Source organism: Streptomyces sp. NPDC059816, from assembly GCF_042732055.1.
GTDB lineage: Bacteria > Actinomycetota > Actinomycetes > Streptomycetales > Streptomycetaceae > Streptomyces.
Genome location: NZ_JBHWIQ010000008.1, coordinates 56,981 through 110,844, shown reverse-complemented (window position 1 = coordinate 110,844; position 53,864 = coordinate 56,981). Strand labels below are relative to the sequence as shown.

General features: G+C 72.5%; 51 protein-coding genes and 1 riboswitch (1 of these 52 cut by a window edge). Of the genes, 26 read left to right on the top strand and 25 right to left on the bottom strand.

Annotated features, from left to right (window positions below):
- Positions 1 to 178: 178 nt before the first annotated feature.
- Positions 179 to 1,141, top strand: a complete 963-nt coding sequence (otsB, locus tag ACFV88_RS13250; protein ID WP_385489661.1) for a trehalose-phosphatase — start codon at positions 179 to 181, stop codon at positions 1,139 to 1,141.
- 7 nt (positions 1,142 to 1,148) lie between these two features.
- Here otsB and ACFV88_RS13245 read toward each other — a convergent pair whose 3' ends face one another.
- From ACFV88_RS13245 to ACFV88_RS13230, 4 genes are all read right to left on the bottom strand, one after another.
- Positions 1,149 to 2,645, bottom strand: coding sequence for a right-handed parallel beta-helix repeat-containing protein (locus ACFV88_RS13245; RefSeq protein ID WP_385489658.1), 1,497 nt, complete (start codon positions 2,643 to 2,645; stop codon positions 1,149 to 1,151).
- A gap of 111 nt (positions 2,646 to 2,756) precedes the next feature.
- A complete protein-coding gene (locus ACFV88_RS13240; protein ID WP_385489655.1) occupies positions 2,757 to 4,289 on the bottom strand; it encodes a trehalose-6-phosphate synthase in 1,533 nt (510 codons plus the stop codon).
- Between the two features lie 137 nt (positions 4,290 to 4,426).
- Positions 4,427 to 4,648, bottom strand: coding sequence for a hypothetical protein (locus ACFV88_RS13235; RefSeq protein WP_385489652.1), 222 nt, complete (start codon positions 4,646 to 4,648; stop codon positions 4,427 to 4,429).
- Positions 4,649 to 4,929: 281 nt separating this feature from the next.
- Positions 4,930 to 5,886: a glucosyl-3-phosphoglycerate synthase gene (locus tag ACFV88_RS13230; RefSeq protein ID WP_385489650.1), complete on the bottom strand. Its 957-nt coding sequence runs from the start codon at positions 5,884 to 5,886 to the stop codon at positions 4,930 to 4,932.
- A 133-nt stretch (positions 5,887 to 6,019) separates the two neighbouring features.
- A riboswitch (SAM riboswitch) is annotated at positions 6,020 to 6,189 on the top strand.
- 17 nt (positions 6,190 to 6,206) lie between these two features.
- Between ACFV88_RS13230 and thrC the strand changes: the two genes are divergently transcribed.
- From thrC to groL, 4 genes are all read left to right on the top strand, one after another.
- A complete protein-coding gene (gene thrC, locus ACFV88_RS13225) occupies positions 6,207 to 7,517 on the top strand; it encodes a threonine synthase (RefSeq protein ID WP_385489647.1) in 1,311 nt (436 codons plus the stop codon).
- A gap of 135 nt (positions 7,518 to 7,652) precedes the next feature.
- The gene (locus ACFV88_RS13220; RefSeq protein ID WP_385489644.1) at positions 7,653 to 7,928 is read left to right on the top strand and encodes a MoaD/ThiS family protein; all 276 of its coding nucleotides are present in this window, start codon (positions 7,653 to 7,655) and stop codon (positions 7,926 to 7,928) included.
- A gap of 449 nt (positions 7,929 to 8,377) precedes the next feature.
- Entirely contained in the window at positions 8,378 to 8,581 is a 204-nt protein-coding gene (locus ACFV88_RS13215; protein ID WP_037653356.1) for a cold-shock protein, read from the top strand.
- Positions 8,582 to 9,261: 680 nt separating this feature from the next.
- A complete protein-coding gene (gene groL / locus ACFV88_RS13210; protein WP_385489640.1) occupies positions 9,262 to 10,884 on the top strand; it encodes a chaperonin GroEL in 1,623 nt (540 codons plus the stop codon).
- Positions 10,885 to 11,109: 225 nt separating this feature from the next.
- On the opposite strand, the gene ACFV88_RS13205 is transcribed toward groL, so the two are convergent.
- Together ACFV88_RS13205 and ACFV88_RS13200 are read right to left on the bottom strand one after the other, a co-directional pair.
- Entirely contained in the window at positions 11,110 to 11,421 is a 312-nt protein-coding gene (locus ACFV88_RS13205) for a hypothetical protein (protein WP_385489637.1), read from the bottom strand.
- Between the two features lie 252 nt (positions 11,422 to 11,673).
- Positions 11,674 to 11,892 carry a hypothetical protein gene (locus ACFV88_RS13200; protein ID WP_385489634.1) on the bottom strand — a complete coding sequence of 73 codons (219 nt, stop codon included), beginning with the start codon at positions 11,890 to 11,892 and terminating at the stop codon, positions 11,674 to 11,676.
- Between the two features lie 337 nt (positions 11,893 to 12,229).
- Between ACFV88_RS13200 and ACFV88_RS13195 the strand changes: the two genes are divergently transcribed.
- Positions 12,230 to 13,345 (top strand): tetratricopeptide repeat protein, encoded by a 1,116-nt coding sequence (locus tag ACFV88_RS13195; RefSeq protein WP_385490180.1) that lies wholly within the window; start codon positions 12,230 to 12,232, stop codon positions 13,343 to 13,345.
- 224 nt (positions 13,346 to 13,569) lie between these two features.
- Here the strand turns inward: ACFV88_RS13195 and ACFV88_RS13190 are convergent, their stop codons facing one another.
- On the bottom strand, positions 13,570 to 14,892 hold the full coding sequence (locus tag ACFV88_RS13190; protein WP_385489631.1) for a UDP-glucose dehydrogenase family protein: 1,323 nt from the start codon (positions 14,890 to 14,892) through the stop codon (positions 13,570 to 13,572).
- A 272-nt stretch (positions 14,893 to 15,164) separates the two neighbouring features.
- Positions 15,165 to 16,040, bottom strand: coding sequence for an AraC family transcriptional regulator N-terminal domain-containing protein (locus ACFV88_RS13185; protein WP_385489629.1), 876 nt, complete (start codon positions 16,038 to 16,040; stop codon positions 15,165 to 15,167).
- Between the two features lie 87 nt (positions 16,041 to 16,127).
- Between ACFV88_RS13185 and ACFV88_RS13180 the strand changes: the two genes are divergently transcribed.
- From ACFV88_RS13180 to ACFV88_RS13155, 6 genes are all read left to right on the top strand, one after another.
- Positions 16,128 to 17,132, top strand: a complete 1,005-nt coding sequence (locus ACFV88_RS13180) for an aldo/keto reductase (protein WP_385489627.1) — start codon at positions 16,128 to 16,130, stop codon at positions 17,130 to 17,132.
- Positions 17,133 to 17,252: 120 nt separating this feature from the next.
- On the top strand, positions 17,253 to 17,879 hold the full coding sequence (locus ACFV88_RS13175; protein WP_385489625.1) for a TetR/AcrR family transcriptional regulator: 627 nt from the start codon (positions 17,253 to 17,255) through the stop codon (positions 17,877 to 17,879).
- A 54-nt stretch (positions 17,880 to 17,933) separates the two neighbouring features.
- Complete coding sequence (locus tag ACFV88_RS13170; RefSeq protein WP_385489622.1) at positions 17,934 to 19,130, top strand: MFS transporter; 1,197 nt, start codon at positions 17,934 to 17,936, stop codon at positions 19,128 to 19,130.
- Positions 19,131 to 19,270: 140 nt separating this feature from the next.
- Positions 19,271 to 19,915, top strand: coding sequence for a hypothetical protein (locus ACFV88_RS13165; RefSeq protein WP_385489619.1), 645 nt, complete (start codon positions 19,271 to 19,273; stop codon positions 19,913 to 19,915).
- 163 nt (positions 19,916 to 20,078) lie between these two features.
- A complete protein-coding gene (locus ACFV88_RS13160; RefSeq protein ID WP_385489616.1) occupies positions 20,079 to 20,381 on the top strand; it encodes a hypothetical protein in 303 nt (100 codons plus the stop codon).
- A gap of 249 nt (positions 20,382 to 20,630) precedes the next feature.
- Positions 20,631 to 21,164: a hypothetical protein gene (locus ACFV88_RS13155; RefSeq protein ID WP_385489614.1), complete on the top strand. Its 534-nt coding sequence runs from the start codon at positions 20,631 to 20,633 to the stop codon at positions 21,162 to 21,164.
- A 30-nt stretch (positions 21,165 to 21,194) separates the two neighbouring features.
- Here ACFV88_RS13155 and ACFV88_RS13150 read toward each other — a convergent pair whose 3' ends face one another.
- The 7 genes from ACFV88_RS13150 to ACFV88_RS13120 form a co-directional block, all read right to left on the bottom strand.
- Positions 21,195 to 22,712, bottom strand: a complete 1,518-nt coding sequence (locus tag ACFV88_RS13150; RefSeq protein ID WP_385489612.1) for a PTS transporter subunit EIIC — start codon at positions 22,710 to 22,712, stop codon at positions 21,195 to 21,197.
- Between the two features lie 62 nt (positions 22,713 to 22,774).
- Positions 22,775 to 23,734 (bottom strand): N-acetylmuramic acid 6-phosphate etherase, encoded by a 960-nt coding sequence (murQ, locus tag ACFV88_RS13145; RefSeq protein WP_385489609.1) that lies wholly within the window; start codon positions 23,732 to 23,734, stop codon positions 22,775 to 22,777.
- 75 nt (positions 23,735 to 23,809) lie between these two features.
- Positions 23,810 to 24,742 (bottom strand): MurR/RpiR family transcriptional regulator, encoded by a 933-nt coding sequence (locus ACFV88_RS13140; RefSeq protein ID WP_385489607.1) that lies wholly within the window; start codon positions 24,740 to 24,742, stop codon positions 23,810 to 23,812.
- Between the two features lie 127 nt (positions 24,743 to 24,869).
- Positions 24,870 to 25,862, bottom strand: coding sequence for a helix-turn-helix domain-containing protein (locus tag ACFV88_RS13135; RefSeq protein ID WP_385489604.1), 993 nt, complete (start codon positions 25,860 to 25,862; stop codon positions 24,870 to 24,872).
- Between the two features lie 140 nt (positions 25,863 to 26,002).
- Positions 26,003 to 26,269 carry a DUF4031 domain-containing protein gene (locus ACFV88_RS13130; RefSeq protein ID WP_385489602.1) on the bottom strand — a complete coding sequence of 89 codons (267 nt, stop codon included), beginning with the start codon at positions 26,267 to 26,269 and terminating at the stop codon, positions 26,003 to 26,005.
- The gene (locus tag ACFV88_RS13125) at positions 26,266 to 26,592 is read right to left on the bottom strand and encodes a hypothetical protein (protein ID WP_385490178.1); all 327 of its coding nucleotides are present in this window, start codon (positions 26,590 to 26,592) and stop codon (positions 26,266 to 26,268) included. Before ACFV88_RS13125 ends, ACFV88_RS13130 begins: the two co-directional genes overlap by 4 nt.
- A gap of 165 nt (positions 26,593 to 26,757) precedes the next feature.
- Positions 26,758 to 27,375, bottom strand: coding sequence for a TetR/AcrR family transcriptional regulator (locus ACFV88_RS13120; protein ID WP_385489599.1), 618 nt, complete (start codon positions 27,373 to 27,375; stop codon positions 26,758 to 26,760).
- A 96-nt stretch (positions 27,376 to 27,471) separates the two neighbouring features.
- Here ACFV88_RS13120 and ACFV88_RS13115 point away from each other — a divergent pair, with 96 nt between their 5' ends.
- Together ACFV88_RS13115 and ACFV88_RS13110 are read left to right on the top strand one after the other, a co-directional pair.
- The gene (locus tag ACFV88_RS13115; RefSeq protein ID WP_385489597.1) at positions 27,472 to 28,245 is read left to right on the top strand and encodes an SDR family oxidoreductase; all 774 of its coding nucleotides are present in this window, start codon (positions 27,472 to 27,474) and stop codon (positions 28,243 to 28,245) included.
- Between the two features lie 280 nt (positions 28,246 to 28,525).
- Complete coding sequence (locus ACFV88_RS13110; RefSeq protein WP_385489594.1) at positions 28,526 to 29,605, top strand: barstar family protein; 1,080 nt, start codon at positions 28,526 to 28,528, stop codon at positions 29,603 to 29,605.
- Positions 29,606 to 29,723: 118 nt separating this feature from the next.
- On the opposite strand, the gene ACFV88_RS13105 is transcribed toward ACFV88_RS13110, so the two are convergent.
- Together ACFV88_RS13105 and ACFV88_RS13100 are read right to left on the bottom strand one after the other, a co-directional pair.
- Positions 29,724 to 30,962: a Cmx/CmrA family chloramphenicol efflux MFS transporter gene (locus tag ACFV88_RS13105; RefSeq protein WP_385490176.1), complete on the bottom strand. Its 1,239-nt coding sequence runs from the start codon at positions 30,960 to 30,962 to the stop codon at positions 29,724 to 29,726.
- A gap of 460 nt (positions 30,963 to 31,422) precedes the next feature.
- Entirely contained in the window at positions 31,423 to 32,130 is a 708-nt protein-coding gene (locus tag ACFV88_RS13100) for a hypothetical protein (protein ID WP_385489591.1), read from the bottom strand.
- Between the two features lie 444 nt (positions 32,131 to 32,574).
- Between ACFV88_RS13100 and ACFV88_RS13095 the strand changes: the two genes are divergently transcribed.
- On the top strand, positions 32,575 to 33,273 hold the full coding sequence (locus tag ACFV88_RS13095; protein ID WP_385489589.1) for a copper homeostasis protein CutC: 699 nt from the start codon (positions 32,575 to 32,577) through the stop codon (positions 33,271 to 33,273).
- Between the two features lie 75 nt (positions 33,274 to 33,348).
- Here the strand turns inward: ACFV88_RS13095 and ACFV88_RS13090 are convergent, their stop codons facing one another.
- Complete coding sequence (locus tag ACFV88_RS13090) at positions 33,349 to 35,472, bottom strand: HelD family protein (RefSeq protein ID WP_385490174.1); 2,124 nt, start codon at positions 35,470 to 35,472, stop codon at positions 33,349 to 33,351.
- Positions 35,473 to 35,887: 415 nt separating this feature from the next.
- Between ACFV88_RS13090 and ACFV88_RS13085 the strand changes: the two genes are divergently transcribed.
- Together ACFV88_RS13085 and ACFV88_RS13080 are read left to right on the top strand one after the other, a co-directional pair.
- Complete coding sequence (locus tag ACFV88_RS13085; protein WP_385489586.1) at positions 35,888 to 36,397, top strand: SRPBCC family protein; 510 nt, start codon at positions 35,888 to 35,890, stop codon at positions 36,395 to 36,397.
- 104 nt (positions 36,398 to 36,501) lie between these two features.
- A complete protein-coding gene (locus ACFV88_RS13080; protein ID WP_385489583.1) occupies positions 36,502 to 36,729 on the top strand; it encodes a hypothetical protein in 228 nt (75 codons plus the stop codon).
- Between the two features lie 49 nt (positions 36,730 to 36,778).
- Here ACFV88_RS13080 and ACFV88_RS13075 read toward each other — a convergent pair whose 3' ends face one another.
- A complete protein-coding gene (locus ACFV88_RS13075) occupies positions 36,779 to 38,434 on the bottom strand; it encodes a DNA repair helicase XPB (protein WP_385489580.1) in 1,656 nt (551 codons plus the stop codon).
- A 258-nt stretch (positions 38,435 to 38,692) separates the two neighbouring features.
- On the opposite strand from ACFV88_RS13075, the gene ACFV88_RS13070 reads away from it, so the two are divergent.
- Together ACFV88_RS13070 and ACFV88_RS13065 are read left to right on the top strand one after the other, a co-directional pair.
- Positions 38,693 to 40,030: an ATP/GTP-binding protein gene (locus ACFV88_RS13070; RefSeq protein WP_385489577.1), complete on the top strand. Its 1,338-nt coding sequence runs from the start codon at positions 38,693 to 38,695 to the stop codon at positions 40,028 to 40,030.
- A 241-nt stretch (positions 40,031 to 40,271) separates the two neighbouring features.
- Positions 40,272 to 40,490 carry a hypothetical protein gene (locus tag ACFV88_RS13065; RefSeq protein WP_385489574.1) on the top strand — a complete coding sequence of 73 codons (219 nt, stop codon included), beginning with the start codon at positions 40,272 to 40,274 and terminating at the stop codon, positions 40,488 to 40,490.
- A gap of 23 nt (positions 40,491 to 40,513) precedes the next feature.
- Here the strand turns inward: ACFV88_RS13065 and ACFV88_RS13060 are convergent, their stop codons facing one another.
- On the bottom strand, positions 40,514 to 43,057 hold the full coding sequence (locus ACFV88_RS13060; protein WP_385489572.1) for a helicase-associated domain-containing protein: 2,544 nt from the start codon (positions 43,055 to 43,057) through the stop codon (positions 40,514 to 40,516).
- 203 nt (positions 43,058 to 43,260) lie between these two features.
- Here ACFV88_RS13060 and ACFV88_RS13055 point away from each other — a divergent pair, with 203 nt between their 5' ends.
- On the top strand, positions 43,261 to 44,553 hold the full coding sequence (locus ACFV88_RS13055; RefSeq protein ID WP_385489569.1) for a hypothetical protein: 1,293 nt from the start codon (positions 43,261 to 43,263) through the stop codon (positions 44,551 to 44,553).
- Positions 44,554 to 44,676: 123 nt separating this feature from the next.
- Positions 44,677 to 45,225 (top strand): DinB family protein, encoded by a 549-nt coding sequence (locus tag ACFV88_RS13050; RefSeq protein WP_385490172.1) that lies wholly within the window; start codon positions 44,677 to 44,679, stop codon positions 45,223 to 45,225.
- Between the two features lie 21 nt (positions 45,226 to 45,246).
- On the opposite strand, the gene ACFV88_RS13045 is transcribed toward ACFV88_RS13050, so the two are convergent.
- Complete coding sequence (locus tag ACFV88_RS13045; protein ID WP_385489566.1) at positions 45,247 to 45,519, bottom strand: hypothetical protein; 273 nt, start codon at positions 45,517 to 45,519, stop codon at positions 45,247 to 45,249.
- Between the two features lie 211 nt (positions 45,520 to 45,730).
- Here ACFV88_RS13045 and ACFV88_RS13040 point away from each other — a divergent pair, with 211 nt between their 5' ends.
- Positions 45,731 to 46,477, top strand: coding sequence for a class I SAM-dependent methyltransferase (locus tag ACFV88_RS13040; protein ID WP_385489563.1), 747 nt, complete (start codon positions 45,731 to 45,733; stop codon positions 46,475 to 46,477).
- A gap of 47 nt (positions 46,478 to 46,524) precedes the next feature.
- Here the strand turns inward: ACFV88_RS13040 and ACFV88_RS13035 are convergent, their stop codons facing one another.
- The 3 genes from ACFV88_RS13035 to ACFV88_RS13025 form a co-directional block, all read right to left on the bottom strand.
- On the bottom strand, positions 46,525 to 47,313 hold the full coding sequence (locus ACFV88_RS13035; RefSeq protein ID WP_385490169.1) for an ABC transporter ATP-binding protein: 789 nt from the start codon (positions 47,311 to 47,313) through the stop codon (positions 46,525 to 46,527).
- 86 nt (positions 47,314 to 47,399) lie between these two features.
- Positions 47,400 to 48,515 (bottom strand): FecCD family ABC transporter permease, encoded by a 1,116-nt coding sequence (locus ACFV88_RS13030; protein WP_385489560.1) that lies wholly within the window; start codon positions 48,513 to 48,515, stop codon positions 47,400 to 47,402.
- Positions 48,516 to 48,561: 46 nt separating this feature from the next.
- The gene (locus tag ACFV88_RS13025; RefSeq protein ID WP_385489557.1) at positions 48,562 to 49,554 is read right to left on the bottom strand and encodes a FecCD family ABC transporter permease; all 993 of its coding nucleotides are present in this window, start codon (positions 49,552 to 49,554) and stop codon (positions 48,562 to 48,564) included.
- A 139-nt stretch (positions 49,555 to 49,693) separates the two neighbouring features.
- Here ACFV88_RS13025 and ACFV88_RS13020 point away from each other — a divergent pair, with 139 nt between their 5' ends.
- The 3 genes from ACFV88_RS13020 (at position 49,694) to ACFV88_RS13010 (ending at position 52,710) form a co-directional block, all read left to right on the top strand.
- Entirely contained in the window at positions 49,694 to 50,371 is a 678-nt protein-coding gene (locus ACFV88_RS13020; RefSeq protein WP_385490166.1) for an HAD family hydrolase, read from the top strand.
- Positions 50,372 to 50,476: 105 nt separating this feature from the next.
- Complete coding sequence (locus ACFV88_RS13015) at positions 50,477 to 51,496, top strand: phosphotransferase enzyme family protein (protein ID WP_385489554.1); 1,020 nt, start codon at positions 50,477 to 50,479, stop codon at positions 51,494 to 51,496.
- Between the two features lie 2 nt (positions 51,497 to 51,498).
- Positions 51,499 to 52,710: a serine hydrolase domain-containing protein gene (locus ACFV88_RS13010; RefSeq protein WP_385489551.1), complete on the top strand. Its 1,212-nt coding sequence runs from the start codon at positions 51,499 to 51,501 to the stop codon at positions 52,708 to 52,710.
- Here the strand turns inward: ACFV88_RS13010 and ACFV88_RS13005 are convergent.
- A complete protein-coding gene (locus ACFV88_RS13005; protein ID WP_385489548.1) occupies positions 52,707 to 52,970 on the bottom strand; it encodes a hypothetical protein in 264 nt (87 codons plus the stop codon). The genes ACFV88_RS13010 and ACFV88_RS13005 overlap by 4 nt on opposite strands.
- Before the next feature lie 599 nt (positions 52,971 to 53,569).
- Here ACFV88_RS13005 and ACFV88_RS13000 point away from each other — a divergent pair.
- Positions 53,570 to 53,864, top strand: the 5' portion of a protein-coding gene (locus tag ACFV88_RS13000; RefSeq protein ID WP_385489546.1) for a GtrA family protein. The gene runs 197 nt beyond the window's last position; the window shows 295 of its 492 coding nt (coding positions 1–295); it begins with the start codon at positions 53,570 to 53,572; its stop codon lies beyond the right edge, outside the window.

Genomic DNA, 53,864 nt, shown 5'->3' with positions numbered 1-53,864 from the left:
ACGTCCGCACCGCGCAGCCGCCCGCACGGGGCAGCGCACGTCCACCAGGACGCACCCAGGGGCGCGGGGAACGGCGCGGGCACCCACATCGCACCCGCACCGAACCACGCACCGCACCGCGAGGCCCCCCGCACGGGCACCGCACCCGGCCGCCCGCCAAGGGCTACGCTCAGGACACATGGGCACCCCCAGCGAACGTGACAGCGAACGCACCAGGACCAGCGCCAGCACCGGGACCAGCGCCAGCAACAGCAACAGCAACAGCAACAGCAACAGCGAAACGGCCAGCGCACCCGTACTCGCACCGACCACGCCCGAGGGCCGCACCGCGCTAGCCGCGCTGCTCGCCGACCCACGGCACACCGTGGTCGGCCTCGACTTCGACGGAACCCTCGCCCCGATCGTCGCCGACCCGGACCGCGCCCGGGCCCACGAGGGCGCCGTCCCCGCCCTGACGGCCCTCGCCCCCGAGGTCCGCGCCGTGGCCGTGATCACCGGTCGCCCCGCCCCCGTGGCCGTCCGCAACGGGGGCTTCGAGGGTGCCGAGGGCCTGGACCACCTGGTCGTCCTCGGTCACTACGGGGCCGAACGCTGGGACGCCGCCACCGGCACCCTCAGCGCACCGCCCCCGCACCCGGGCGTCGACGCGGTGCGCACCGAACTCCCCGGCGTGCTCGCGGCGGCGGGCGACTGGCCGGGCACCTGGACCGAGGACAAGGGCCGTGCCGTGGCGGTCCACACCCGTCGCGCCGACGACCCGCAGGGCGCGTTCGACGCACTGCGCGGACCGCTCGGCGCACTGGCCGCCCGGCACGGGCTGATCGTGGAACCCGGCCGGCTGGTACTGGAGTTGCGCCCGCCGGGCGTGGACAAGGGCGTCGCGCTCACCGAGTACGTCCGGGAGACCGGGGCCCGCGCGGTCCTCTACGCGGGTGACGACCTGGGCGACCTGCCCGCGTTCGCCGCGGTGGCCGCCCTGCGGAAGGAGGGCGTGCCCGGTCTGCTGGTGTGCAGCGGCAGTACGGAGGTCACCGAACTCGCCGAGCGCGCCGACCTGGTGGTCGACGGCCCGGCGGGTGTCGTCGCGCTGCTGGACGCCCTCGCGCAGGCGATCCGTACCGACCGCGAGGGCCAGGGCTGACGTCAGATCAGCGAGGGGAACGCGTCTGGTCGGCGCCGAGGTTCGGCGGGGTCGGGATGCGCGTGCCGAAGAAGTCGCGGCGGGTGCCGTCCCCGGTCACGCTCCCGGCGCCCAGCGCGGGGGAGCCGGGCCGCAGCCGTACGTCCCCGGGCCGGGCGGGGTCGGCGGCGCGCAGCAGCGGGTCGGCGTTGACGGCCGAGGGGTCGCGCGGCTGGGCGGTGCGCCAGTACAGGTTGTTGCGGTAGGTGCTGAGGGTGTCCCGGATCGGTGAGCCGCCGTTCGCCGCGCCGACGAAGACGTTGTCCTCGAAGGTGACGCCGGTCTGTCCGTTGTTGGAGATCAGCGCGGTGTCGGGGCGGTCGGTGACGACGGTGTTGCGGTAGACGCGGGTGTCGGTGGTGGAGCCGCAGACCACGGAGATCACCGCGTAAGGGGAGGTGGTGTTGCGGTCGTTGATGCTGATGTTGTCGTGGACGCGGTTGCCGGAGCTGGTCTTGGTGCGGTCGTTGCACACCAGCAGGAAGCCGCCCTCGTTGTCGTGGCTGTAGTTGTAGCGGTAGACGTTGCGGTTGTTGCCGCCGTCGATGTCGTAGGCCATGGAGTCCCGGGTGCCGTGCCCGCCGGTGACCTCGTTGTACTGGTAGAGCACGTCGTCGGAGTCCCAGGCCCAGATGCCCGCGTTGTAGCCGCCGGAACGTTCGTTGAAGCCGTTGACGTAGTTGTGCTCGACCAGTGCGCCGCGGGTCTTCTGGACGACGATCCCGTCACCGCCCGCGTCGTACACCTGGTTGCGGACGAAGGTGACGTCCGTGGACAGCCAGTTGGCGCCCTGGACGTCGCGGCCCCAGGTGGACGAGGTGCCGATGCCGGTGCGGTCCGAGGTGCGGACGGTGGAGTCCTCGACGCGGATGCCGTCGAACCGGGTGGGCCGCTCGGTGCCCTGGACGGCGAAGAGGATGCCGCCGGAGGGGTCGGGGTCCTTGTGGTCGGAGCCGTTGACGTCGCGCACGTCGACCCCGTCCACCACGAAGTGTTCGGCGACCCCGTAGTCGGTGAGTTGGACGTAGACGCCGGCCCGGCGTTCGGTGGTGGTGGGCGCCCCGGTGTTGGACACCTCCAGGTTCCGCAGTTCCCACTGTTCGGTGTTGACGAGCCAGACGGCGGCCCGGGCACCGTTCGCCTCGATCCGGGGCTTCGTCCCGGTGCCGTACGCGTCGACGCGGACCGGTTTGCCGGGTGCGCCGGCGCCCTGCGGCTTGAGCACGCCGGTGCAGGAGGCGCCCCGCCGGAGCAGCAGCCGGTCGCCCGGCCGGTACACGTGCGCGCTGGCGCGTTCCAGGGAGCCCCAGGCGCGGGCGGCCCGGGTCCCGGAGTGCGCGTCGTCGCCGCGCGCGCAGTCCAGGTAGTAGGTGGTGCCTCGTCCGGGGGCCGCCGAAGCGTTCCCGGGCAGGCCGGCGAGGACGACTCCCGCCACGGTCAGGAGGGTGGTGCGCCGAAGTGACATGGCGGTGACGTTAGGTGCGCGGACGGTGGCACTCCCATGGACAAACACGGCCGGTCCTTGGACAAACCGGGTCGGCCGCCCCGTTCCCCCAGGGGCTCCGAGCGCCTCCGCTCAGTCGTCGAGGGCGTCAGGCGCGTCAGGCGCGTCAGGCGCGTCAGATGTGTCAGATGTGTCAGATGTGTCGGGGGCGTCGAGTGCGCGGAGTTGGTCGAGGAACCAGCGGGCCGGCGGGAGCGCGGTGGCCGCCGCGGCGAGGTGCTTGGTGCGTTCGGCGCGTTCGCCGTCGGGCGTGACGAGGGCGGTGTGCAGGGCGTCGGCAGTGGCGGTGACGTCGTACGGGTTGACGGTGAGGGCGTGGGCGCCGAGTTCCTCGAAGGCGCCGGCCTCCCGGGACAGCACCAGGACGCACCCCCGGTCGGACACCACGGGCACCTCCTTCGCGACCAGGTTCATCCCGTCCCGCACCGGGTTGACGAGCGCCACGTCCGCGAGCCGGTAGGCGGCGAGCGAGCGGGCGAAGTCGTCCTCCACGTGCAGCAGCACCGGGGTCCAACCCTCCGTGCCGTACGTGGAGTTGATCTCCTCGGCGACCCGGGCCACCTCGGCGGTGTAGTCCCGGTAGACGGCGAGGTCCTGCCGGGACGGGTAGGCGAAGGCGAGGTGCACCACCCGGCCGCGCCAGTCGGGGTGGCGCTCCAGGAGGTCGCGGTAGGCGAGCAGCCCGCGCACGATGTTCTTGGACAGTTCGGTGCGGTCGACCCGGACGATCGTGCGCCGCGGGGAGCCGTCCGGCCCGGTGCCGATCTGCTCGCGCAGGGTGCGCAGCCGTTCGTCCACGTCCGCCCGGTGGGAGCGTTCGCGCAGGAAGTCGGCGTCCGCACCGAGGCCGTGCACCCCGGTCCTGGTGGTGCCGGTGCCGCCCAGGACCTCCCGGCAGCAGGCGGTGAACGCGTCCGCCCAGCGGTGGGTGAGGAACGCGGCCCGGTCGGCGCCCAGGATGCCCCGGAGCAGCTGCTCCGCCACGTCGTCGGGGAGCAGCCGGAAGTAGTCGACGGGTGCCCAGGGGGTGTGCGAGAAGTGGCCGATCCGCAGGTCCGGCCGGAGCTCCCGGAGCAGTCCGGGCACCAGTGCGAGGTGGTAGTCCTGGACGAGGACCGCGGCGCCCTCGGCGGCCTCGTCGGCGAGCGCCCGGGCGAAGGCCGCGTTGTACGCCTCGTAGGACGCCCAGCGGGCCCGGAACTCCGCGTCGAAGACGGGCTCCAGCGGGGTCTGGTACAGCATGTGGTGGACGAACCACAGCACGGAGTTGGCGATGCCGTTGTAGGCGTCGGCGTACACGTCCGCCGGGATGTCCAGCATGCGTACGCGCTGTCCGCCGGTGTCCGCGGGATCGAGGGCGCCACCGGTGCGGCGGACCGCCTCGCGGTCGCCGTCGCCGAGGGCGGCGCACACCCAGACCGCGTCCGCGTCGGGGCCGATCGCGGAGAGCCCGGACACCAGTCCGCCCCCGCCGCGGCGGGCGTTCAGCGTGCCGTCGTCCGCCACCGCGTACGAGACGGGACCGCGGTTCGACGCCACGAGGACCGTGGCACCCGCGGCGCCCGTGGTGCTCGTGGTGCGCTGCCCACCCTGAGAGAAACCCATACGGCGATACCTCGCCCACCCGGTGAACCCTCAAACGTGGCCCCGGGCACGCCCTGCGCAGCCCCTGGCCCGTTGTCGCCGGTCGTCCGTCTCTCGTCCGACGGCCGTCCGCCGGTCGTATACGACGACCCCTCCGCTCACACCCCGGTTACGTGCAGTCGCCGTCCGGAGGCGGACTTGCTGCGCACCGTCGCGACCAGCAGTCCGCCGACCGCGCCCAGGGACACCACCAGCCCGCCGTACAGGTACGGCGAGAACCCGTCACGCACGGGGCGGGTCGTCCGGCGTTCCAGCGCGGGCGCGGGGGTGGCGTCCGCGCGGGGCGGTCCCACCGGATACGCGACCGGAGCCGACGTCACGGTGAGCGCCGATGCCGCGAGAACCCCTGCCGTCCACACAGCCAACCGCCGGACGCCACCACACGACCCCTTACCCACCCCGTGTGAGGAAAACATAAAAATACGGAGGAATGTGCGCATGAGCTGACAATCTAGGCAGTCGGTGGGGGCGCTCCGGGGCGCCACGCGGGACCGCGCCGCCCCCGTGCGCCGTTCACCGCAGCCGATTACGCCACTCGCCCGCTACCGCCGCACCCGCCCGTTACCGCCGCACCCGGCGAGCGCCCCGCCTGCCTACCCGGTCACGCCACGCGCCGCGCCGCGTACTCCGCCACCGAGGCCATCGGCGGACGCTCCTCCGTGTCGACGGCGTACGTGCGCGGCTCGAAGCCCCGCGGACCCCGCTCGAACTGCGTCAGCTCGGGCCGCATCAGGTGCCCCCGCGCCAACCGCAGCTGCGCCGTCCGGTAGACCGCCGCCGCCATCCGCCCCAGCGCCTGCCCGTCCTGGTGCCGGTGGCGCCGCACCCCCACGTCCACCTGCGCCAACGCATCGAGCCCCACCGTGTGCAGCGCGTCCACCAGCAACCCCAGCTCCACCCCGTACCCCACCGGGAACGGCAGCTGCTCCAGCAGCGAGCGGCGGGCCGCGTACTCGCCGCCCAGCGGTTGCACGAATCCGGCCAGCCGGGGCCAGTGCATGTTCAGCACCGGGCGGGCCAGCAGCTCGGTGACCCGGCCGCCCTGCCCGCCCCCGGCGACGGCGGTGCCGAGCGGCCGGTCGTACATCGCCTTCACGAACTGCACGTCCGGTTCGGTGAGCAGCGGCCCGACGATCCCGGTGACGAAGTCCGCGGAGAACTCGCGCAGGTCCGCGTCCACGAAACACACCACGTCACCGCGGGTCACCAGCAGCGACCGCCACAGCACCTCGCCCTTGCCGGGCAGCGCGGGCAGGCTCGGCAGGATCGCGTCCCGGTGCTCCACCCGCGCCCCGGCCGCCGCCGCGACCTCCGCCGTCCGGTCCGTGGAGCCCGAGTCGACCACCACCAGCTCGTCGACCAGCGGCACCGGCCCCGTCATCAGTTCCTCGCGGATCACGGACACGATTCGGCCGACCGTCGCCTGTTCGTCCAGCGCGGGCAGCACCACACTGACCGTGGTGCCCGAGGCCCGCTTAGCCGCGGTGAGCTGGTGCGGCGAACGGTCTGCCACGGACCAAGAACGCCTGCTCAGCCAGTCCTCGACTTCTTCCAGCACGGTCTACGGCTCCCTACTGTGATCCATCTCGCGGTGCGGACGACTATCTCAACTGTCCTGGCCTTCGGTTACAGTCTTGAACAACGCGGATGACCGTCGCATGTCGGGGGCCGTCTCGCTGACAACCACATACCGCTCATCCAGAGGGGCAGAGGGATACGGCCCGTTGAAGCCCCGGCAACCCTCCAGTCGGTTCTCGTGACCGTCCGCCGAAGATCGTCGGCGACATCACCCGCGAGGCTCCCGACTCGGGAAGGTGCCAATTCCGTCTCGTGGCGAAGCGCGCCACGGGGAAGATGAGGAGAAAGGGCCTCCCCTCCATGGCTGTTCAGACCGCTGCTTCCACCGCCGCTGCTCCCGACGTCGCCGACCCGGCCGTCGATCTCGGTCCCGCCGCAGCGCTCTCCTGTCGCGAGTGCGGCGAACGTTTCGCACTCGGCCCGATCTTCGCCTGCGAGCTGTGTTTCGGCCCCCTCGAAGTGGCCTACGACCTCCCGCTCGGTGACCCCGAGGCCCTGCGCAAGCAGATCGAGTCCGGTCCCGAGAACATCTGGCGCTACGCCCCGCTGCTGCCCGTCCCCGCCGACGTCGCCGAGAAGCCGAACCTGAACCCCGGCTGGACCAAGCTCGTCAAGGCCGACAACCTCGCCCGCGAACTGGGCGTGACCGGCGGCCTCTACGTCAAGGACGACTCCGGCAACCCGACGCACTCCTTCAAGGACCGCGTCGTCGCCCAGGCCCTGGAAGCCGCGCGCGCCTTCGGCTTCACCACCCTCTCCTGCTCCTCCACCGGCAACCTCGCCGGCGCCGTCGGCGCCGCCGCGGCCCGCGCCGGCCTGCGCTCCTGCGTGTTCATCCCGCACGACCTGGAGCAGGCGAAGGTCGTGACGGCGGCCGTCTACGGGGGCGAGCTCGTCGCGATCGAGGGCACCTACGACGACGTGAACCGTTTCTGCTCCGAGCTGATCGGTGACCCGCTCGGCGAGGGCTGGGGCTTCGTCAACGTCAACCTCCGCCCGTACTACGGCGAGGGCTCCAAGACGCTGGCGTACGAGATCTGCGAGCAGTTCGGCTGGGAGATCCCGGACCAGTGGGTCATCCCCATCGCCTCCGGCTCGCAGCTCACGAAGATCGACAAGGGGCTCCAGGAGCTGATCAAGCTCGGGCTCGTCGCCGACAAGCCGTACAAGATCTTCGGTGCCCAGGCGACCGGCTGCTCCCCGGTCTCCGCCGCCTTCAAGGCCGGTCACGACGTGGTCCGCCCGCAGAAGCCGGACACCATCGCCAAGTCGCTGGCCATCGGCAACCCGGCGGACGGCCCGTACGTGCTCGACATCGCCCGCCGCACCGGTGGCGCCGTGGACGACGTGGACGACGCGGCCGTGGTCGACGCGATCTCGCTGCTCGCCCGGACCGAGGGCATCTTCGCGGAGACCGCGGGCGGGGTCACCGTCGGCGTCACCAAGAAGCTCATCGAGGCCGGTCTGCTCGACCCCTCGCTGTCGACCGTCGTCCTCAACACCGGCGACGGGCTCAAGACCCTCGACGCGGTGGCGGACCGGGCCCGACCGACCGCGACGATCCGGCCGGACCTCGACGCGTTCCGCGACGCCGGCCTCGCCACCGGCTGACACCAGCCTGCCGCGCCCGCGGGGTGGGTCCGCCCGCCCCGCCGGGCCCGTACGTGATCCCCGTACGTGATCCCCGTACGTGATTGCCGTACGTCCCTGTACCGTCTCGCCGGAAACGACCGGAAAGGCCGCCCCATGAGCGTCAACGTCCGTATCCCGACCATTCTGCGCACCTACACCGGCGGCAAGGCCGAGGTGCCCGCCGAGGGGGCCACCCTCGCCGAGGTGATCGCCGACCTGGAGAAGAACCACGCCGGCATCGCGGGGCGCGTCCTGGACGACCAGGGCAAGCTGCGCCGGTTCGTGAACGTGTACGTCAACGACGACGACGTCCGCTTCGAGCAGGGCCTCGGCACCGCCACGCCCGACGGCGCCGGTGTGTCGATCATCCCCGCGGTCGCCGGCGGTTAATCCTGCACTCCGGGCCGCCGCCCCGCGGGCCCGGCGCTCCTGACGCTGCGTCACCGTGATGACCCCCTCCGCAAGAGAAGCGGAGGGGGTCATTCCATAGGATTGAACGCGATAGGGTTGGGGAAATGGCTCGCGCGCTTGTCCTTCACACATATGACTTCTCGGCCGCGCGGCGACAAGAAGTAGCCAAAGAGCATTACCGAATTAGCCCCTTTGTGGCATTTGCTGGGCCCGACTTGCCCTGAATTCCAGTCAATTATCTGGACATCTCCGATGCGTCGCGCCCGGATTTCTCGTCCAGTTGACCTGTTGCAGACGGCAGTTGGACAGATACATTCAGCGGCGGTCGACGCGTTCCGGCGCACACCCCCAACCGTTGGGGGGTGGAGGTATGACCCGGGTCCGCGAAGTGCGGTCCTGTGCAAGGGCCAGTAATAGGGGAGTTAGGCATGGCTCAGGGCACCGTCAAGTGGTTCAACGCGGAGAAGGGCTACGGCTTCATCGCGGTCGACGGTGGTGCGGATGTTTTCGTCCACTACAGCGCGATTCAAATGGACGGGTACCGCACCCTTGAAGAGGGCCAGCGGGTCGAGTTCGAGATCTCGCAGGGTCAGAAGGGGCCGCAGGCGGATATGGTCCGCGTGGCCGTCTGAGCCGCGCGTCGACTGGCTGCGACGTTACGGAGGGTCCGCACCCGGCAGGGGTGCGGACCCTCCGCATTGCCCGTGCGGGTGCGCTGGCGCCGTTCGCGCCGTCCCCGTGCCCCCGGGCGGGTGCCCCGTGGGGTGCGTCCTTGTCCGCGGGTGCGGGGTGGTTGCTCGCGCAGTTCCCCGCGCCCCTAACGGGGCCCGCCTCGGGTCAGGCGACGACGCTGGGTAGCGCCCCCCCTTCAGGGGCGCGGGGAACTGCGCAAAACAACAGCGCACCCGCACCGGGCGACGCACCCGCAGGGAAGCGCACCGAAGGGGCGCGGGGAACTGCGCGAGCAACCACGGCGCACCCGCAGGAGACAACGCGCCCCGCAAGGGAACGCGCCTGTGCGTTGGGGGAGCGGAACGCCGCTGACCTGCGGTGGAGCCCTCGGGGGGTCGCCGAAAAACGCCAAGCCGCTTGCACTCGCACCTGTCGAGTGCTAATCATTGGCGTTAGCACTCTACGAGTGAGAGTGCTACGAAGGACCGGGTCGGTGAGGCCCGCGGGCCGGGTGGGGCAAGGATTTCGCCCGGTGTCGCAGGTCGTCCGTCGCGGGCGCCAGCGCGGTCCGTACCATCCGCTCCCACGCTCTCGTCAGGGCGCGGGTAGGACCCCCTTCAGTCCGGGAGGACCACTTCACATGGCCAAGATCATCGCGTTCGACGAGGAGGCGCGGCGCGGCCTTGAGCGCGGTATGAACCAGCTCGCCGACGCCGTCAAGGTCACCCTCGGCCCCAAGGGCCGCAACGTCGTCCTTGAGAAGAAGTGGGGCGCCCCCACGATCACCAACGATGGTGTCTCCATCGCCAAGGAGATCGAGCTCGAAGACCCCTACGAGAAGATCGGCGCCGAGCTGGTCAAGGAGGTCGCGAAGAAGACGGACGACGTCGCCGGTGACGGCACGACGACCGCGACCGTCCTCGCCCAGGCGCTGGTGCGCGAGGGTCTGCGCAACGTTGCCGCGGGTGCCAACCCGATGGCCCTGAAGCGCGGCATCGAGAAGGCCGTCGAGGCCGTCTCCGCTGCCCTGCTGGAGCAGGCCAAGGACGTGGAGACCAAGGAGCAGATCGCCTCCACCGCCTCCATCTCCGCCGCCGACACCCAGATCGGTGACCTCATCGCCGAGGCCATGGACAAGGTCGGCAAGGAAGGCGTCATCACCGTCGAGGAGTCCCAGACCTTCGGTCTGGAGCTGGAACTCACCGAGGGCATGCGCTTCGACAAGGGCTACATCTCGGCGTACTTCGCCACCGACATGGAGCGTATGGAGGCGTCCCTGGACGACCCGTACATCCTGATCGCCAACTCCAAGATCGGCAACGTCAAGGACCTGCTGCCGCTCCTGGAGAAGGTCATGCAGTCGGGCAAGCCGCTGCTGATCATCGCCGAGGACGTCGAGGGCGAGGCCCTGTCGACCCTGGTCGTGAACAAGATCCGCGGCACCTTCAAGTCCGTCGCCGTCAAGGCCCCGGGCTTCGGCGACCGCCGCAAGGCCATGCTCGGCGACATCGCGATCCTCACGGGCGGCGAGGTCATCTCCGAGGAGGTCGGCCTCAAGCTGGAGAACGCGACCCTGGACCTCCTGGGCCGCGCCCGCAAGGTCGTCATCACCAAGGACGAGACCACCATCGTCGACGGTGCCGGTGACACGGACCAGGTTGCCGGTCGCGTCAACCAGATCCGCGCCGAGATCGAGAACTCCGACTCCGACTACGACCGCGAGAAGCTCCAGGAGCGCCTGGCGAAGCTCGCGGGCGGCGTGGCCGTCATCAAGGCCGGTGCCGCGACCGAGGTCGAGCTCAAGGAGCGCAAGCACCGCATCGAGGACGCCGTTCGCAACGCGAAGGCCGCCGTCGAAGAGGGCATCGTCGCGGGTGGTGGCGTGGCCCTGCTCCAGGCTGCCGCCGTCTTCGAGAAGCTGGAGCTGGAGGGCGACGAGGCCACCGGTGCCGCCGCCGTCAAGCTCGCGCTTGAGGCTCCGCTGAAGCAGATCGCCGTCAACGCCGGCCTTGAGGGTGGCGTCGTCGTGGAGAAGGTGCGCAACCTGACTCCGGGTCACGGGCTCAACGCCGCGAGCGGTGAGTACGTCGACATGATCGCCGAGGGCATCCTCGACCCGGCGAAGGTGACGCGTTCCGCGCTGCAGAACGCTGCGTCGATCGCTGCGCTGTTCCTCACGACCGAGGCTGTCATCGCTGACAAGCCGGAGAAGGCTGCGGCTGCCGCGCCGGGCGGTATGCCCGGTGGCGACATGGACTTCTGAGCCTCTTCGGCTCGGACTCCGCGTCTCGGTTCGAGGGCGGCACCCCCTGGTGGGGTGCCGCCCTCGGGCGTTCCTGTCTCGTTCGTCCGCGGGTGCGTGGGGGGTGCTCGCGCCGTTCCCCGCGCCCCTTTGGTGCGCTTCCCTGCGGGTGCGTTGTTTCTGTGCGGTGCGCTGGTGTTTTGCGCAGTTCCCCGCGCCCCTGAGGGGGGCGCTTGCCATCGTGGGTTAGCTGAACACTGTGGTCAGGGGCATCTTGACGGTGGAGACCGGTACGCCCGCCGCGGCGAGCCGGTCGACGGCCCACAGCACCGCGTCCCTCGCCGAGGCCGCTCGCACCGTGCACGGGAACCGCACGCCGCGGGGGTCCTCCTCCCAGCCGATTGCGCCGCCGGCGAGTTCGGGTGCGTGGTCGAACGCGTCGGACTCCCGCTCGGTCGGGCGCCCCTCCGGGTACAGGACGAACGTCCAGTCACGCACAACCGCTGTGCCTCCGGTGAACTCATCGATCTTCTTCCTCTCGGTGCGTCGGTGGGGCACGCGTACAGGGTCACCGTGCTGCCTCCGCTGATGCTGCCGTAGTGGCGGATGGCCACCGGCGCGGTCGTCCAGCGGGAGCAGACGGCGCAGCGGACCGTGAAGGGCCGGGGTGGTGGTCCGGCCGGTGCGTCGGGGGTCATGGGGGCGCCGCCATCCGTACGTGCCCCGGCGGGTGCGGTAACACCCGCCGGGGCTCTGTCGTGACCCGTCCCGCCGGGCCGGTGGGGAAGGCCGGCTCCGACGGGACGGGGGTCAGTCGTCCAGCGCCGGGGAGTGGTGCCCCGGGAGCTGGCTGTGCAGGTTGAGCTCCCGCACCTTGGTGCGCAGTTCGCGCAGGGCGGGGCTGTCAGGCCCTGGCCCCTCCTCCGGTCCCCGGGGGCGATCCGGGCACTGGGGGTAGCCGCAGGTGCAGGGAGGGAACGTCAGGGGGCTGGCAGGAGGCAGCACCTCTCCCTCGTCGTTGAGGAACAAGGTCGTTTCACCTGTTCTCGGGTTCCGTCGTCGCCCGCTTGTGGTTCGGGCTGAGGCGTTGCTCAACCATCGGGCTGGTCACCAACAGTCAATGGGCGAGTACGGAGGGTCGGGAAGCTGCCAGACTGTCTGCCAGATGTAGGCCAGCGACGACGAGCACGGACGGATGGCGGACATGACCATCGGGCAGCGCATCCGAGCAGCGCGTGTGGCGCGACGTCCGCGGCTGAGTCAGGCGCAACTCGCGGATGAGCTATCGGTTGAACGTTGGGGCGAGAAGGGTTTTTGCGACCGGCAGCAGGTGTACCGATGGGAGACCGGGCGCCGGGTGCCTCAGGTGTGGCTGTCGTTCCTCGAAGAAGTTCTGGACATCAGTCTCTGTGGGGACGGCGACGACTCGGCGGCCGATATCGTGACCTCAGTCATGCTCCTGGGAGGGGACGACGTGGACCGACGGGAGTTCTTCGCGGCGTCTGCCGCCGTCGGTCTGGCCGCACTTGACCTTCCCGATGCTGAGGCGATCGTTCGCCGTGCGGACCGGCCCGGCCCGGTCAGGGTGGGCGCGGGCGAGGTGACGGCCGTGCGCACGATGACCACCACCCTGGGGAACGCCGCATCCGAGCTGGGTGGTGGCCATGCCAGGCACCTCGCCGTGCGGTATCTGACGGTGGACGTCAGACGGTGGCTCGATGGCCGGTACACCCGCACGGTGGGGCGTGATCTCTTCGCGGCGACCAGCGAACTGGTCCATCTGATCGGCTGGATGGCTCGCGACGAGGGAAACCAGGGCCTGAGCCAGAAGTACCACCTCCACAGTTTCCAGCTCGCGGCGGAGGCCGGTGAGGACGAGTTGGCCGCGACCGCCCTGCGGGGCCTTGCGGACCAGGCCGTCGAACTGGGGCACGTTCCGACTGCCGTTCGGCTGGCCGAAGCGTGCGAGTGCCGGGGTCGGAAACTGGACGGCAACCCCAAGGCCCTGTCGTACTACCGCAACACCCTGGCTCGCGCGGCAGCCGCCGATGGAGACCGGGCCACCGCCCTCAAGATGCTCAGCGCCGCGCAGACCGCGATCGAGCGGGCGCCGACCCTGCCCGGGCAGTCATGGGCGAGCCACTACAGCTACGGCCGCTGGGCCCATGAATCGGGCATGATCCACGCCAAGTTGGGTGACCTCGCCGTCGCGGAGGAACACCTCAACCTGGCTCTGGACATCCACGGAATCGACCGCAGGCGCACTCGGGCGATCGTCCTGGCCGACCTCGGTCACGTCCAGCTCAAGCGGGGCGCCGCCGGGGCCGCGGTGGCCACGTGGCGGGAGTTCCTGACCTGCGCCGAGGGAGTGAGGTCGGTGCGGATCGAAGACGGCCTGACCAACATCGCTGCCCGGCTTCCGTCCGTGTCCGACAGTCCCGAGGCGGCCGAGCTGAGTGAGCGGATCAGCGCTCGTGCGTGAGGACCGGGTGAAGAGCGCCTAGGGCACCTCCGACTGCGGTGGCTGCACCGTTCTGCGGGTGGGCGTGCGGAGTTGGGCGGCCCTGGTGGCGTTGGCCCGGCGCGGCGCGGTCTGACGTTCAGTGGGGTCGGATCGGCGGGTCGTGGCGCGGGCCGCAGCTGCTGTGGGGTGCCGCCCGCGGTGTTGCCGGGGGCGGCGCGGGGCTCCCTGCGCGGGACCCGGGTCTACTTCCCGGGCCGCCCGAGCTGGTGGACGGTCCAACCCGTCGCGCGCCAGGGCTCGGGGTCGAGGGTGGTGCGGCAGTCGACGAGCAAGGGCTTGGCGGGGCGGTCTACGAGGACTCGGGGGTCCGCTTGCCGGTACTCGGGCCATTCGGTGGCCAGGACGACGAGGTCTGCGCCGTCGAGGGACGCCGGAAGGTCTTCGGTGTATTCGAGTTCCGGGTTGCGGACCATGGCCGTGGCCACGGCCTGGGGGTCGTGCACGGTGACGGTGCCGCCGGCCTGCTGGAGGGCGTGGGCGAGGGCGAGTGCGGGGGATTCCCGCACGTCGTTGGTACCGGGCTTGAACGCCGCACCCCACACGGTGATCCGGGCTCCCCGGATCGGCCGGTCACCCAGGGCGATGGTGATCAGGTCCATGGCCACGTCGATACGGGTCTCGTTGATCTGCTCGGCGGCGAGCAGGAGGCCGGCGGCCCGTTCGGCGCCGAGTTGCCGGGCGGAGGCGGTGAAGGCGCGCACGTCCTTGGGGAGGCAGCCGCCGCCGTAGCCGATGCCGGGCCTCATGCCGCCGGCGCCGATCCGGGGGTCGATGCCCAGGATCTCCACGATCTTGGAGATGTCGCCGCCGGCGGCCTCGCACATCTCGGCGACGGCATTGATGTAGGAGATCTTCAGGCCGAGGAAGCTGTTCGCGGCGCCCTTGGCGAGTTCGGCGGTCTGCGGGTCGGTGATGAAGATCGGCACACCGGTGTCCAGGATGCCGGCGTAGACCGCGCGGATCGCCTTTTCGCCCTCGGCGCTGGTGACGCCGGCGATGAGCCTGTCCGGACGCAGGGTGTCCTCGACCGCATGGCCCTCGCGCAGGAACTCGGGGTTCCACACGACCTCGACCGCGCTGCCGGCGGGGGCCAGGCGCTGTGCGAGGGCGGTGACCTGGACGGTGGTCCCGACGCTGACGGTGGACTTCCCGACGATCGTGCAGGGCTGGTGGAGGTGGGGCGCGAGCTGACGGATCGCGCCGAAGACCTGTCCGTTGTCGTAGGAACGGCCATCGGCGTCGATGGGTGTTCCCACGCCGATGAAGTGCAGTTCGGCGCCGGCGGCGGCTTCGCGGATGTCCGTGGTGAACCGTAGCCGGCCGCTCGCGGTGTGGCGTGCCAACAGCTCGGGCAGACCGTCTTCGTAGATCGGGCACTCGCCGGCGTTGAGCCGATCGACCTTGGCCTGGTCGACGTCCACACCGATGACCTGGTGGCCGAGGTGGGCCATCGCTGCCGCGTGGGGGATGCCGAGGTGACCGCAGCCGATGACGGAAACGAGCATGGCGAGTCCTTGTCGCGTTGGGGGCACACCGCTACTCGGTGTGCCCCCGACGCTATCTGTTGGGTGACGCGCCTTCCGGTGTTCCCGATGCCGATCGGAGTTTCATGGCAGGGCGGTTGAGGCGTGCGGGCCGCTCGTTGGTGGTGAAACACCCTGCTCGGCGGGCCAGTCCGGCAGGGAACGCCCCCACCGGAGGCAGCGCGTCCGTGACTTCCTCGACCACGCGGCCTGAACGCCCCGCCGGCTGAGCCTCTTGACGACGTGACGTCCGGTCAGCTGCCAGGCGCCAACTGCTTCCGTAGCCGCGCCGCGTCCCGCATCGGAGGGAGGCCGTACACGCTTCGGTACTCCCGGCTGAACTGGGTCGCGCTCACGTAGCCGACGGCCTCCGCCACCGACGCCGCGGTGGTCTCGCCGGCCGTCAACCGTCGCCGGGCCTCCTGGAGTCGTAGCTGCTTCTGGAAGCGGAGGGGGCTCATGCCGGTGGCGGCCTTGAAGCGGCGGTGCAGGGTGGCGGTGCTCATGTGCGCGACCGCGGCGATCTCCTCGACGGTCAGCGGTTCGGCGTAGTGCTCGCAGATCCACGCCGCCGCCGCGCGCACCCGGGCCGTAGCCGAGTCCGCCAAGGTGAACTGGCGCAGGACCGGGCCGAGCGGGCTGCCGAGCAGTCGGTACAGGATCTCGCCCTCGATGCGGGGCGCGAGCGGGCCGATGTCGTCCGGGGCGTCGAGCAGCCGCACCCACCGGGTGACCGCGTCGAGAAGCTCCGGTGTCATCGTCGCGGTGACCTGACCGCCCGGACCGGGCAGGGGCCGCGGGCTCGACTCGCCCATGTCCAGGAGTAGTTCGGTGAGCACGCGCGTGTCGAGACGCATGATGGCCGAGCGGTACGGAACGCGTTCGCAGGAGGCGGTGACCGGTACCCGGAGCGTGTTGAGGAACATGTCGCCGCGTGCGGTCGTCCAGCTCCGCTCGCCCGCGACGGCTCGTTTGGCGCCGTCGGAGATGAAGCAGACCATGGGGTCGTAGAGGAGGTCGGCGGGGGCCACCAGCTCGTCCAGCGTGATCAGCGAGAGGCGTGGCACGGCCGTCTCGGACCAGAGTCCGACACTGTGCCGGGCGATGTCCGCCGACAGTCGATCCAGCACGCGACGCTCCCTTGCTGAGAGGATCGGGCAATCCTATGCGGTGCGTGCCCCATGACCCGGGACGGGCGCGGGCCTAGCGTTCAGGGCATGACGCAGAACGCGAACCTTCCGCACCGCAAGCTCGGCACCCAGGGCCTGGAGGTCGGGGCGATCGGCCTCGGCACGATGGGCATGACGATGGCGTACGGCACCGGGGACGAGGTGGGCGGGACCGCCGCCATCCGCCGGGCGTACGAACTGGGTGTGACCCTCTTCGACACCGCCGAGCTGTACGGCATGGGCACCGGAAGCAACGAGCAGTTGCTCGGCCGCGCGGTGAAGGGCTTCCGCGAGGAGGTCGTCATCGCCACCAAGTTCGGCTTCGACCTGAGCGATCCGGAGAACTTCGCGAACGGGCTGGACAGCCGTCCGGAACACATCCGGGAGGTCACCGAGAACAGCCTGCGCCACCTGGGCACGGACCACATCGACGTGCTCTACCAGCACCGGGTGGACCCGAACGTACCCATCGAAGACGTGGCGGGCACCGTCGGCGATCTGATCGCCGAAGGCAAGGTCCGGTACTTCGGGCTCAGCGAGGCGGGCCCGGACGTCATCCGGCGGGCCCACGCCGTGCACCCGGTGTCGGTGCTCCAGACCGAGTACTCGGTGTTCGAGCGTGCAGTGGAGGCCGAGGTGCTGCCGGTCGTCCGCGAGCTGGGCATCGGGTTCGTGCCCTATTCGCCGCTCGGTCGGGGCTTCCTGACCGGTGTGGTGAAGCCCGGCGCGGAGTACCCGGCGGACGACATGCGCAGTTTCGACGAGCGTTGGCAGCCCGGCAACTACGAGAAGAACCTGTCCGCCGTACGGGAGTTGACCGCGCTGGCCGAGGGCAAGCACATCTCCGTCACCCAACTCGCGTTGGCCTGGCTGCTGGCGCAGGGCGACGACATCGTTCCCATTCCCGGAACCCGTAACCCCGAGCGGGTAGCGCAGAACACCGCCGCGGCGTACGTGACGCTCACGCCGCAGAACCTCGCCCGCATCCAACGCATCCTGCCGCGCGGCGCGGCCGGTTCGCGCTACCCGGACTCGATGATGCCCACTTGGTGACCCTCTTGGGTCCCGGAGCCGGAGCCCGTCTCGGAGCCCGGTTCGGGGAAGTCCCATGCGGGCGGCTTCCCCGAACCGGTCATTCGGGTTTTGTTATCACGGCTGTGATAACGTGCGGTCATGCCAGCTCGGATTGACCTCGAACAGCGCCGCAGGGATGTCATCGAGGCGGCTTTCCGCCTCTTGGTCGCCGAAGGCGTCAGCGGTATGTCGCTGCGGAAGGTCGCCGCCGAATCGGGATGGAACATCGGATCGGTGCGCCACTACTTCGACGACCACCGCGATCTGCTCGTGGCCGCCGCCACCGAGATCGGTGACCGCATGGGGAGGAGGCTCACCCGGCACTCGGCCGACGCGTTGGCCGGACTCAGGGGTGAGGTCGCCGTCGACGCCTTGCAGTCGCTGGTCGAGGAGCTGTTGCCGATCGACGAGGAGCGCCGCGTCGAGTCGATCGTGCTGACGGAGTTCATCGTCGCCGCACGGGTGAACCCGGTCTTCCGCCCCGTGACCGAGCAGATGGCCACGGATGTGCGCACGGTGTTCACGGACGCCCTGGGTGCGCTCGGCGTGCCCGAACCGGCCGAGGAGGCCGAACGACTCGTGGCCGTCCTGGGCGGGTTGGTGATCGATTCGGTGACGCCGCACGGCTCGCTCGGCGTCGAACGGCTTCGCAAGACGCTGCGGGCGCAGGTGCGTTCGGTGTTGGCGGCCGTTCCCGACCCTGCGCACTCCCCTCCGCCTGCCTGAGGTACGCGCTGTCGGGGGTCGCCGAAGCGCGTCGGACATTCAAGGAGTTCAGTTGTGCCCGCATGGCTTTTCGCTCTGCTCGCCGCTGCTTTCGTGCTCTATACCGATGACTATGTGATTGCTGGAGTCCTACCGGAGATCGCACGGGATCTGGACGTCAGTGAGGCGCAGGCCGGGCAGTTGGTGACTGTCTTCTCCCTCACCGTCGCACTCGCGGCGCCGATAGCCGGAGTCGCCCTGGCGCGGGTCTCCCGGCGGCACCTGTTCACCGTCTCGTTCGTGGTCTTCGTCGTGGCCAACCTCCTGGCGGCCACGACGACCGGGTTCGGGCTCCTGATGGCGTTGCGGATCGTGGCGGCGCTCGCGGCGGCGGCCTCCACCCCGGCGGTGTTCGCCCATGCCGCCGAGCGGGCGCCGGAAGGGCACATCGGAAGGTACGTGGCCGTGGTGGCGCTCGGTGTCACGGGTTCGATCGCGGCCGGAGTGCCCATCGGCACCTGGATCGGCGGCCAGTACGGCTGGCGGGCGACGTTCGTCTCGATGGCGGTGGCCGGGACCGCGGCACTGTGCTTCGTGCTCGCCACCTTGCCCCGTGAGCACGGCAGGACCGGCGAGGTGCCGAGCGTCTCCGATCAACTGCGCACCCTGGCCAGCGCGCCGGTGCTGCTCGGCATCCTGGCGAACTGCGCGCTCATGACCGGATCGATGATGATGCTCACCTACATGGCGCCGCACATCGACGCGGTGAGCGAGGCCAGCGTGGATCAACGTGCGCTCGCCTTCAGCCTGTCGGGGATCGCCGGCATCGTCTGCATCTGGCTGGGTGGGAAGGCCACCGATCGATGGGGTGCGGACCGGTCCCTGGTCGCCGGGATCATCGTCTTCACCGGCGTGATGGGGATACTCGCAGCGCTGTGGTTCGCCCGCCCCGTGCCGTTCTCCGTCCTCGTCGTGGTGGGGACGATCTGGGGCGGCATGGCCTTCTGGAACTCTCCGGCGATCCAGGCGCGCCTCTATCTGCTCGCCGGACCGGCGGCGGCGCAGGCGTTGGCGCTCAACACCTCGGGCACCTATCTCGGAGTCGCCTTGGGCGGAGCCGTCGGTGGCGTGACCCTGAGCAGCCTGGGGGCCGGATTCCTGCCCGCGGTGGCGGCCCTCCTCGGGCTCGCCGCCCTGGCGCTACTGGCATGCGCCATCGGGGCGTCGAAGCATCCCGTGCGCGACGGAACGACGGCGGCAGCCGCACCATGACGGGTCGCCAGGGTGCCCGCTGCGGTGGTCGGCCGTGGCGCGGACGTGTGGCTAGGGTGACGCGTGCGCGATCAAGGAGGTCTTGAGCGCGGGGCGACGAGGGTGACGGGGGTGTCCGGGTGAATCGGCTGAGGTGCGCCGTGCTTGCCGTGGTGGTGGGGGCGGTGGTGGTCGGATGCGGGGGCTCGGGTCAGGCGCCGCCCGGCCCGGAGCGCGCCACCGACGACCGGGAGCGAGCCGCTGACCGGGAGCGGGCGGACGAACGGCCCGAGCGGTACCGTCTGGCCATGCCGGACCGTGTGGTGGAGAAGCGTTACGAGCGGGACCACGACGCGTCACCTCCGGACGAGACCCTGGCCGAGGTGTTGGCCGGTCAGGTGCAGGACGCGCAAGCGGCGTTCGGGGTGTACCGGCCGGCCGGGTCGGGCGATTACGGGGGCGGGATGATCACGGTCACGGGTGTCCACGGGGTGGTGCTCAGCCCGGTCACCGCACGGGACGAACTGCTCGACGTGCTCGACCGACGGGACCTCGTGCGGCAGGTCGTGGTGGCCCCACGGACGATCACCCCGCCCGGCTCCGAGGAACCGTTGCTCTGCCGGGTGGTGGAGCGGGGCTACGAGGGGGACGACCACACGTCCCTCAACGCGTCGTGTACCTGGGCCGAGGCGTCGACGGTGGCGACCGTGGTCACCTCGGTTCAGACCCCGCCCGGCACGGGCGAACTCGACGCCTTCGCGGCGGTCGCCGGGGCGATGCGCGACGACGTGCGGGTCGGGTACTGAGCTTCCTCGCAAGTGCCTGTTTCTGAGCCCCGGGCCTCGGTGGCGACGGCTGAATGTTGATCACCCATTCGGATGAATGGGGAATTAGCGGGGCCCAAGTGGACAGATTGTCGTGGGTTGTTGGATGACAGCCCGAGAAACTTGTCGATGCACGGGAGTAACCATGGCCATGTTCCAGACCGGCAGGATCAGCCTCAGCTCTGACAATGCGATCGAGACGTCAGGGGGCAACACCTCGACGTTCACCCGGGTGACCTTCCCGACCCCCTTCCCGGCCGGCTCCGAGGTCATCGTGCTGCCGCTGACGCAGACGTTCAACGGTCCGGACACGCCCGGCATCCGTGTCCACGACGTGACGGAGAAGGGATTCCTGATCCGGCTCAACGAGGTCAGGGTGAGCGCCGGCGTCATGGCCGACGGCAAGCACACGACGGAGCAGGTCGGCTGGCTGGCCACCACCGTCTGACGATGGCCTCGCTGATGAGCCGTCGGGTTTGCCGCAGGGCGGCTCATCGGTGAAGGCGTTCAGCGCCTGCCTTCAGCCCCGGGTGGCCTGCTGCGGCCCGGGGTTCGACCGTCGAAGCTTCGGTGCGGAGGTTCCTGCGGGCCAACGAGTTCTATGGGGGGCGTCGAACGGACTCGTGTACGTTCGGTGCACGGTTCGATCAACGGGTGGCTGAATTCTTGCCGTTCGCTCCTTGGGGGAGGAATCAGGATGGACACGACACGGCGCAAGCCCTGGACGGTCACCGGTGTGGTGGCCCTGGTGGCGGGGGCGGTCTGCGTGGGGGTGCTCGGCACGGGTGCGTTCACGCTCGTGGACCTGGCGGACAGCGACGACTGCGAGGGGACCGAGAAGCGGGTGCAGCAGGTCGCTGACCTCAAGGTGCTGCACTCGCCGCCGTCCGGCGCCCGCCCGGCGAAGGGCTTCGAGGAAGCGGACACGGGCTGTCTCGACGACAGCGGCGACGAAGTCCTGTGGTCCTCCCGCACCTACGACTCCGCACTCCGGGAAGCGGCCGTACTGGCGCACTACCGTGCGTGGGCGAAGGACGACGGGTGGCAGGAGCGCAAGCCCACGTACGGGGAGGCGGAGTCGCCCGAGGACCCGGACGCCGTGAAGGTCTGCTTCACCAAGGACGTCCCCGGCGGTCCGGTCAGGCTGAGCCTCCGCTACGAGTACGACGCGCCCAAGAGGTTCGTCCTGAGCGCGGAGTCGGACCTGGACGGGGCGGGGCTCGACTGCTGACCCGTACCCGCGTTCCCACCTCGGTGGGGCTCAGGCGGGGGCGGGTTCGCGTTGCGCATCCGGGTCATCGGCGTTCGGGCCGGCCTCGGGATCAGTGTCCGGCTCGGCGTTCAGCTCGATGAGGGCCTGGCGGGTGAAGCCGAAGAAGTACGTGACGAGGAATCCGGCCACGTACCCGACGAGCAGCCCGCCCCCGTACACCGCGACCGCCGCGGCGAACCCGCGGTCGCCCTGGACCAGGGGGAACAGGGCCCAGCCGGACGGGCCGATCGCGGTGGAGCCGACCTGCGTGCCCAGCATCGAGAACAGCCCGACGAACGCGCCGCCCGCCGCGCCGCCCGCGCACGCTGTGACGAACGGGCGCCCCAGCGGCAGCGACACCCCGTAGATCAGCGGCTCGCCGACGCCCACCAGGCCGGCGGGCAGCGCGGAACGGATCGTCGCCCGGATGGTCCGGTTGCCGCGCAGCCGGACGAACACCGCGACCGCCGCGCCCACTTGGCCCGCGCCCGCCATCGCGAGGACCGGCAGCAGCACGGTGTAGCCCTGCTGTTCGATCAGGGTGGTGTGCAGGGGGATCAGCGCCTGGTGCAGTCCCAGCATGACCAGGGGGAGGAACAGCCCGCCGAGCACCAGTCCGGCGAGCACGCCCGTGTGGACGAGGAGCCAGTTCGCGCCGAGCCCGATGGCCCGTGCGGCCTCGCCGGCCGCGTACATCAGCCCGTACACCGTCACCAGCCCGGTCAGCAGCAGGGTGAGCGTCGGGGTGACGATGACGTCGACGGTCTCCGGGACCCAGCGGCGGCACCACTTCTCGATCGCGGTGGCGAGCAGGGCCGCCCCCAGTGCGCCGAGCACGCCGCCCTGGCCCGGGGCGAGCGGGTGCCCGAAGGCGCTGATCGCGGTGACGCCGGGGAAGACGACGACCGCGGCGGCGGCCCCGCCGATGACGGGCGTCCCGCCGAACTCCTGCGCGGTGTTGATGCCGACGAACACCGCGAGCAGCGCCATGAAGCCCGAGGCCAGCGCGCCGAGTACGGGAGTCAGCCAGGGCAGCAGGCCCGCGTTGACGAGCAGTCCGTTGAGTCCGGCGATGATGCCGCAGCCGATGAGTGCCGGGATCAGCGGGACGAACACGGCCGCGATCCGGCGCAGCAACAGCTTGCCCGGGGTGGCGTTGCGTTGTTTCCGTTCGGCGCGCAGGGCGCTGCCCCGGGCGGCCAGCGCGTCGGCGGTGACGACGGCCGGGCCCGGGGCGGGCGCCTGGGCGCGCAGGTCCTCGAAGGCGCGGGTCACGCGGGCGGCCCGGCCGGGTCCCAGCACGATCTGGTACGTGTCGCCGTCCTCGACGACGCCGAGGACGGCCGGGTGGGCGCGGACCTCGGCGTCACGGACGGCGGCGCGGTCCGTGAGGGCGAGCCGCAGCCGGGTCATGCAGTGGGCGGCCGAGGTGACGTTGCCGGGGCCGCCGACGAGGGCGAGCAGGTCCCGGGCGGTCGCCCGGTGCGGGTCGTCCGGGCGGTCCGGTCGGGTCGGGCGGTCTGGCATGGGGGCCTCGCTGTCGGGTGGGGGGTGGGGTTCCTCCGACGGGGCGGGACCGGGCGGTGGGGTCAGCCCGCTGCCGCCAGGGCTTCGCGCAGGTGGCCGTCGGCGGTGGTGAGGAGCCGGTCCGCGGTCGGGGCGTCGACGTCGGAGAGGATGATCAGGATGGCGTTCTTGACCTCGCCGCCCGCCGCGCTCAGCGCCCGTTCGACGGTGGCGTCGTCGGCCCCGGTGGCGAGGCTGACGATCCGGTGCGATCGGGCGTGCAGCTTCTCGTTGGAGGCGCGGACGTCGACCATGAGGTTCCCGTACGTCTTGCCGAGCCGGATCATGGTGATCGTCGAGATCATGTTGAGGACGAGCTTCTGCGCGGTGCCCGACTTGAGGCGGGTCGAACCGGTGAGGAACTCCGGGCCCACGACGACCTCGATGCCGTGGTCCGCGGCGGCGGCCAGCGCGCTGCCGGCGTTGCAGGACAGGCCGACGGTCAACGCCCCGTACTGCTTGCGGGCGTGCGCGACCGCGCCGACCGCGTACGGGGTGCGGCCCGAGGCGGAGATCCCGACCACCGCGTCGTCCGGGGTGAGCCGCAGTGCGTCCAGGTCGGCGGCGGCGAGTTCACGGGAGTCCTCGGCGCCCTCGGCGGCCGAGGACATCGCGGAGGGGCCGCCCGCTATCAGTCCGACGACCTGGCCGGGCGCGGTGTTGAAGGTGGGCGGGCACTCGCTGGCGTCCAGCACGCCGAGCCGGCCCGCGGTGCCGGCGCCCGCGTACACGAGTCGACCGCCGCGGGCCATGCGCTCGGCGATGCCGTCCACGGCGGCGGCGATGAGGGGCAACCGCTCGGCGACGGCGGCGGCCACCAGACTGTCCTCGGCGTTCATCAGCCGGGCGATCTCCAGGGTGGGCAGCAGGTCCACGTCGGCGAGCTCCGGGCGGAACGTCTCGGTGGTGAGGGTGGCGAGTTGGGCCCGCAGCGCGCCGCCGGCGGGGGTGTCGTCGGGGGTGCGGGTGATGGGTGAGGGCATGGCGGGACTCTTTCCGGGGTGTCGGGAGAGAGGAGGGTGACGATCACGGGGCGCGGGTACGGGGGCGGCGGGTCGTTAGCGGTTCGGGGTGCGGGTGGGGCGGCGGTGGGCCAGGGCCTCGTAGGTGGCGGCGAGTGCGGGACCCGCCCGGTCGTAGGTGCGTTGGGCGACACCGATGAACAGGCAGTCCACGACGAGGAGTTGGCTGGTCCGGGAGGACATTGCGGCGGGGCGCAGTTCGCTTTCGCGGGCCGCGGAGGTGGTGAGCACGTGGTCGGCGTACTGGGTGACGTGCCCGTCCGGGCGGCCGGTCATCGCGATGGTCGTGGCGCCGTGCTCGAAGGCGACGCGGAGCGGTTCGATCACGTCGAACGTGGAGCCGGAGTCGGTGATCGCGATGGCCACGTCCCCGGGGCGGAGCTGGACCGCGTTGGTGACGGCGAGGTGGGGGTCGTTGTGCGCGTGCGCGATGAGGCCGATCCGCAGCAGCTTCTGCGCGAGGTCCTGGCCGACGAGACCGGAGGCGCCGATGCCGTAGACGTCGACCCGGCCCGCGCCGGCGAGGGCGGTGACGGCGGCACCGAGTTGGTGGACGTCGAGGGTGGCCGCGGTGTCGGCGAGGGTCTGGCGTTCGTCGTGCGCGAGCTTCGCGACCACGTCGGCGAGGGGGTCGTCGACGCTGATCGTGGCGGTGACCGCCGGGGCGCGCCCCGACTCCTGGTGGGCGGCGAGTCCGGCGAGGGCGAGGCGCAGGTCACGGTAGCCCGGGTAGCCCAGCAGGCGGGCCGTCCGGACCACGGTGGCCTCACTGGTGCCGGTGTGCTCGGCGAGTCCGGTGACCGTGAGCCCGGCGCAGCCCGCGGGGTCCGCGGCGACCGCTTCGGCGACCCGCTGCATGGAGCGGGTCATGGTGGGGGCGAGGGTGCGGACCCGGGCGGCGAGGGCCGCCGGAGGCGTGGGGGAGGCGGGGGAAAGGGCTTCGGAAGTTTCCTTCACTATGTCCGTCACCCTTGAAAGATATTTTCATACCGGGGGGTCGTCAAGACGGTGCGCGCCGAACCGGTGACGTTCCGTCGCCTGCGGTGCGCCGGTCGGCCCTATGCGCCCCGGTCGGCCTTACGGACACTGGTCGGACCTACGGTGCGCCCCCGGCCGGGGGTCGGTGGGTCTCGCGGTGCTCGCGGGGGCTGACCCCGTACCGTGCGCGGAACGCCCGGCTGAACGCCCCCGCGCTCGTGAACCCCCAGCGCGTGGCGACGGCACCGATGCCGGGCGCCGGCCCGCCCGCGATCAGTTCGGCGTGGCAGCGTTCCAGTCGGCGGCGCCGGATCAGGGAGGCCACGCCCTCCCCCCGCTCCTCGAACATCAGGTACAGGCTGCGCAGCGACATGCCGTGCGCGGCGGCCACCGTCGCCGGGTTGAGCCGGGGATCGCCGAGGTTGAGGTCGATGTAGGCGTCCACGTGTCGCAGCAGGCTCCGGGCCCGGACGGTCCGCCGGGGCGGCGCGGGGCCGTCGAGGTGGTGGGCGAGGAACGCGCCGGCCAGGTCCAGTGCGGCGCCCCCCAGGTGGTCCAGGTCGCAGGGGGTGCACGAGCCGCTCTCCGCAGCGGCGCTGGACAGGTAGTCGCGCAGGACGCGCCCCAGTCCCGTGTCGCCGGGCAGTCGCTGTCCGAGGAGCCGGTCCAACCGGTCCTGGGCGAGCGGCACCTCGTGCCGCGGTAACTGGAGGACCGTGACCCGGGTCGGACGGTCCGCCCGGGCGACGGTCTCGTACCGGAACGGGTGCGAGGTGTCGAACAGCACCCAGTCCCCGCGGCTCAGCGTGGTGCCGTGGCCGTCGGACCCGTCCAGGGTCATCTGCATCGAGCCATCGACCACCAGGGCCAGGTGGTACGACTCGGGGTCGGAGCGGCGGATGAGCGTCGGTGTGCGGTGCGAGCGCAGCGACGAGTAGCGGAAGGCGGCCAGTCGCACGGGGCCGAGGGCGGTCTGCGTCGCACGGGCGGTGAACCGGTCCGGTGCGTCGACCGTGATCCGCATCGGGGCGACGTCCCGGGCGATGGCGTCCCGGAACAGTTCGACGCGTTCACTCCCGGTCATCGCCCCGGTGGACAGTGCGGACCGCATGCCCGCGCCCCCTTCTCGCCTTCCTCGCCGTCCGTCATCCGAACGTTCCGAACGACCCTAGGCCCCGGGCCGGGCCACCGGTAGACGTCGGCGGGGGTCGGACTCGGACTCCTCCTCGCGGGCGGGCGCGCCGGGCCCGTTCAGTCGCGCCGGTGCTTGGGGCGGCGCAGGCCGGCCAGGGTGAGCCGGTGGACCAGTTCCTTGGAGCCGACCTCCACCGCGCCCGCGTGGACGGCGTCCGGGTAGCGGTGCGAGGGCAGGTCGTAGTGGTCACGTTCGAAGGCCCGCGGCGGGACGCCGATCCGTGCGGCGAAGGCGTGCAGTTCCTCGAACGACACGTCGCTGACCAGGTGCGACCACAGGCGCCCGTGGCCCGGCCAGGTCGGCGGGTCGATGTACAGGGTCACGGTGCGACCGGCCCGGGGAGCCGTCCCAGCGAGCCGACCGGGGCGACCGCCACGCCCGCCTTGCCGCACACCCAGTGCGGGTCGGTGCCCAGCTCGGGTTCCACGTCGAGGGCGTGCGGGTCGCCGGAGCCGCAGACCGGGCACAGCGGCCAGCGCCCGTACCGTTCGAGCAGCGCGTCCTGCACGTCCTGGGCGACCAGCCCGGTCACGTACGCGGCGCCCTCCGGCCACTGCTCGGCCCACCAGCGGCGGTGCGTCACGGCGTCCTCCACCAGCGACACCACGTCCGCGTCGGCGACGTCCCCCGCGACGAGGTCCGCCATCACCAGCGCCCGCGCCGCGTGCAGCGCCTGTTCGATTCCGGACACGTTTCCCACACGGCCCATTGTGCGCCATGGCGCACCTTGGCCGGGGGGTGTGCCTTCGCCGAGGGGTGCGCCTCGCTCAGGGGTGCGTCTTCGCTGAGGGGCGCGGCGGAGGCGGGGTGCTCAGGGGCGGCGGCCGGGCCAGGCGGCGAGCGCCAGTTCGGCGGTCTCGGTCAGCTCGGCCGCGGTGGCTCCGTCGCGGGAGCGCTGCGACATGCCCTGGATGATCGCGGCGAAGTACCGGGACAGGGCGCCAGGGCTGGCGTCCGGGGGGAGCTCGCCGTCCTGCTGCGCCCTGCGCAGCCGGTCCTCGAAGACGGCCAGGTTCGCGTTGCGCAGGGTGCGCAGGAACGTCTCGACCTCGGCGTCCTGCGGGGTGACGTTGGTGGCCGCGCTGATCGTCAGACAGCCGGCCGGGTGCGAGGGGTCGCTGTAGAGCACCGCGGCCTCGCGCAGGACCCGGGCGAACGCGCCGTACGCGGTGGGCTCTTCCTCCAGGGCGACACCCATGAACGCGCCGACGGGGGAGCGGCCGTACGTGCGCACGACCTCGCCGAACAGGGACCGCTTGTCGCCGAAGGCCGCGTACAGACTGCCCGGCCTGATGTCCATGACCTCGGTCAGCTTGCCGACGCAGGTGCCCGCGTAGCCGCGCTCCCAGAACATCCGGGCGGCTGCCGCCAGCGCCTCGTCCCGGTCGAACCCTCGTGGTCGTCCCCGTCTGGCCTTCGTCTCGCTCATGGCCACATTTTAGAGCGTCCGCTCAACAAGCGTGCTACGTTCGTTCCCGTTCATTCTTGAGCGAGCACTCAACAAACATCGGGGTGGGGAACAACCATGTCTGCAAAGGCACTTGAGGGAAAGATCGCACTCGTCACCGGCGGCAGCCGGGGCATCGGCCGGGCCATCGCGGAACGCCTCGGCCGGGACGGCGCCGTCGTCGCCGTCGGCTACGCCCGTGACGAGCGCGCGGCCGATGAGGTCGTCGCCCGCATCGAGGAGGACGGCGGCAAGGCCTTCGCCCTGCCGTCGCCGCTGGGCCGGCACGGGGACGCGGCGGCGCTGTGGGCCTCCTTCGACGCGCGGGTGGGCGCGTACGCACCCGACGGCGGCGTCGACGTCATCGTCAACAACGCGGGCATCGTGCACTGGACCACCGACGAGTCCGCGCTGACCGAGGAGCAGTTCGACGAGCTCTTCGCCGTCAACGTCCGCGCCCCCTACTTCATCGTGCAGGAGGCGGCAGGACGGCTGCGCGACCAGGGGCGCGTCATCAACATCTCCAGTGGCCTCGCCCGGCTCGCCTCGCCGGAGATCAAGGGGTACGGCGCCACCAAGGGTGCCCTGGACACCCTCACCCTCAACCTCGCCAAGGAGTTGGGCCCGCGGGGCATCACGGTGAACTCGGTGGCCCCGGGGGTCATCGAGACGGACATCAACGCGGAGTGGCTGGCCAGCCCGGACGTCGAGAAGTACGCGACCGAGATATCCGCGCTGGGTCGGATCGGGCGGCCGGACGACGTGGCCGGCGTGGTGGCCTTCCTCGCTTCGGACGACGCGCGCTGGGTGACCGGCCGGGTGGTCGACGTCACGGGGGGCTCCGGGCTGTAGCGGGCGCGGTGCGCGTCCGGTCCCGGAGCGGCAGCGTGGGGCGGAAGTGGCGGCTGGATCCCGTCATCTGCGGGTCGCCCCGGGACCGGGAGGCGTGGGGGTGGCGCGACCGTACCCCTGTGCAGTCGTACGACGATCAGGAAACCGCTCAGGCACGGGAGGTTCCGGCTCGGCCTCCAGGGGCGTGTTCGTGGACGTGCCCGGACGACGCGGACCACGAGCGTGCGGATCGGGGGATAAAGGGCTTCGTCGTGAAGCCCGGTCCGGGCATGATTTCCCCGTGCACGAGGACGAGCGCGGGCGGACGCGGTACACGCTGGCCGAGACGGAGCACGGCCGTGCCTGGGGCGTCTGCACCAGGGTGGAGGGGCTGTTCGGGCAACCACGTCGTGGGATGTACGAGTTGTTCGGCTGGGTCCCGGAACGCGCCGAGGTGATCGGTTGGGTGGGTAGTCGAGTGTGGCTGGTCCCAGAGGGGGAGGCGCTCGGTGCCTGGCTGTTGGAGGACGCTGAGAGCGCAGGGCGGCTTCTTGGCACGGACAGCCTGGTGCTCACCGGTCTGGACGACCACGAAGGTCCACCCGAGGGGCACACCGGACCCGTCCGGGTGCACGACGGGCACCGGTGGCTGGGATCGTGCCGGGGATCCACGCGCATCGTGCCGGCCGAGCAGATGGCGTCCCCGCTCGTCCTCCGGGGACTCACCCAGAGCGATCGGCTACGGACGGCACTGACGAAGGGAACCCGGCGGGCGCTGGATCTGGACGAGGCCGTCCTGGAGATACGGAACGACCGAGGCGAGCTGCTCGCGGACCGTGTGCTGTGGGCCAGAGTCAGAGCTTGGCGCCCGTCCCGGTGCGCGACGGATCTGATCGACCTGGAGCTCGACGGGGAGCTCTTCACGCCCGTTCCCGAACACGCCAGGCCCGTTTGGGAGCGGTGGCTGGCCGCGCCGCCGGACACCCCGGGGGTCTGGGCGCGCCTCGACAGTCGGCGTCGCGGGGCTTGGCTCGATCTCGTCCAGGAGCGGGCCGGTCGACGGACCCACCGTGATCGGCCGGCTGGTCACGCCTACGAACTCGACGGCCGACACGCCACCGACGCGCCGGGCTTCCATCTGGCGCTTGGAGAGGCGGTGAACGGACCGGGGGGCTACTTCGGCGGCTGCCTGGACGCCCTCGTCGACTGCCTGCGAGGAACCTTCGGCTACACCGCCCCCGCCACCCTGCTCTGGCGGGATGCCGAAATCGCACATGAGCACCTCTCCCGGGCCCTCACACCGGAGGGCCGGCCCTACGACCTGTTCGCCGAGCTCCTCGATGTCCTGGCTGAGGGCGGCATGCGCGTCACCCTGGCGTGAGCTGTGCGCCACCCCGCCCGGCCGGACTGCCGTTCAGTGCGGGTGGTCGAGGGCCGGCGACCCAGCGTTCCAGGGCCCGGTGGAAGGCCGCCGCCAACAGGTCGACGGCCAGTCGCGTTCAGCCCGTGGACGTACCCGGGGCGCACCGGCCCGCGGGCTCCGGGTCCAGGGAGACCGCGGGGACGCCGCCGGCGACGACCCGGGACGCCGCGCCCTGGCGGTGCAGCCGCAGCGACACCCCGACCAGCGCGATCGCACCGAGCAGCATCGCGGCGCCCGCCCACGAGGTCGCCTGGTAGCCCCAGCCGGCGTCGATCACCGTGCCGCCGAGCCAGGGGCCGCCCGTGTTGCCGATGTTGAACGCGGCGGTGGTCGTGGCCCCGGCGAGCGTCGGGGCGGCCCCGGCCACGTTGAACATGCGGGCGTTCAGCGCGGGGGCCGTGTAGAACGCCGACACGCCGAGGAGGAACGACAGGGCGATCGCGGCGCCCGGCCAGCCGGCGAGCAGGGCCAGGGCCGACAGCAGCACCGTGGAGGCGGCCGTGCCGGAGAGCAGGACGCCGAACAGGTGGGCGTCGGCGAACCGGCCGCCCAGCCAGGTGCCGATCAGCGCGCCGAGCCCGAACAGACCGAGGACGGTGGGCACCCACCCCTCGGACAGGCCGGCCACGTCGGTCAGCAGCGGGGCGAGGTAGCTGAAGGTGCAGAAGACGCCGCCCGCGGCGAGCGCGGTGACCGCCACGGCCAGCCACACCTGGCGGTCGCGGTAGATGCGCAGCTCGCGGCGGAGCTTCGGGGCCTCGGCGGGCACCGGGATGCGCGGGATCAGGGTCAGCACGCCGACCAGGGCCAGCGCGGAGGCGGCGCCGACCGCCCAGAACGCGGACCGCCAGCCCAGGTGCTCGCCGAGGAACGCGCCGGCCGGGACGCCGAGGACGTTGGCGATCGACAGTCCGCCGAGCATCACGGCCAGGGCCCGGGCCCGTGCGGTGATCGGCACCATCGCGATGGCGACGGACGCGCCCAGTGCCCAGAAGCCGGCGCACGCCAGGGCGCTCACCACCCGGGACGCGAACAGCACCTCGTAGTTCGGGGCGAGGGCGCCGGCCACCTGGCCGAGGCCGAACGTCGTCAGCAGGGCCAGCAGCGTCGCCTTGCGCGGCAGCCGCAGGGTGGCGATCGCGAGCAGCGGCGCGCCCACCACCATGCCGACGGCGAAGGCCGAGATCAGCAGCCCGGCCTGCGGGATCGTGACGTCCATGTCGCGGGCGATGGGCGGCAGCAGACCCGACAGCATGAATTCGCTGGTGCCCAGGGCGAAGACGGACAGCCCGAGGATGTAGACGGCCAGCGGCATCCGCTGCGGTGCTCCGGGTTTCCCCGCGTGGTCGGTGGCGGGGGGCGCCGCGGTGCGGTCCGGGGCAGCGGGTATCGGCTCAGGCATGTGAAGCGACAACGGGGGCGGGGTACGGGGCATTCCCGAATTCGAGGACGTTTTCGTCACGTTCACGCCGCGTACACGTACGGCGCGGGCGGCGCCCGTCTCGAAGTAGGCCGGCACTCGATCGGCACGGGTCCGGCCTGATCGGCGGGCCACGTACGTGACCACGCCCCGGGCCGAGCCGACCCGGTGGAACCCGGCGCGCGGAGGGGGCGTTGTCCTCCTGGCGCCCTCGCGTACACGCTCAGCACCGCCGGGTCCCGCAGCCCCCACGCGGTCAGCGCGCTCAGCGCCTCGGTGGCGTAGCCGTGGCCCGCGGGCCGCCGGGGCGAGTGCGTAGCCGATCTCGACGATGACGGCGACGGCACCGGAACGATCACTCCGCGAGCCCCGCAGGTCCCGTGCGCCCCGCGGGTCCCGTCAGCTCCGCCAGTTCGGCGGTCAGGTTGGCGCGGGCGGCGGCCTCCCAGCGCAGCGCTCCGTACGGGGTGCGGAACAGTCGGGGCAGGGCCAGCAGGTGCCGCAGCACGTCCGCGCGGCCGGCGCGGAAGGCGTCGGCGGGCACGAACGCGTACTCCGTGCGCACGGCGGCGGCGTAGGCGGCGTACTCCTCGGGGGTGCCCGCGAGGACCGCGAGGTCGGCATCGCACAGGACCGCCCCGTTGTGGTCGCCCTCGTGCGCGTCGTGGCCCGTGGTCAGCCGCACCAGCCGGGCCACCTCGGCGACCGCCGGCCCGGCGAGCCCGAGACCGGTCAGCGCCCGCTCGGCCAGCCGTGCGCTGCGCTCCTCGTTCTCGGACCGGTCGGGCCGGTACACCGCGTCGTGGAACCAGGCGGCGAGCCGCACCAGTGCCGGGTCGTCGGCGTGGTCCGCCAACGCGTCCACCTGGTCCAGGACCGCGATCAGGTGCGCGGTGGTGTGGTACGCGCGCTGCTCCTCCCGCCACCGTCGCACCAGTTCCTCGCCGTACGCCGTGGTGTCGGGCCCCGCCGGACCCCCCGCTTCCCGTACGGCCTCGGCCCAGCGCGCCGGCAGCGTGCCCGGGCCGCCCCCCTCCGCGTCCGCCTTCACTTCAGCTCCCATGCCGTCATTGTCCCCGGGCCGTTCCGGAGACCCGCCACCCGCAGCCCAGCCACCCGCAGCCCCGCCACCCGCCGGGGGACGCGGTCGTCGCACGGAGCCACCCGGCCGGGGCAACCCCGGCCACAAGACCGTGCGCCCCGTTCTGCGGCCGTGGCGGGGCGTTTCGGCTGGGCGGACCCCTCTGACCGGCGGTTTCGTCCGCCGTCTAGGGTGGGGAAGCCGATCCACGGGGCGGTTGCATTCGGCCATGCTGGCGTGTTCCGGTCGGGTCGTGGCTTCCGGTGCCTGTTGGTGAAAGCCCTTGCGGCGTACGCTGGCATTGGACTAGACCTGTCCCGCTACTCGTCAGTACGGAACCCCCGCACCCGTACCCGACGCCAGCGACCGGGTCCGCCGACCCAACCCCGGGAACCCCCGGGACCGACCACCGAGAGATGGGGTCCCATGAGCAAGCGTGCACTCCTGGAGGTGATCGCCCTCGATGCGAGGGACGCCATCGCCGCCCGAGCCGGAGGCGCGGACCGCCTGGAACTGGTCACCGACATGGCCGCGGACGGACTGACCCCGTCCCGCGAGACCTTCGCGGCGATCAGGGACGCCGTCGACATCCCGCTGCGGGTCATGCTGCGCCTCAGCGACGGGTTCGCCGCGGGCGACGCCCGTGGCGTCGAAGCGCTCGCCGAGGCCGCCCGCGGCCTGCGCGCGGAGGGCGCCGACGAGTTCGTCCTCGGCTTCCTCACCGAAACCGACGAGGCCGACCTGTACGCCGTCGAGGCGCTCGCCGCGGAGCTGTCCGGCTGCCGCTGGACGTTCCACCGCGCCATCGACCGCGCGGCCGACCGGGACGCCCTGCGCAAGCAGCTCGCCGACCTGCCGGGCCTGGACACGTACCTCACCGCCGGTTCGGCCGCCGGCGTCGAGGACGGACTGACCACCCTGCTCGCCGAAGCCGCGCGCAGCGGGGAACCCGGCTACGAGCAGCGCATCCTGGTCGGCGGCGGGCTCGGCCTCGCCCACGTCCCCGCACTGCGCGCCGGCGGCATCGACGCGTTCCACATCGGCGGCGCCTCCCGTCCCGACGGCTGGGCCGGACCCGTTTCGGCGGGCGCCGTCCGCCAGTGGCGGCTCGCCCTCGACGGCTGACCGGTCGCCGTTCCGTCCGCCCGGGGGCGTCGCCTCCGGGGGACGGGGCCGGCCGCGCACGTCCGACGGCGGGGCTCACTGCTCCGGGGCGTGCTCCGCGGCGTCCTCCAGGGCGGTCGGCAGCGGCTCCGCATGGACGACCGTCAGCCCCGACACCGCCCGGGTCAGCGCCACGTACAGGCGCCTCAGGCCCGTCCGGACGTCCGGTTCGCCCGCGACCACCGCGGCCGGCTCGTCCAGCACCACGTGGTCGTACTCCAGGCCCTTGGCCAGGGACGCCGGGACCAGCGTGAGCCGGACGTCCGGACGGGTCTCCTCGCCCGGCGCGAGGTACGGCGTCCCCGCCGCGTCCAGCGCCGCGGCCAGCACCCCCACCCGGGCGTCCGCCACGATGAGGCCCACCGACCCCTCGTGCCCCAGCGCCCGCCCGGTCGCCGCCAGCACCGCACCCGTCAACTCCTCCGCCGCCGCCCGGCGCACCACCAGCGATCCCGGCGACTCCCGCACCGAGTCCACCGCCGCCAGACCCGGCGCGATGTCCGGCAGCAGCCGCGACGCGTACCCGATCACCTCGCGCGGCACCCGGAAGCCCGCCGTCAGCTCCTCCACCACCGCGTCCTGTTTGCCCAGGTGCCGCAGCGCCTCGGCCCAGTCGCGGGTCGCCCACGGCGTGGTGCCCTGGGCCAGGTCACCGAGCACCGTCGCCGACCCCGTCGAACAGCGCCGCCCCACCGCCCGGTACTGCATCGGGGACAGGTCCTGCGCCTCGTCCAGCACCACATGGCCCAGCGAACCGGTCCGCTCGACCAGGTCCCGCACCTCGTCCACCAGCACCGCGTCCGCCGCCGACCACTTCGCGCTGCGCACCCCGCGCGGGGCCCGCGCCCACCGCACCGCCCGCTGCTCCTCCTCGTCGAGCAGGCCCGCCGCGTGCTCGGCCAGGAACTCCCCGTCGGACAGCAACCGCAGCACCAGGGCGGCCGGATCGACCGCCGGCCACAGCTCCTTGACCGCGGCCCGCACCGCCCGGTCCCGGGCCACCGCGTCCTGCACCCGGTCGTCCGGGGCCTCGCCGCCCTGCTCCATCCGCACCAGCACGGCATGCGCGATCCGCTGCGGCAACGCCTCCCTGGCCGCCCCGTACCGCAGCCCCCGCCCCCGCAACTCCTCGACCAGCTCGGCCAGTTCGTACGCCGGGATGCGCCAGCGCCGGGAGCCGCGGGTCACCACCACCGGCTCGACGGGCACCCCCACATGCGCGTACAGGGCCCGCCGCAGCACCTGGGCCATCCGCGCGTCGCCCTTGACCAGTGCGGCGTCCGGCGCGTCCGTCCCGCGCACCTCCACGTGCCCGACCAGCTCGTCGACCGTCGCCTGCCGCACCTGCACCTCGCCGAGCGCGGGCAGCACCTGTTCGATGTAGCGCAGGAACGACCGGTTCGGCCCGATCACCAGCGCTCCGGTCCTGGCCAGCCGCTCCCGGTGCGCGTACAGCAGGTACGCCACCCGGTGCAGGCCCACCGCGGTCTTTCCGGTGCCCGGCCCGCCCTGCACGCAGACCGAGTCCGTCAGCTCACCGCGGACGATCTCGTCCTGCTCCGGCTGGATCGTCGCCACGATGTCCCGCATCGGCCCGACGCGGGGCCGCTCGATCTCCCGCTGCAACAGTGCGCTGGTCCGGGCCGCATCCTCGGTGGGGTCCGACAGCCGCTCGTCCTCGTACGCCGTGAGGTCCCCGCCCGTGTACCCGAACCTGCGGCGCAGCTCGATGTCGAGGGGGCGGGTGCGCGAGGCCCGGTAGAACGCCTGCGCGACCGGGGCCCGCCAGTCGATCACCATGGGGTCGCCCTCGGCGTCGTGCACGTGCCGCCGCCCGATGTAGAACCGCTCGCCCGCGGCCCCCGCCCCCGGCCCGTTGCCGGCTGTGTGCAGGAAGTCGAGCCGTCCGAAGAACAGCGGGGTGTGCGCGTGGTCGGCGAGGGCCTTGATCCGCAGGTCCATCTGGTGCTGGAGGACCTCCTTGTTGACCCAGTTCGCGGTGACGTCCCGCAGGTCGAGCGATTCGACCTCGTCACGCATCACGCGCAGCGCCGCCCGGGAACCGGCGAGGTGGGCCCGCTCACGGGCGAGCGGACCGTCCGTCGTGCCGTCGACCGCTCCGTCGGACGCCCCCTCGGGGTGCGGAGGGGGCGCGGGCACGGCGGCCCGGACGGAACCGCCGGGCGGGACGGGATCGGTGGCCGGTAGGGAATCGGTGGCCGGTACGGAATCGCGGGGCGTGACGGGATCGGTGGGCGTGCGGGACACGGGGGCGACCTTCCGGGCGGGTGCGAACGGGCTGGGGGCCGTCCGGTTTCCGGCCGGACGGCAGCACTCCGCGCAGGAGGCGGGCAAGAGCGGAGATCCTAGGCGAGGGCCCCCGCCGCGCGCCAACGGATTTCCCGGCAAACCCGTCACCGGTGGTTACGCTTTCGGGACGGACGCGGTGGCCGAAGCGGAAGCCGACCCCCCGCGCCCCCAACCGCCGGGCGCGCCGGCCGACCGGATCGCCCGGGTCCGCGCCCCCGCCGACGGCACGGGCGGCCCGAGGTCGCGAACCCACGGAGGACACCGCATGACACCGCAGCCCACCGGACGGCTCCTGACCACCGCCGAGGGCGCCGACCTGGTCCTCACCCGCACCTTCCGCGCCCCCGCCTCCGACGTCTGGGCCAGCGTGACCGAGCCCGAACGCACCGCCCGCTGGTTCGGCACCTGGGAGGGCCACGGGGCCCCGGGCCGCACGGTGCACGTCCAGATGGCCTTCGAGGAGGGCCGACCGCGGTCCAGCGTCCGCATCGACACCTGCGAACCGCCCCGGCGCCTCGCCGTGACCACCCAGGACAGCTTCGGCTCCTGGCGGCTGGAGGTGCAGCTCACCGAGTCCGGGGACGGCACCGAGCTGCGACTGGTCCACCACCTCGCCGGCACCGAAGGGCTCGGTGAGGTCGGGCCCGGCTGGGAGTACTACCTCGACCTGCTCGTCGCCTCCCGCGAGGACGGCGAGACCCCCCGGTTCGACGCGTACTACCCCGCGATGAAGGAGTACTTCGAGAGGCTGACGCCCCTCCCCCCTGAGGCGTAGGGGACCGTGTGGGGGGCGCCATGGGACCTGGGGAGGAGCGGGCCGGCCACCGGTTCCGCCCTCAGACAGATGCCTTTGAGGTGCGGAAAACCGACACTGGAGGTATGAGCAGCGCAACCATCACCCCAGGCCCCGTCCACTCCGCCGGCCGTGCCCCCGCCGGCCCCTTTGACCTCTCCGGCGCCACGGCCGCCACCGGTGAGCACCGCGCCCACCGCGTCGGCGACGCCCTGCGCGCACTGAAGGTCTTCGTCTCGACGGCGTTCGGCGTCGCCGTGCTCGGCGAGTACGCCCAGGAGGCGGGCGTCCGCACCCGGGGCACCCACGCCTGAGCGCCCCCGTACTTCCCTCAGTCGGCCGGCGGGTCGCCCGCCTCGCCGCTCAGGCCTCGGAAGGCCCCTCGCCGAGCAACTCGTGCGCGTCGGCGATCCGGTACGCGTAGCCCTGCTCGGCCAGGAACCGCTGACGGTGCGCCGCGAAGTCCTGGTCGATGGTGTCCCGGGCCACGACCGAGTAGAAGCGGGCCTCGTGCCCGTCCGCCTTCGGGCGCAGCACCCGGCCCAGCCGCTGGGCCTCCTCCTGGCGCGACCCGAACGTTCCCGACACCTGGATGGCGACGGTCGCCTCCGGCAGGTCGATCGAGAAGTTCGCGACCTTCGACACCACCAGCACCGAGATCTCCCCCGCGCGGAACGCGTCGAACAGCTTCTCGCGCTGCGCGTTCGAGGTCTCACCCTTGATCACCGGCGCGTCCAGGTGCGCCCCCAGCTCGTCCAGCTGGTCGATGTACTGCCCGATGACGAGCGTCTGTTCGCCCCGGTGCCGGCGCACCAGGGCCTCCGTCACCCGCCGCTTGGTCGCGGTCGTCGCGCAGAAGCGGTACTTCTCCTCCGGCTCGGCCGTCGCGTACGCCAGCCGCTCCGACTCGGTGAGGCTGACCCGCACCTCCACGCAGTCCGCCGGCGCGATGTACCCCTGCGCCTCGATCTCCTTCCACGGCGCGTCGAACCGCTTGGGCCCGATCAGCGAGAAGACGTCCGACTCGCGCCCGTCCTCCCGGACCAGCGTCGCGGTCAGCCCGAGGCGGCGGCGGGCCTGGAGGTCGGCGGTGAACTTGAAGACCGGCGCGGGCAGCAGGTGCACCTCGTCGTACACGATCAGGCCCCAGTCCCGGGAGTCGAACAGCTCCAGGTGCGGGTACACGCCCTTCCGCCGGGTGGTGAGCACCTGGTACGTGGCGATGGTGACGGGCCGGATCTCCTTCCGCGTCCCGCTGTACTCGCCGATCTCGTCCTCGGTGAGCGAGGTCCGACGGACCAGTTCGTGCTTCCACTGCCGCGCGGAGACCGTGTTGGTCACCAGGATCAGCGTGGTCGCCTTCGCCTGGGCCATCGCCCCCGCTCCGACCAGCGTCTTCCCCGCACCGCAGGGCAGCACAACGACCCCGGACCCGCCGTGCCAGAACCCCTCCACGGCCTGCTTCTGGTACGGGCGCAGCGCCCAGCCGTCCTCGGCCAGCTCGATCGGGTGGGCCTCCCCGTCGACGTACCCGGCGAGGTCCTCGGCGGGCCAGCCGAGCTTGAGCAGCGTCTGCTTGATCTGGCCGCGCTCCGAGGGGTGCACGGCGACGGTGTCCGCGTCGATCCGGACGCCCACCAGCGGGGCGATCCGCTTCGACCGCAGGACCTCTTCCAGCACCGGCCGGTCGGTGGTCGACAGGACCAGCCCGTGTGCCGGGTGCTTGGCCAGCGTCAGCCGCCCGTAGCGGTCCATCGTCTCGGCGATGTCCACGAGCAGGGCGTGCGGCACGGGGTAGCGGCTGTACTCCACCAGCGCGTCGACGACCTGCTCGGCGTCGTGCCCGGCGGCCCGGGCGTTCCACAGGCCGAGCGGGGTGATCCGGTAGGTGTGGATGTGTTCGGGCGCCCGCTCCAGCTCGGCGAACGGTGCGATGACCCGGCGGCAGGCGTCGGCCAGGTCGTGACCGACCTCTAGGAGGAGGGTCTTGTCCGACTGGACGATGAGAGGTCCGTTCACGCGCGTCCCTTCCTGCGGATGCCCCGGTCGGGCGACCAAACCTCCAGTTTGCCGCATCGGCCCACGAAGCGGTGGGGACCGGCCGTCGGGTGACGCGTTCGCGACGGTCCGTGCACGGGGTCCGCGGTTCGCGGTGGTTCGCAGGGACCCTTCCCCGTGCGGGTGAACGCTCTGGCTGTTGCGTCAAAGGGCTTGTATCGTCAATTTCTGCCGTGCAAAGCCTGTGGACGACATTTCTCGGTGCTTGAGGAGGTTGCCGTGCTGCTGAGGTTCCAGGTGACCAACCACGCGTCCCTGCGCGACGAGCAGGAACTGTCGCTGATTGCTTCGGACCGTCACCCCGAACGGGCCGAGCGTGCACTCGCGAACGGCGAGCACCGTGTCGTGCCCGTTGCGGCGGTGTACGGGACCAACGCTTCCGGCAAGTCCAACGTGATCGACGCGATCGGCTGGGCGCGCACCGCGGTCCTGTCGTCGTTCCGCCACTGGGACCCGACGGGCGGGGTGCCCAGACGCCCCTTCGCCCTGCGTCGGGACGCCGGCTCCTGGCCCACGTCGTTCTGCGTGGACTTCGCGCTGGAGGGGGTGCGCCACGAGTTCGGCTTCACCGTTGACGACGACCGGGTCACCGAGGAGTGGCTCTCCTACTACCCGGAGCGCAAGGCCAACCGGCTGTACGAACGGGAGGGCGACACCGTCAGGTTCGGTCGGTCCCTGACCGGCCGGAAGAAGATCATCTCCGAGTTGCTCCGCCCGAACAGCCTCTACCTCTCCGTCGCTGCGGCGCAGGGACACCCCCAGCTCAGCGAGGTGTTCCGGTGGTTCCGTTCCGGACTGCGGATGGCCACCGACGACAACTTCCGCACGCGGCTCGACAACACCGTGCGGCTGCTGTTCGACGGTGACGGAAACCACGGAAACCACGGAGAACCCGGAAAACACCGAGACCGCCGACCGGCTCCCGTCCTGGAACTGCTCGGCTATGCCGACCTGGGTGTCTCCGGCCTGAAGGTCGAGGAGCCGGACGAAGCGGTCATGGACGAGTACCGCAAGCTGACGCGCGTGGTGCGGGACGTGCTCGGGGACAAGGTGCGGGTCGAGAGCCCCGGGCTCCGCTCGGTGCGCGTCGAGCACCGGACGGGGGAGGGCGTCTTCCCCCTCGACCTGGCCGAGGAATCGAGCGGCACCCGCACCTGGATCGGCCTCATGGGCCCGGTGCTCACCACGCTGGCGCGGGGCAGCGTGTTGTGCGTGGATGAACTCGACGCCCGCCTCCACCCCTACCTGGTCGACGCGCTCGTCGGCATGTTCCAGTCGGCGGAGACCAACCGGTCGGGCGCCCAACTGCTCTTCAGCACCCATGAAGCGTCCCTGCTCGGCAAGAACGTCCGGACCGAGCTGCACCGGGACCAGGTGTGGTTCACCGAGAAGGACCCGGCGACCCTGGCGACCCGACTCTTCCCGATGACGGAGTTCCACGTCCGGGACTCCGTCGAGAACCTGGAGAAGCGCTACCTGGCGGGCCGCTACGGAGCGGTCCCGCACCTGGACGACGACGTACTGCGCGGCATCTCCGCGGCGGTGGGAGGAACCTAGTGGCACGCCGGGGGAAGCCGCTGACCAGGTCGGGCAGTTCACGGCCGGAACAGCGGAGGTTTCTGATCTACTGCGAGGGCGAGCGCACGGAGAAGGAGTACTTCAACGGACTCCGGCGGGAACTCAAGGCGCTCCCCGTCACGATCTGCATCGGTGGCACTCACGGGGAGCCGAAGTCCCTGGTCCTGGCGGCGGTCGGGGACGTCTCCGCGTCCGCACCTCGGCCGAGGTGCAGCGTGCCGTGGAGAAGGGATCGACCTGCGGCTACACGGTCGAGAAGAAACAGGTGGACTACGAACGGCTGTGCGGGCCGCAGGGCGACAACTACACCAGGGCCAGAACGCGGGCCCGGGCCATGCGTGCCGGGAACCCGGACGGTCGACGAGCCAACCCCCGGACCGACGTCGACGAACTCGTCGAGCTCCTGCGCCGGGCCCGTGCTCGCCCCGGAAGCCGCTGACCGAGCACCCGGCCCGTGGGGTTTCAGTCGTCGTCCGCGAGTTCGGCCACCCCCGTGATCCGGTGCAACGGGTACGTGCGGACCTCGTCCGCGGTGTGGTCGTAACCGGTGACGTAGCCGCCCTCCACCCGGACCGGGGCGATCACCCGTTGACTGGCGGCGCCCTCCGCGCTGACGTAGCCGATCCACAGGGACTGCCCGGTCATGACGGCCGCCTGCATGGTGGCCAGGGTCTCGGGCGGGCTGGTCCGCGGTAGCTCACCCGGCTGCTCGGGCACCGACTTGCGGGGCGCCGTCGCGGCCAGGTCGCCCGCCCGCACGGCCCGCACCGCCGCCCGCAGCAGGATGTCGTCGGGGCGCGGCGGTCCCTCCGGCGCGGGCTCGGGCGGGGTGCGCGGCCCGGTGCGGTACGCATGGATCCGGGCGATCATCACGTCCCCGTCCGGCGTCTCGGCGGCCGGGGCGAACCCCATCGCGCGCAGCTGGTCCAGCAGGGACGCCGGGTCGGCCTGGGTGGCGAGCACCGTCGGCGCGAGGCGGCGCAGCCGGAGCCCCTGGGCGCGGCGGTCCGCCAGGATCTCGCCGAGCACGCTGTCGTCGTCGCACCGCACGTACGCGGAGGCCGCCCCGATGCGCAGCTGTCCGTGGCGTCGGGCCACGTCGTCGATGAGGTACGTGAGCGGTTGGGGCACCGGGGTCCGGGAGTGCGTGGCGAGGAACGCGTGCAGGTCGCCGGCCGTGCGTCCGGCGTCCAGCGCGCGCCGCACCGAAGCGGGGGTGAACCGGTAGACCGTCGCACCGCCCTTCGACTCGACGTCCGCGAGCACCGCCAGGGTGTCCGCCAGCGGCCGTTCCAGCGGGCCCGGGGCCACCGCGGTGAGGTCGGCCTGGAGCAGCACGTGGTCCAGGGGGTGCGGGATCAGCGGGCCGAGCAGCCCGGCGGCCCGCCCCACCGCACGGGCCAGCGCGTCGGCGTCGAGCGCTCCGGAGACGTCCCGTTCGTCCGGCCGGCCGAGCAGTTCGCGCCCGTGGGCGCTGAGGGCGCCGCGGCCGGTGACGCCGAGGAGTTCCGCTTGGTCGAGCGTCCACCGGGCCAGCCGTCCGCGCGGGTCCTCGGCCAGCGGATCGGAGCCCGGCCCGCCGATCCGGCCGCCGGCCACCGCCGACCGGGGCGGGCGTTCCCAGCGCAGTCGGGCCAGTACGGAGTCCGGGGCCGGCGCGGTGCCCACCGGCAGTTCGGCGAGCAGGGCGAGGACCCGGTGCCGGACCTCGGGGGCGGCCCCGCGGTCGAGACCGGGTCCGAGCGCGGACAGCGCCCGGTCCTTCGGGTCGCGTCCGCCCACCAGCCCGGCCGTGCGGGTCGCGGTCAGCCAGGCGGCGGCCAGGGTCGCCCAGCGTTCGGCGGGGGACCGCTCCAACCACTCGTCGTACGCGGGGGTGGCGGCGTACCGCTCGTCGGCCTGACCGTCCGCGGCGAGGAGCCCGGCGGTGTACGCGAGCTCGACCCAGAAGGCGGCGACGGGTTCGGACACGTCGAGGGCCACGGCCGTCCGCTTCAGGTCGCGCACGCTCAGCCCACCGGCGCGCAGCACCGCGGGGCCGCCCTCGTCCCAGTCGCGGAGCAGGTCCTCGACGGTGGTCACCGCCATGTACGCCTGCCCGGCGGCGGTCGCGTCGACGACCTGCGGCCGGTGCTCGGCGAGGGCCCTCACCGCCGGTGCCAACGGCTCGGGGGTGCGGTGCGCCCGGCCGCCCCGCAGGTGCAGCGCGACCTCCCGGGGGAGGACGACGGTGCCGGGCGCGGTGGGCAGCAGCAGTCCCCGGTCGAGGAGCCAGCGCAGTCGGGCCGCGGGCTCGGCGGTGACCTGCCCGTACGGCGGCCCCCACACCAGCCGGTCCAGTACTTCCAGGGACGCCGCGGGGGCCTCGGCCAACAGCGCGTCCATCCGCTCGCGGTCCTCGAACACGGCGGCCAGGGCGGCGACCGCCGACACCGAGTCATGGGTGGTGGCCAGCCCGGCGGTCGTCACGATCTGCTGGATCCGCCCGGGCGACATCCCCGCGGTCGTCTCGGCGACGGACGGGCCGAGACCGGTGGGCGAGGGGTGCTGCGGGCCGGGCGTCAGGAGTTCGCGGGCGGTGCGCACCAGCCGCAGGTGCGCGTCGTCGCCCCACAGCAGCGCCTGTTCCCGCAGGACCGTCACCGCGCGCGGTAGCGCCCGTTCCACGTCCCCGGCCCCGCCGTCGCTCCCGGCGCCGGGGCCGTCCTCGGGGGCGCCCGGGTCCGCGCCGCGCACCAGTCGCAGCAGGTCCTCGTAGCCGGCCGGGTCGGGGGCCACGGCCAGGGCCTCGGCGACCTGCTGGGTGAACCGGTCCAGCCGTTCCAGGGCGCGCAGCACGCTCGCCCGGGTACCGGCGCGGGTGGCCAGTTGGGTCAGGTCACCGGGCACGGGCGCGAGCAGGTCGGGCCGGGCCCGCAGGAGTTCGGCGAGTGAGGCGTCGTCGCGGGAGCGCAGGGCTTCGGCGAGGGACCGGGGCGGGGTGCTACCGGGGGGCTTACCGCTCATCCGGCTCACGTTACTGGGTCCCCGCGGGGCGCGACGGTTCCCGCCCTCGGGTGCGTGGCGCCCCGCGGACGGGAACCGTCGCGACGGCCGGTGGCGGCGGGTGAACCCCGGCCTCCGCGCACCGCCGGGGAGCGCCAGGATGCCGGGCGACCCGGTACCGTCGCGCGGAGGGGATTGTCGACGGCCGTCCCGGAGGGGACTTCGTGGGGATTGAGAGCGACCAGCTCGTCTTCGACTACCTCAGTCGAGTCGGCGACCTGGCACAACAGCACCAACTGCCGTCGTCCGCGCGGATGCGTCTCGTCGCGGACCTGCGTGACGAGATCGACCGGCGCCGTTCGAAGGCGCCGGCCGACAGTCCCGCGTCGGTGCGGCGCATCCTGTCGCGGATCGGGGAGCCGGGCGAGTTGGTGGCCCGCGCGGGCTCGGGCGACCGGTCCGGTCCCGGTGCCGAGGGCACTCCGACGGCGCTACCGGAGCAGCGGACGTCCGGCGCGGCGGCAGCGGCCGGACCTTCGCGGTCCGGCCCGGGCGGCCAGGGGCACACCGCGGCCCCCGACGACCGCTCGTTCAAGAACTGGTTGTCCAAGGGCCGACCGTCCGAGAACCGACCGTCCGAGGTCCGGTCTTCCGAAGACCAGCTGACGGGGGACCAACCGACGAAGAGTCGGCTGACGAAGGGTCGGCTGACGAAGGGCCAGGCGCCCGAGGGCTCGCCGCCCGAAGGCCAGGCAGCGAAGGACCGGGCGGCGAAGGGGCTGTGGCGGCTGGTGCCTCGGCCCCGCCCCGCCGGCCCGACGCCCCCCGCCGACGACCCGCAACCCGCGGTGGACGGGCCGGCCGGGCCGGGGAGCGCCCACCGCGCCCCCTCGCCACCCCACTTGGCGCCCCTGGACGAACTGGGCACCACGAGCGGTCCCCGCGACTGGTGGCGGGTCGAGAGCAACAGCCCGTTCGAGGCGGTCGACCGCGTCCCCGGGTTCGTCGGCGGCATCGAGATCCCCGACATCCTCAAGCCCCCGCCCGGCCCCGACACGGAGGACGACGACGCCGACGAGGGGGGTGACCCCGCTGCCGAGAAGGAGCCCGCCCAGCAGACCGGAGCCGACCCCGCCGCGGGCGCGACGGCCCGTGGCGGCCGGGCCCTGGCCCTGCTCACCGGCTGGTCCAACCCGCTGCTGCTGGTCGCCGCCGCCCTGTTGGTGGGCGGCGCACTGGCGGGGAACCTGCTCGCGCTCGGCGGCGGCTGGGCCCTCGCCTGGCTCTCCAAGCGGCTCACCCCCGCCGAGTCCAAGTTCGCGGTGCTCTGGATTCCCGGGCTGTCCCTCGCCGGTGGCGTGACGTGGCTGTGGGGCCGCGCCGCCGGGCACTGGGGTCCGGAACTGGTCGAGGAGCGGTTCGGCCAGGCCATCGGGGACGCGTGGCCCTGGGTCCTCAAGTCGGCCGCCTTCGCCAGCGCCGTGTTCCTGGTCTGGCGCTCCCAGCGGAGGTCGTGAGCGCGACCGTTGTCCCGTCCCGTCGGACCCCTCCGCTGGGGGCCGCCGACCCTTTGGTGACCGGTCCGATGTCAGTGGCGCCTGCCAGACTCGGCCGCTCCCGGACCGGAAGGCAGGCAGATGATGAACGACACCGCCGTCCCCCAGCACTTCGCACCCCGGTGGAACGACGACACCCGCCCGATCCCGCCCTCCGCGGGTGGTGAGAGGGAGACCCTGGCCGCGGTCCTGGACTGGCACCGGGCGACCTTCGAGCTCAAGTGCGCCGGCCTGTCCCCGGAGCAGCTGTCCGAACGGGCGGTGCCGCCGTCCGGCCTGTCCCTGCACGGCATGGTGCGGCATCTGGCCGGCGTCGAGCGCTGGTGGTTCCGCATCCAGTTCACCGGTGAGGACGTTCCGCTGCTCTACTACTCCGACGACGACCCCGACCAGGACTTCGACCGTCTGGAGGGTGACGTCGAGGAAGCGTTCGCCGTCTGGCGGACGGAGTGCGAGCGCTCCCGGCAGATCACGGCCGCTGCCGCATCGCTGGACGAAACGGGGACCCGCAAGGGGACCGGCGAGCCGATCTCCCTGCGCCGGATCATGGTGGACCTGATTGCCGAGTACGCACGGCACACCGGCCACGCCGACCTCCTGCGCGAACGCATCGACGGGTCCACCGGGATGTGATCCGAAGAGAGGCCCCCCGGCTCAGTGGACGGGGCGCCGGTCCTCCAGCGCGTCGTCCGGGAACGGGGCCTCGGGGTGGTCCCGGAGCAGGCAGTCCCGCACCAGGTCGGGCACGTCCGGGTCCATGGCGTCGGCCTGACCTGCGGTGAGCGTGCGGTGCACCGCTTCGAGAGGGGCGGTGATCGACGGATGGTGGGGCCGGTCGCAGGCCAGTTCGTCCGGCAACGACCAGGCGCCGACACCGTCCGGGCCCACGGAGTGCCCGGACCCGGGACCTGTTTCGTCGCCGGTCAACCACGGCACCACCGCGGCGCCCCACCCGTCGCCACGGTCGATCGCGGGCAGCCGTGGCCAGAGCGCGTCCGCCGGGCCGAGCAGAATCCCGCCCGGTGCCTGGCGACTGTGCTGCGTTCGAAGGTCTGTTCGGCTCGGGCGGGTGTCAACAGGTCCCAGCAATCGGCCCGAACCCCGCCTCGCCCGCGCCCGGTGCGGCTACGGTCGCAGGATGCGAGACGATCCCTCCGCCCCGGGAACCCCGAACGACCCCGACGCCCGCTACGAGCGGGCGTTCGCGACGTTCCTCGCGCACACCGACCAGAAGCGCAAGGCCCGCGCCCACCTGGACCGGGTGGTCGCCGGACTTCCGCACCGCCGGGTGCTGCTGGACGCCGGAGCGGGGGACGGCGGGACCACCGCCCACCTGAGCGGGCAGTTCGCGCGCACCATCGCGATCGAGCCCAACCCCCGGCTGCGCGCCCGACTGAACCGCCGGGTGCCCGAAGCGCTGGTCCTCGGACGGACGATCCTGGACGCCCGGCCGCCCGAGGAGGCCGACCTGGTGCTGTGCGCGCACGTGCTCTACCACGTGCCCGCGGACCAGTGGCCCTCCCATCTGCGCCGGTTGGCCTCCTGGACGACCTCCGAAGGCACGTGCCTGGTCGTCCTCCAGAACCAGGACAGCGACTCCATGCGCATGCTCCGGCACTTCGGCGGGGCGACGCCGGACCTCGTCAGCACCCTGGAAGGCCAGCCCACCGGCACCCGCGTCGACATCGTCTCGGTGGACACCGTCGAAGCACACGTGCGCACCCCCGACCTGGGCACCGTCGTCGAGGTGGCGTCCTTCATGCTCGCCCACCTGTCGGCCGCGCCCGCCCCCGAACAGGTCGAGCAGTACGCGCGGGCCCACTTCGCCACCGTCGACGGCGGGTACGAGTTCAGCTGCACCCAGGACTTCGTCCGGATCAGGTAGCCCCTGGAGCGCGAGGTCCGCCCGTAGCCGCACCTGGGGCGGACCGGTCAGGAAGCGGGTGGGCTCCAAGGGGGGCCCGGCACCACCAGTGGTGAACCGGTGACCGGATCGGGAACGACCGTGCAGTCGAGCCCGAACACCTCCCGCACCAACTCCTCGGTGACGACCTCGGCCGGCGCGCCCTCCGCGACGACCCGTCCCGCCTTCATCGCCACCAGATGATCCGCGTAGCGTGCGGCCTGGTTGAGGTCGTGCAGCACCACGACCACCGTCCGGCCCCGTTCGTGGTTGAGCTGGCGCACCAGGTCGAGGACCTCCACCTGGTGCGAGATGTCGAGGTACGTCGTCGGCTCGTCCAGCAGCAGCAGCTCGGTGTCCTGGGCGAGGGCCATCGCGATCCACACCCGCTGCCGCTGCCCGCCGGACAGCTCGTCGACGGCGCGTTCGGCGAGCGTGGCGACGTCCGTGCGTTCCATGGCCTCGCGCACCGCCCGCTCGTCCGCCTCGGACCACTGCTGCCACCACCGCTGGTGCGGCTGTCGGCCCCGTCCCACCAGGTCGGCGACGGTGATGGCCTCCGGTGCGACGGGCGTCTGCGGGAGCAGCCCGATCTGTTGGGCGATCCGTTTGGTGGGCAGCTGCGCGAGGGCGGTGCCGTCCAGCAGCACCGAACCGCCGCTGGGCTTGAGCAGGCGGCCCAGGGCGCGCAGGGTCGTGGACTTGCCGCAGGCGTTCGGTCCCACGATCACGGTGACCTTGCCGTCGGGGATCGCGAGGTCCAGCTCGTGGACGACGGTGCGGTCGTCGTAGGCGAGCGTCAGCTCGCGGGCCCGCAGCCGGGCGCCCGCGTCGCCGGCGGCTTGCGCGCAGGAGCCCTTGGTGAGGGCGGGGGACTGCCGGCCGGTCAGGGACGGTGACTGCGTCACGAGGTGCCTCCACTGCGGCTGCGGATGATGAGCCAGATCAGGTACGGGGCGCCGACGGCCGCGGTCAGCACGCCGACCGGGAGTTCCGTCGGCGCGAACAGCCGCCGGGCCAGCAGGTCCGCCGACACGACGACGACGGCACCGAGCAGCGCCGAACACAGCAACGGGATCTGCGCCGTGCGGGTCAACCGGCGGGCGATCTGCGGGGCGAGCAGGGCCACGAAGTCGACCGGTCCGGCCGCTCCCGTCGCCACCGACGCCAGGACCACGCCCAGCGCCACCAGGCCGAGCCGCACCCGGCCGAGCCGGACGCCCAGCGCGGTCGCCGTGTCGTCGTCGACCCCGACCCGGCGCTGTGCATGGGCGGCCCACAGCACCGCCGGCAGCAGCACCAGCAGCGTCCAGGCGAGCGGCGCCACCTCGGACCAGCCCCGCCCGTTGAGGGAGCCGGTCATCCACACCTGGGCCTGCTGGGCCACCAGATGGTCGCTCTTGGTCATGAACAGGCTCGTCAGCGAACGCAGCGCCACCGCGAAGCCGATGCCGATGAGGACGAACCGGGTGGCGTGGAGACCGCCCCGCCAGGCGAAGAGGTAGACGAGGACGGCGGCGAGGATGCCGCCCGCGACGCTCAGGTACGGCATCACGGCGTACGAGGTGATGCCGAACGTCATGGCGCCGACGGTGACGGCCCCGGCGCCCTGACTGATCCCGATGATGTCCGGGCTGGCCAGCGGGTTGCGGGCGACCGTCTGGATCAGTGCCCCGGCGATGCCGAAGGCGGTGCCCACCAGGAGGCCCACCACCAGGCGCGGGGCCCGTAGCGTCTCCACGACGAGTTCGTTGTCCGAGGGTTCGCCGCTGAGCACCCGCAGCACCTCGGCCGGTGCCACGAAGGACTCGCCGACCGACAGGTAGAGGACGGACACCGCGGCGAGCAGCACCGCCAGTCCCGTGGCGGCGACGACGGCCCGCCGGTGCACCAGGAACGAGGCGTGCGCGCCGAACCGGACGGGGGTGTACCCGGCGGGGCCGGTGGTCCCCCGCGCGGGGAGCGCGACCGGGGCGCCGGCCGGGGGCGCGGGGGTGCCGTCCGCGGTGCGGAGCTTCATCGGCGTCTCGCCTCTCGGGTCGCTCGGCGGGGTTCGGCCTGCGGGTTCACGCGGCGACCGCCTTCCTACGGACCAGGGTGATCAGGAACGGCACGCCGATCAGAGCCGTCATCACCCCGACGGGGACCTCGCTCGGCGGGAACACGATCCGCCCCACGGTGTCCGCGACGAGGAGCATCGCCGGACCGAGCAGCGCCGACATCGGCAGCAGCCAGCGGTGGTCGCTGCCGACGATCGCGCGGGCCAGGTGCGGCACCGCGAGGCCGACGAAGGCGATCGGGCCGGCCGCCGCGACGCCCGCGCCGGTCAGCAGGGTCGCGCCGAGGCCGGCCACCACCCGTACCTTCCCCACGTTCTGCCCGAGGCCCTTCGCCACGTCCTCGCCGAGTGCGAGCGCGTCCAGGCCGCGGGCCGCCGCGATCACCAGAATCGTTCCGGCCAGCAGGAACGGCCAGATCTGACTGATCAGCTCCGCGTCCCGGCCGGACAGCGAGCCCACCTGCCAGAACCGGAACTCGTCCAGTGCGGCGGCCTGGGTGGTGAGCACCCCGGTGAGCACGGAGACCAGTAGGGCGTTGAGTGCGGCGCCGCCCAGCGCGAGTTTGATCGGGGTCGCGCCGCCCCTGCCCCGGGCCGCGATCGCGTACACGGCGACGGCTGCGAGGCCCGCGCCGGCGAACGCGAACCACACGTATCCGGTCAGGGTGTGCACCCCGGCGAACGCGATGGCCAGCACCACGCCGACCGAGGCGCCCTGGCTGATGCCGAGGATGCCGGGGTCGGCGATCGGATTGCGGGTGATGCCCTGGAACGCGGCGCCGGCGAGGGCGAGCCCCGCGCCGACCATCAGACCGACGACGGTCCGCGGCACCCGCAGCTCCCGGACGACCACGGCGTCCTCGCTGGAGCCGCCGTTCAGCAGGGCGTCGAAGACCAGGGACGGGGCGATCGCCCGGGCGCCCACGGCGAGGCTCAACACCACCGCGAGCAGCAGGACCGCGGCAGCCGCGAGCATCGCGGCGACACGTCTGACCGACATGGGCGGGCACTCCCGTGACTGCATGGGTTGGTTAGGCTTGGCTAAGTGTAAGGGGCGGTGTTTTCCGGCCGTGCGCACGGTGGTTGGCCTGCCCGTCCAGGTTGCCGCCCGGGCCGTCCCGGTCGCCCGGCCGGGCACAATGGAGTGCGTGACCTCCGCGACGCGACACCCCCGACGACCCGAATCGGCCACCACCGGCGACCCGGTGGACGGGGCCCCGCTCGTCGTCGGATTCGACCTCGACATGACCCTGATCGACTCCCGGCCCGGCATCAAGGCGTGTTACGACGCCCTCGCCGCGGAGACCGGCGTCGCCATCGACACCGCACTCGTCGTCAGCCGGCTGGGGCCGCCGCTCGTCGAGGAACTGGCGAACTGGTTCCCGGCCCAGCGGGTCCCGGAGATCGCCGACCGCTACCGGGCGATGTACCCGCAGTGGGCCATCGAACCGACCCTGGCCATGCACGGGGCGCGGTCGGCCATCGACGCGGTGCGCGCGGCGGGCGGCCGGGCGGTGGTCGTCACCGCGAAGTGGGAGCCGAACGCGGTGCTCCACCTGCGCCACCTGGGGATCGAGGCCGACGCGGTGATCGGGGACCTGTGGGCCGAGGGCAAGGCCCGGGCCCTGCGGGAGCACGGCGCCGCGGTGTACGTGGGCGACCACGTCGGGGACGTGCGGGGGGCCCGGGCGGCGGGCGCGGTGTCGGTCGGGGTCGCCACCGGCCCCTGCTCGATGGCCGAGCTGCGGGACGCCGGCGCGGACGCCGTACTCCCGGACCTCACCGCCTTCCCCGCCTGGCTCGCCGACCACCGCTGACGGCGCGCGGGGTGCGCCGAGGCACACCAGAGGCGGGCGCGGGCGCGCGCGGGGGCGCGTAAAAACGATTGCTCGGGGCCGGCGCGCCATGGGCTGATGGCACCCATGATGCCTCTCGTAGAGATCAACGACATGGCCCACGCCGTGGACGACGACACCTGGTGCAGCCCGGTCGCCGACGCGGTGGCGCACCACTGGGGGTGCGAGCCGGGGGCGGCGAAGTGGTGGCGCTCCAGCGCCTCCCACGTCTTCGTGGTCCCCGAGATGCCGGGCACCGGACTCCGCGCCTATCTGCGGTTCGTCCCCGCCTCCTACCGGGCGTTCGACCGACTGGAGGGCGTGGCCGAGCTGATGGACCGGCTCGCCGACCGGGGGACCGCCGTGGTGCGCCCGCTGCGGACGACGTCCGGGGAACGGGTGGTCACCGCCGAGACGCCGACGGGCACCGTGCGGGCGATGTGCGTGCCGGCCGCCCCCGGGGAGGAGGTCGAGATCGACGACCTCAGCCGGGACCGGGCCCGCTGTTGGGGCGCCCTGCTCGCCGAGGTGCACGACAGATCCGTCGACCTCGGCGGCGGGCTGCCCGACTTCCACGCCGAGTTGCCGCGGGCGGGCGAGCTGTTCGGGGACGACACCGTACTCGTCGGGGCCGTTCAGGCGCTCTGCGCCCGCCTCGCGCAGCTGCCCCGCGACCCGGCGCGGTACGGGGTCGTCCACGGTGACTTCGAGCTGGACAACCTCGCCTGGCGGGGCGACCGGGCCACGGCCTTCGACTTCGACGAGGCGGCCCGCTCCTGGTACGTCGCCGACATCGCCTCCGCGGTACGGGACCTCACCACCGCCGGCGAGGCGTGCTCGGCCCGGCACGCGGACCTGCTGGACGCCTTCGTCACCGGCTACCGGACGGTGCGCCCCCTGCCAGACGACGACCTCGCACTACTGCCCCTGTTCACCGCGGCGAACGCCGCCCTCGGCCTGGTCGGGCTCCACGGGGTCCTGGACGCCCCCGACGACGGTCGCGAGGACAAGCTGAGCGATCTGCGCCGCAACCTCCTGACCTACCGGGCCGAACAACGTGCGACGGTCCTGACGGTCACGGCGGGCCTGACGGGAGCGCGGCACTGAACGTGACGACCTCCGCGCGCCACATCGTCCTCACCCTGGCCCTCGCCGTCACCTCGGCGCTCCTGGCCCCGACGTCCACCGCATCGGCATCGGCATCGGCACCCGCGCACGCGTCGAGGCCGGGCCCGACCGCGGGGGCGGTGGCACCGGGCACGGAACACGGGGCGACCCGCCGGGCCCTGGACCGCTACCGGGCCCAGGGCGTACCGGGCGCCGCCGCCCAGGTGAGCGGCCCGGGCGGGGCCGAGTGGTACGGGTCATCGGGCTCCGCGGACCTGCGGGGCGAGCGGCCCCGCCGCTCCGAGGACCGGTTCCGGATCGGCAGCATCACCAAGACCTTCACCGCGACCCTGCTCCTCCAGCTCGAAGCCCGCGGCGCCCTCTCCCTCGACGACACCGTGGACCGCTGGCTGCCCGGGCTCGTCCGGGGCCCCGGCGGGGACGGCCGGGAGATCACCCTGCGGCAGCTGCTCAACCACACCAGCGGCCTGCCCGACTACACCGACACGCCCTGGTTCACGTACGTCTTCGGCGAGGGTTTCCCCCGTCACCGGTTCACCGCCTACCGCCCCGGGGAACTGGTGGCCATGGCCCTGCGGCGACCGGCGACCTCCCGACCGGGAGCCGTCTGGGCGTACGCGAACACCAACTACGTCCTCGCGGGGATGGTCATCGAGGAGGCCGGCGGGGCGCCGCTGCGGCGCCAGCTCCGGCAGCGCGTCCTCACCCCGCTCGGACTGCACGCCACCCGTGCCGCCGGGCGTTCGGTGGACCTGCCCCGCCCGCACGGCCGGCACCACACCGAGCTTCCCGACGGCCGCATCTTCCCCGCCACCCGGCTCGACCTGACGGCTTTCGGCGCGGCCGGCGACATGATCTCCACCGGGAAGGACGTCAACGCGTTCCTCCGGGCCCTGCTCGGCGGACGGCTCCTGCCGCCCCGGCAGCAGGCGGCGCTGCTGGAGACGGTGCCGATCGGGACCGACGGCAGTGCGGCCTACGGCCTCGGGCTGACGCGGGAACGGCTGTCCTGCGGCGTGCGGATCTGGGGCCACGGCGGCGTCCTCAACGGATCGCTGTCCTGGGCCTACTCCACGCAGGACGGCAGCCGGCAGGTCACGGTCAACCTCAACGGTGACTGGCACGCGAACGACGAGCCGCTCGACCAGATCCTGGAAGCCGAGTTCTGTCCCGCCGGAGCCGAGTCGGGCTAGCCGAGCCCGCCGGAGGTGTGGGCGCGGGCCTGACTGCGCTGGGCGGCGATGGTGCGCAGCACGCCCGCGCCCGCGATGGCGAAGCCGACACCCATGAGCATGCTCAGCCAGAACATGTACGTGGGGAACGGGGTCGTCCCGAGGAAGAGGGGGGCGACGGTCACCAAGGTGGCCGTCGCGCCGAAGAAGAAGACGATCGCACCGGCGCGGACCAGTCCGTCGCCGGGTGCCGTGGAATTCGCTGGGGTTTCGTCGCGCACTCCACCAGGGTAGTTCCCCCCGCGGCCCTACGGGGTGCGCTGTCCCGTGCGGGTGCGCTGCGGTTCTTCGCGCAGTTCCCCGCGCCCCTAACCGGTACGTCCCCCTGAGCGTGCGCTGTCCGGTGGGGTACGCCCTGGCGGGTGTGCGCTGTTCCGTGCGGGTGCGTCGTGGGTGCTCGCGCAGTTCCCCGCGCCCCTAATGGGGCGTCCCGGTGGGCGGGCGAGGCGTGCCCCGATAGGGGCGCGGGGAACTGCGCGAACCAACCGTGCACCTGGACAGGGACAGCGCACGCCCAGGGAGACGCACCGATAAGGGGCGCGGGGAACGGCGCGAAACCGGGGCGCACCCCGCAGGGCAGCGCGCGCTCAGCGGAACGCCCCGATAGGGGCGCGGGGAACTGCGCGAACCAACCGCGGACCTGGACAGGGGCAGGGCACGCTCAGGGGGACGTACCGATAGGGGGCGCGGGGAACGGCGCGAAACCGGGGCGCACCCCGCAGGACAGCGCACGCCGAGCGGAACGCCAACCCCCACCAAAGCCCCCGCGCAGCGCTTAGCATGCGTCCCCACGACCGAACCGCCGGGAAGGCTACGCACGATGGGCAACGCGCCATCCGGATGTCGACGCAGATTCGGTTCACTGAGTGCCGAGATCATCCGATTTGGTACGGTCGGGGCCTTCGGATGGATCATTGACGTCGCGGTTTTCAATTTCTGCCTGCACGTTCTGGAACTCCAGCCCGTACGGTCCGGGGTGATGGCTTCGGCGGTGGCCATCTGCGTCAACTACCTGGGAAACCGGAACTGGACGTACCGCGACCAGAGCGGTGGTCGGCGCACCCGTGAAGTGACCCTGTTCTTTGTTTTCAGCTTTGTGGGAACGGGAATTCAGA

Excerpts from the sequence above, each read along its gene's own strand:
- ACFV88_RS13150 (WP_385489612.1), bottom strand. The coding sequence starts at position 22,712 with ATGCCAGACCGCCCGACCCGACCGGACCGCCCGGACGACCCGCACCGG.
- ACFV88_RS13115 (WP_385489597.1), top strand. The coding sequence starts at position 27,472 with ATGTCTGCAAAGGCACTTGAGGGAAAGATCGCACTCGTCACCGGCGGC.
- ACFV88_RS13085 (WP_385489586.1), top strand. The coding sequence starts at position 35,888 with ATGACACCGCAGCCCACCGGACGGCTCCTGACCACCGCCGAGGGCGCC.
- ACFV88_RS13180 (WP_385489627.1), top strand. The coding sequence starts at position 16,128 with ATGACGCAGAACGCGAACCTTCCGCACCGCAAGCTCGGCACCCAGGGC.
- groL (WP_385489640.1), top strand. The coding sequence starts at position 9,262 with ATGGCCAAGATCATCGCGTTCGACGAGGAGGCGCGGCGCGGCCTTGAG.
- ACFV88_RS13175 (WP_385489625.1), top strand. The coding sequence starts at position 17,253 with ATGCCAGCTCGGATTGACCTCGAACAGCGCCGCAGGGATGTCATCGAG.
- ACFV88_RS13100 (WP_385489591.1), bottom strand. The coding sequence starts at position 32,130 with ATGGGAGCTGAAGTGAAGGCGGACGCGGAGGGGGGCGGCCCGGGCACG.
- ACFV88_RS13105 (WP_385490176.1), bottom strand. The coding sequence starts at position 30,962 with ATGCCGCTGGCCGTCTACATCCTCGGGCTGTCCGTCTTCGCCCTGGGC.
- ACFV88_RS13050 (WP_385490172.1), top strand. The coding sequence starts at position 44,677 with ATGAACGACACCGCCGTCCCCCAGCACTTCGCACCCCGGTGGAACGAC.
- ACFV88_RS13190 (WP_385489631.1), bottom strand. The coding sequence starts at position 14,892 with ATGCTCGTTTCCGTCATCGGCTGCGGTCACCTCGGCATCCCCCACGCG.
- murQ (WP_385489609.1), bottom strand. The coding sequence starts at position 23,734 with ATGCCCTCACCCATCACCCGCACCCCCGACGACACCCCCGCCGGCGGC.
- ACFV88_RS13025 (WP_385489557.1), bottom strand. The coding sequence starts at position 49,554 with ATGTCGGTCAGACGTGTCGCCGCGATGCTCGCGGCTGCCGCGGTCCTG.
- ACFV88_RS13120 (WP_385489599.1), bottom strand. The coding sequence starts at position 27,375 with ATGAGCGAGACGAAGGCCAGACGGGGACGACCACGAGGGTTCGACCGG.
- ACFV88_RS13240 (WP_385489655.1), bottom strand. The coding sequence starts at position 4,289 with ATGGGTTTCTCTCAGGGTGGGCAGCGCACCACGAGCACCACGGGCGCC.
- ACFV88_RS13080 (WP_385489583.1), top strand. The coding sequence starts at position 36,502 with ATGAGCAGCGCAACCATCACCCCAGGCCCCGTCCACTCCGCCGGCCGT.
- ACFV88_RS13125 (WP_385490178.1), bottom strand. The coding sequence starts at position 26,592 with ATGGCGGACCTCGTCGCGGGGGACGTCGCCGACGCGGACGTGGTGTCG.
- ACFV88_RS13155 (WP_385489614.1), top strand. The coding sequence starts at position 20,631 with ATGGACACGACACGGCGCAAGCCCTGGACGGTCACCGGTGTGGTGGCC.
- ACFV88_RS13215 (WP_037653356.1), top strand. The coding sequence starts at position 8,378 with ATGGCTCAGGGCACCGTCAAGTGGTTCAACGCGGAGAAGGGCTACGGC.
- ACFV88_RS13030 (WP_385489560.1), bottom strand. The coding sequence starts at position 48,515 with ATGAAGCTCCGCACCGCGGACGGCACCCCCGCGCCCCCGGCCGGCGCC.
- ACFV88_RS13060 (WP_385489572.1), bottom strand. The coding sequence starts at position 43,057 with ATGAGCGGTAAGCCCCCCGGTAGCACCCCGCCCCGGTCCCTCGCCGAA.
- ACFV88_RS13245 (WP_385489658.1), bottom strand. The coding sequence starts at position 2,645 with ATGTCACTTCGGCGCACCACCCTCCTGACCGTGGCGGGAGTCGTCCTC.
- ACFV88_RS13020 (WP_385490166.1), top strand. The coding sequence starts at position 49,694 with ATGGAGTGCGTGACCTCCGCGACGCGACACCCCCGACGACCCGAATCG.
- thrC (WP_385489647.1), top strand. The coding sequence starts at position 6,207 with ATGGCTGTTCAGACCGCTGCTTCCACCGCCGCTGCTCCCGACGTCGCC.
- ACFV88_RS13220 (WP_385489644.1), top strand. The coding sequence starts at position 7,653 with ATGAGCGTCAACGTCCGTATCCCGACCATTCTGCGCACCTACACCGGC.
- ACFV88_RS13015 (WP_385489554.1), top strand. The coding sequence starts at position 50,477 with ATGATGCCTCTCGTAGAGATCAACGACATGGCCCACGCCGTGGACGAC.
- otsB (WP_385489661.1), top strand. The coding sequence starts at position 179 with ATGGGCACCCCCAGCGAACGTGACAGCGAACGCACCAGGACCAGCGCC.
- ACFV88_RS13095 (WP_385489589.1), top strand. The coding sequence starts at position 32,575 with ATGAGCAAGCGTGCACTCCTGGAGGTGATCGCCCTCGATGCGAGGGAC.
- ACFV88_RS13040 (WP_385489563.1), top strand. The coding sequence starts at position 45,731 with ATGCGAGACGATCCCTCCGCCCCGGGAACCCCGAACGACCCCGACGCC.
- ACFV88_RS13135 (WP_385489604.1), bottom strand. The coding sequence starts at position 25,862 with ATGCGGTCCGCACTGTCCACCGGGGCGATGACCGGGAGTGAACGCGTC.
- ACFV88_RS13160 (WP_385489616.1), top strand. The coding sequence starts at position 20,079 with ATGGCCATGTTCCAGACCGGCAGGATCAGCCTCAGCTCTGACAATGCG.